The organism is Sphingomonas sp. QA11 (genome assembly GCF_028473665.1).
GTDB lineage: Bacteria > Pseudomonadota > Alphaproteobacteria > Sphingomonadales > Sphingomonadaceae > Sphingomonas > Sphingomonas phytovorans.
Window position 1 is genome coordinate 2,219,333 of sequence record NZ_CP098774.1, and the last position, 57,671, is coordinate 2,277,003.

The window sequence follows — 57,671 nt, forward strand, 5'->3', positions numbered from 1 at the left end:
AGCATCGGATAGGCGATTCGTTCGAGCGCGCCGTTCGCGACGCGATATTCGACCTTCTGCTCGCTCGGGCGCGGTGCGGCATCCAGATTGTTCCAGCCGCCGCGCACGAGGCGAAGCATCGGTGCGCTGCCCGATCCCGGTTCGCCGGAAAAGGCGGGGAGCAGGTCTCCCGCCTCGTTGCGCGTCTGCCGCTCCATCGCCTGGGCGAGATCGGCCGCCAGGGCGGAGGACAGGCGATTGAGGGCCTGGACATCGTCGAGCTTCGCGTCGGTCGCTGCCTGCGCCCGGACGCTGAACGACAACAGCGCCACGCCAGCGGCGGCGAGCAGGCCGAAGATCAGGAGAGAGATCATCACCTCGACAAGCGTGAAGCCGTGTTCGGCGAAACGCCGAACGGGCGTGAAGCCGTGTTCGGCGAAACGCCGAACGGGCGTGAAGCCGCGCTCCTCCGCCTCTGCGGGCGCGCAGGAGGAGGAGCGTTTCATGATGCCGCCCCGCCAATGGTCGCGACGCGCACCACCGTCAGATGTCCCCGTCGGCTCCCCGTCGAGTCGGCGACCTGGACATCGATGCTGAGGATTCGCGCATCGGCGGTCGGGCGCGTTTCGCGAGTCCAGGTCCAGGCCTTGCCGCCATTCTGCTCGACGCCCTTGGCAATGCCTACGCTCGGCGGTTTGGCGTCGGTCATCGCCTCGATCGCGACATTGCGCGCGACCATCTGCGCGATCAGCGTCGAATCGAGAATCGAGGTGCCGCGGATCGTCGCGCCCTCAAGCCGGATCAGGGCGAGCGCCGCCAGGCTGAACACCGCCAGCGCGACCATCATCTCGATGAGGGTGAATCCCCGGGACCTCATCAGCCGCCGACCTTTACCGATCCATCGGGCGCAATGCTGACGGAGACTTCCTCCGCATCGCGCTTCAGCCGCACGTCGAGCGGCCGGTCGGCGAGGCCGGTCGAATCGAACATGATGCGCTGGCGACCACCGGCATCGGCGATGATCGCGCGAGTGCCCTTGCCCCAGCTTGTCACCCGCAGCGGCTTCTCGCCGATCGGTGCCCAGCTGCCATGGGTCCGCTCGTCGAATCCATAGCCGCCGCCGGAAACCCAGACGCTCACCGGCCGCGCATCGACGATCGCCGATTGCTGCGCCGCGCGCGTCCGTGCCGCGAAGCGTGTCGCCTCATCGAGCAGCCGCCCGTGCGGATCCGGCAATGCCCAGACGACAGCAGCCGACGCCAGCCCGATGATCGTGATGACGATCATCAGTTCGATCAACGTAAAACCATATTCGGCGAAACGCCGAACGGGATTAAAGCCGCGGGCACGCTCTCGCGACCGCGCTCCTGGCAAGGCGGGCGTTCGGAACAACTACTGCCAGCTGCCGATATCGGCATCGGCTCCCTCGCCACCTTCCTTGTTGTCGGCGCCGAGCGTCCAGACGTCGGCATCGCCGTGTTGGCCCGGCGAGGCGTAGAGATAGGGGCGTCCCCACGGATCGTTGGGCAGGCGCTTGATATAGCCGCCACGCTGATACTTCGCCGGATCGGCACCGTCCGGTGCGGTCACCAGAGCCTGCAGGCCCTGCGCCGTCGTGGGATAAACGTCATTCTGCAGCTTGTAATTGTCCAGAGCGCCCTCGATCGTCGAGATATCGGTCTTGGCCTTGATGACCTTGGCCTTCTCGCCGCTCGGGATGACGTTGATCGCGACGATCGTCGCGAGCAGTCCGAGGATGACGATCACGACCATCAGTTCGACAAGCGTGAAGCCGTGTTCGGCAGAACGCCGAACGGGCGTGAAGCCGTGTTCGGCAGAACGCCGAACGGGCGTGAAGCCTTCTTCGCGTTGGCGCTTGCGGATCGGGGCTTTTCGGGGGGTGTTCATGGCGGTCCTCATTATTGACCTCACTGGCCGGCGAGCGTGTTGAGCTGCAGGATCGGCAGCAGAATGGAGAGAACGATGGTGGCGACGATTCCCCCCATCAGGACGATGATCGCAGGCTCGAGCAGCGAGAGCGCGGTAGCGGTGAAGCGATCGAACTCGCGTTCCAGGTAATCGGCCGCGCGTTCGAGCATGTCGTCGAGCTGCCCCGCCGTCTCGCCCGAGGCGGCAAGATAGGTGAGTAGCGGCGGGAACACGCCGGCTCTGCGCATCGCCGCCGACAGGCTTCCGCCGCCACGGATCGATTCGACGATCTCGTCGGAGGCAAGGCGCAGGCGGCGATTGTGGATCGTGCCCGCGGTGAGGGTCAGGCCCTCGAGCAGCGGCAAGCGGCTCGCGACCATTGTAGCCAGGGTGCGTGCCATGCGTGCGGCGTGGAGGTCGCGGATCAGGCGCCCGAGCAACGGCAGCCGGAGCAGCCAGCTGTCGAAGGCGAGCTTGATCCCGGGGTCCTTGAGCGCGCGCCATATGCCGAACGTCGCGAGGGCGATGGCGATCAGGATCGCCCACCAATAGCCGACGAGAAAGGCGGAAATGCCGATCACGATCTTGGTCAACAGCGGCAGTTCCTGCCCGACCGTGTCGAACTGTTCGACCACCTGCGGCACGACGAACACCATCAGCGCCGTCACGACGCCCATCGCGACGACGGCCAGCACGGCGGGATACGCCAGCGTGGTGATGATCTTGCCGTTGATCTCCGCCTGGCGCTCGAGCAACACCGAAAGGCGCTCGAGGATCACCGGCAGCGAGCCCGAACGCTCGCCGGCGGAAACCATCGCGCGGTAGAGCGGCGGGAAGCTCTTCGGCTCGCGACCCATCGCCTCGGCCAGGCGGCGCCCCTCCACCACACCGGCATGGACGGACGCGACGATGGTGCGGACCGTCTCCTGCTCGGTCTGACGGGTAATCGTGCGAAGCGATTCTTCCAGCGGCGAGACCCGGTTGAGCGTGGCGAGCTGGCGAGTGAACAGGGCGAGCTGCTTCGCCCCCATCTTCTTCGTGCCGAAGCGAAAATCGGAGAGCAGAGGCTTGCCCCGCGTCGCGGCCGGGCCTGATCCGGGCTCGACCTTCACGACATAGAGCCGCTTCCTGTCCAGCAGGACACGCGCGTCGTCGATCGACTCGGCGGCGATATGCCCCCGCGTCTCGCGCCCGCGCGTGTCGATCGCCAGATAGTCGAAATCAGCCATCCGACGGCGTATCCACCACGAGCGGCGCCTCGATATCGGCCATATCCCTCCGCGAGACGCGGACCGCTTCCTCAGGCGTGGTCAGGCCCTCGCGCACCAGTTGCCGCGCGGCCGAGCCCAGATTGGGCGAATGGAGAAAGGCGTGGCGGGCGATGATCGCCTCGTCACCGCCATCGTTGATCAGGCGGCGGATCGTCTCGTCGACGCGAATTGCCTCGAATACGCCGATCCGCCCCTTGAAGCCAGATCCCTGGCAATGCTCGCAGCCAACCGGCTCATAGACCACCGCGCCGGCATCGAAGCCGAGCAGCGCCGATACCGAGCCGCTTGCCTGCACCGGGCGACGGCAATGCTCGCACAATTTGCGCACGAGGCGCTGCGCGATCACGGCGCGGAGCGTCGAGGCGAGCAGGAACGGTTCGACCTTCATGTCGCGCATGCGAGTAATCGCGCCGACCGCGTCGTTGGTGTGGACGGTCGACAGCACGAGATGGCCGGTAAGAGAAGCCTGCACGGCGATCTCGGCAGTCTCGCGGTCGCGGATTTCGCCGACCATCACCACGTCGGGATCCTGGCGCAGGATCGCGCGCAGGCCGGCGGCGAAGGTCAGTCCGACCTTTGGGTTCACCTGGGTCTGGCCGATGCCGTCCATGGCATATTCGACCGGGTCCTCGACCGTCAGGATGTTGCGGCTGCCATCGTTGAGCAGTCGTAACGCGGCATAGAGGGTCGTCGTCTTGCCCGATCCGGTCGGACCGGTGACGAGGATGATGCCGTTGGGCTCGGACAATGCGCCCTTCAGCATGGTATTGATCGCCGAGGTCATGCCGAGCACGTCGAGCGTGATCCCGGCATTCTCCTTGTCGAGGATACGCAGCACCACGCGCTCGCCGGCGCGGCTCGGCAGCGTCGAGACGCGCACATCGAGCAACTTGCCGCCCAGCGTCAGGCCGATGCGGCCGTCCTGCGGCACGCGTCGCTCGGCGATGTCGAGGCGCGCCATCACCTTGACCCGGCTGACCACGACCGGTGCAACGTGCGGGGGCATCCGCAGCGTCTCGCGCAGCACGCCGTCGATGCGCATGCGCACGACCAGGCCGGTCTCGTAAGGCTCGATATGGATGTCGGACACGCCGTTGCGCGCTGCGTCGGCGATGATGCCGTTGATCAGGCGGATCGCCGGCGCATCGTCGGCGGTGTCGAGCAGATCGTCCGCCGTCGGCAGGTCGCCGGCGAGCAGGTCGAGCTCGTCGCCCAGCCCGAGCGTGCCCGCCGCGACGGCGGCCGCCTGCCCGTCCATCGCATAACGATCGGAGAGCAGCCGGTCGAAATCCTCGGGCGTGACGAAGCTGACGTCGAACGGACGGGCGAGATGGCGGCGCAGTTCGAGCAGGACCTTCGGGTCCGATCCCTCCCGCATCGCGATCGACAAATGGCTGCCGTCGCCAGCCTCCAGCGCAACGCCGAAGCGCCGCGCGAAACCATAGGGGATTGCGATCACGCGATCGGGCAGCGGCGTGCCCTCCGACAGTGCCAACGGCTGAACCGCGTCTTCAGCATTGCCCGGGGCGATCTGCATCACTTGTCCCTCGCCGACCGCACGACCCTGGTCGATCTGCTCATCAACGGTACGGCAACGCGCGGATCCTCGATCCCGCCTGGCGTTCCCGCCGCCGGCAACGGCGCCGCGGCCCCCATGTAATCGCGGACCAACTGGTCGATGCTCGGCTCGGAATCGGGATTCTGACCCGCCTGCTGGAGCCGAAGGAAACCATAGCGCCGTTCAGCCACCTTGCGGCTGTCCTCCGGCGTGCGCAGCACGGTCGGACGGATGAAGATCATCAGATTGGTCTTGGTACGCTGCTTTGCCTTTGAGCGGAACAACTGGCCGATGGCGGGAAGGTCACCGAGGAACGGCACCTTCTCGATCGTGCGCCGCTCGTCGTCGCTGAGCAGGCCGCCGATGATCGCAATCTGGCCGTCATCGACGGTCAGAGTAGTCTCGACCTCACGCTTGTTGAGGATCAGGTCGCTATTGTCGCTGGAAACGGGACCGGCGATACTGCTGACCTGCTGGTGCAGGAACAATTTGATCGCGCCCGACGAATTGACCTGCGGCCGGACCTCGAGCTGAATGCCGACATTCTCGCGCTGGACGGTGCGGAAGGCGTTGTCGAAATTGGTCGAGAGCGCCTGTCCGGTGGTGATCGGAATCTCCTGGCCAACCAGGATGCGGGCCGGCTGATTGTCGAGCGTGGTCAGCGACGGCGCCTGGAGCAGGTTCGACGTGGTGTCTGATTTCACCGCACTGATGATGGTGCCGAAGATCGCGTCCTTGCCGATCTTGAAGGCGCCGCCGCCAAAGCCGCCCGACGCGCCGAGGATCGAATTCAGCGCGGATTGCGCGAGGGAATCGCCCACCGCGCTGCCGTTGGTAGTGACGGTGGTGGTGCCGTTGACCGTCGTGGTGGTGGTCGCGAGCGAGCGAGCGCCAATTGCGCCGGCAATGGTCAGCAGGTTCGGCGCTGAATTGCTGTAGGCCGTGGCGAAGGTCGGTATGCCGCTGCCCGGCAGGCCCGCGAGGAGGAACTGGACGCCCAGCTTGCTGGCGGTGGCATCGGAAACCTCGGCGACGATCGCTTCCACCAGCACCTGCTCGCGCCGTGTGTCGAGCTGACGGACCACTTCCGCAAGCTGGCGCTGCACCTCGGCCGGCGCGGCAATCACGATAGCATTGGCGCCGGTGAAGCGAGTCACCACCGCGGCGGTGCGTCCTCCCTCGGCGACGATGGCGGGCTGGCCGGTGCCGCCGCTGGCCGAGACGGGCGCGGCCTGCGGCATGGGCGCGGGCGTCGCAGTCGCGGTCTGGCCGTTATTGTTGCCGGTACCGCCGAAATTGGACCGCGACAGGCTGTTGTTCGTTTGCGGCTGGGTCGGCGTCTGCCCGACAAGTTGCTGGAGCACCGGCAGAAGCTGTTCGGCATCGGCGTTTTCGAGGAAGACGACCTTGATCTCGGTGCCGTTCTTGGCCCGGCGGTCGAGATCCTCAGCGACGGCGGCAAGACGCGCGACCGACGCCGGATCGCCACGCAGGGCGACCGAATTCGATCCGACGATCGCGACCACGCTGACGCTCTGGCCATTACCCGGCGCGCCGCCCTGCCCGCCCGCCCCGACCAGGGCCTGGAGCGCGGTCCCGATCTCGCGCGCACCGGCATTCTTCAGCGCGATCACGCGGGTCGAGTTATTGTCGGTGTCGATCCGGCGAAGCACCTCGCGCACGCGCCGCACATTGTCGGCGAAGTCGACGATCACGATCGAATTGCCGCCTCGATTGGCGGTAACCGATCCTTGCGCGCTGACCAGCGCCCGCACGGTATCGACGGCCGAGGCCGCGTCGATCGCCCGCAACCGCACGATCTCGGTCACCAGGCTGTTGCGCGCCGCGCCGCTCGATCCGATCCGGCTGGGCTGGGACGCCGAATTGTCGCTGGGCTGGATGCGGAACGCGCCGTTCGAGGTCGGCACCGCGACCAGGCCGTTAGCGCGCAGAGTGGAAAGGAACACCTCGAAATATTCGGAGCGCGACAGGGGCCGGTCAGTGACGACGGTCACCTTGCCCTGGACGCGCGCGTCGATGATGAAGGTGCGTCCGGTCACGCGCGCCGCATCAGCAATGAAGGCGCGGATATCGGCATCGCGGACGTTCATCGTCGTTTGCGCCGATACGGTGCCGACCAGCGCGGTCGCGAGGACGGGTGCAAGAATCAGTTTTTTCATTGGCCCGCGATCGTGAGGGTGAGGGAAAGGGTATCGTTGCCGCGCTCGACCGTGACCGGGACGGTACCGCCCTTGCCGATCTGCGCGCCGAGTTGTTCCATATCGCCCTGCCCCGTCACCGCGCGACCGTTGATTGCGGTGATGACATCGCCCTCGCGCAAGCCCGCCTGGCGGAACGCGACACCCGAGCCTTGCGGCCGCACAACAAGACCGCTGATCTTGCCGCCATCGACACGCGGGATGAAGCCGATATCGGCGCGAAGCTGCGCCGGCGACAGGCCCGCCCTGAGGTTGGGTCCGGGCGGGTTGGGTGGTTGCGGGAGGTTCGGCGGGGCCGGGAGGAGCGACGCCCCGGCCTCCGCCGGCGGCGGCGCTACCGGGGTGACCGCGCCGCTCTGGTCTAGGAACAGGTCTTCGGCGGCACCCCCACGATCGATCGTGACATGATCGAATGCGACAGCCTTGAGCTTCACCCCCGGGCTGATCTCATCGCCCACGGCAAAGCTCTGCTGGAGGCCGTCAGGGCCGGCGATGATGGCGGAGCCTCCGCCCATCGCCTCGTTCACCCGCGTGCCGAACAAGGTGAGCTGGAGCGAGGTCACCACGACGGGCTTGCCGTCAGCGCTTCCGCCCAACCGGAAAAAGGGATCGAAGCCTTGCAGCAGGGCGACCGGCGAGCCGGGAAATCCGGGCTTGACCGGCTGCCACGGACCGAGCGCCCCGACCGGCGTGACCAATATCCAGAACAGTCGGGCGCATTGCAGCGCCAGCGCCGCAAGCAGCACCAGTTCAAGCGCGGAATAGACGTTGGTGCGCGGTAGCCGCCGCAACAGCGCGCGCGCCCGCGCATCCAGAACCAAACGCATGCGGAAATTCCCCGATCGCGAACCTGCTAGGTGGCGATTGTTACAGTCGTAGGTCGTTCCTGTGAACCATCCGATACGATTGTCATATACGCCGATGCGCTGGAAAAGACGCGGGGTTTTTGGCACATCGGCGGCGATGCCACATGCTCCCGAAATCAACGCCGCGCCCGCCCAGTTCGGATCAGGCCTTCCCTCCGATGGCCTGACTGCTCACCTCGCCGCTCAACCCGGCGTGCAACGCGTGCCCAGCCCGAAGCTGACCCTGTTCCTGCGTCGCGACTTCCTGGATGCGGAGACCTGTGCAGCAATCGTCGCGCGAATCGACGCGCAACGCCGGCCGTCGACCATCTCGGACCCCAATGGCGATGCAGCCTTCCGCACCAGCGAAACCTGCGACCTCGATCCCCTCGACTCCGTCGTCGCCGACGTCGCGGCACGGATCACCGCCTTTACCGGCCTTGATCCTGTATTCGGAGAGCCGATGCAGGGCCAGCGCTACGCCGTCGGGCAGGAGTTCAAGGGCCACACCGATTATTTCGAACCCGACGGGATCGATTATGAGAAATTCTGTGGCGTCTCCGGCAACCGCACCTGGACGGTGATGATCTATCTCAACGAGCCCGAGGCCGGCGGCGCGACGCGATTCAAGACGATCGACAAGATCGTCCAGCCCGAAACGGGCAAGCTGCTCGCCTGGAACAACCGCCGACCGGACGGAACCCTAAACCCGGCGACGATCCATCAGGGGATGAAGGTGCGCAGCGGGGTCAAGTACGTCATCACCAAATGGTTCAGGGAGAAGCCGTGGGGCTGGGCGTAAGGCCGCTCCCTGGGCGGCTGACGCCGCGACTTGAAAACAACGTCTTTCTGACACTGCTCCGTCGCCGGAATGAAGCCGAACTGACGCGAAGCCACCCTAGGAGCCCGACCACCGGCTGAAAAACGAGCCGGGATACGGGCATTTCCAAAGGGACACATCATGGTCAGGTTCACCACGGCCAGCGCGCTGGTCGCGCTGCAGTTTGCGCTGTGCGCACCCGTCTACGCTGAGAGCGCCGCGCACGGCGCGCGGCCAAGTGCCTCGGTCGACGAAGATTCCGGCGATACCATCATCGTCACCGGAACACGTGATCGCGGCGTGACCCAGTTCAACTCCCTCTCGCCGCTCGACGTGCTGCCATCCGAAGCCATCGACGCCAGCATCTCCGGCGACCTTTCGGACACGCTCGCCCAGATCCTGCCGTCGTTCAACGTACAGCGCCTGCCGGCAGCTGACGGCCAGGCGTTCGTGCGCCCCGCCTCGCTGCGCGGACTGTCGGCCGACCAGACGCTCGTCCTCGTCAACGGCAAACGCTATCACCGCTCGGCGCTGCTCGGCACACGCGGCGCGCAGGCGCCCGATCTGGCGACCATCCCTGGCCTCGCGATCAAGCAGATCGAGGTGCTGCGCGACGGCGCTTCGGCGCAATATGGTTCGGACGCGATCGCCGGGGTCGTCAACATCATCCTGGACGACAAGCCGGGGATGGAGGCCTTCGGCCAGTATTCGCAATATTATAAAGGAGACGGCAAGGAATATCAGGGCGGTATCCAGGGCGGGATCGCGCTCGGCCAGAGAGGGAGCATCGTCTTCACCGGCGAATATGATCATGCCGAAGCGACCTCGCGGACACGCCAGCGCCCCGACGCGATCGCTTTCCAGGCAGCCAATCCGCAACTGCAGGTGCCCAATCCCGTCCAGCGCTGGGGCCAGCCTGACCTCGAGGCGGTTCGTGGCGGCTATAACGGGCACTACGACATCTCGGATGCCGTCACCGTCTACAGTTTCGGTACGGTGCAACAGGGCGAAGGCGTCACCGACTTCAACTGGCGCAATCCCGCCGGAACGCCGACGGTGTTCAATCCCAGCCCCGCCTTCCCCGGTTTCAACTTCAAGAGCATCTATCCGACCGGCTTCACGCCGCGCTTCGGGACGCGGACGTCCGACATTCAGACCGTCGGCGGCGTGCGCGGCGCGCTCGGCACCCCCTTCACTTATGATCTCAGCGCTTCCTATGGCCGCAGCCTGATCGACTACACGATGAAGGAGAGCCTGAACGCCTCGCTCGGGCCGAACAGCCCGACAAGCTTCTATATCGGCCGGCTCGCACAACGCGAATTCAACCTCAACGCGGATTTCGTCTATCGCCTGCCCGTCGGCGGCCTGACCCCGATCAACATCGCCTTTGGCGGCGAACGCCGCGTCGAGAATTATCAGGTCACCCAGGGCGATCCGGCCTCCTACGCCATCGGTGCCGGCGCCGCCTCGGGCCTTGCGCCCAATTCGAACGGCTTCCCCGGCTTCAGCCCGATTCAGGCGGGCAAGTTCAGCCAGACCAGCTATGCCGGCTACGGCAATCTGGAATGGCAGCCGATCCATATGCTGAGCGTCGGCGCGGCCGGTCGCTATGAGAGTTTTTCCGAATTCGGCAACAAATTCACCTACAAGCTCAGCGCGCGGTTTGAGCCGGTCGACGGCATTGCGGTGCGCGGCGGTTATTCGACCGGGTTCCGGGCGCCGACACCGGCCCAGCTCAACACCTCCAACACCACCCAGGGTCTCGATACCGTGACGCTGCAGATCTTCAACCGCGGGCGCCTGTCGCCGACCGATCCGATCGCGGTCGCGCTCGGCGCCAAGCCGCTGAAGCCGGAAACGTCCGATACCATCACCGCTGGCCTCACCTTCAGGACTCATTTCGGACTGTCGGGCAGCATCGACGCCTATCAGATCAACGTCGACAACCGCTTCAGCGAATCGGCGGCGTTCGCCGTGCCCTCCACGCTTCCCAACCCGCTCCGCTTCACCGCGGTCAGTTTTTTCACCAACGACTTCAACACGCGGACCCGCGGCATCGACGCCGTGCTGAACTATACCCGCCAGCTTGGCCCCGGCCGCGCGACCGCGACGATCGCCTATAATTACAACGACACCAAGGTGACGAGCGCCAAGTCGGCGGCGATCCCCAACGACACCCAGCGCCGGATCTTCCAGGAGCGCCTGCCAAAGCACAATGCCACCGGTTCAGTCGCCTATGATATCGGCCCGGTCGGATTGCTCGCGCGCGGCCGGTTCTACGGGGCATGGACCGACATCACCGGCAACGCGACAGGGGACCTGTTCCAGCGCTTCGGGTCGATCGCGCTGTTCGACGTTTCCGCCAGCTACAAGTTCGGCGAGCATTTCTCGGTCCGGGTGGGCGCGGAGAATGTGTTCAACACCTATCCGGACGAGGCGACCAATCAGGCGGTGCGCGGGCTGATCTATTCGCGCAACGCCCCTTACGATACCGATGGTGGCCAATATTATGTGCGCGTCGGCATGAAGTTCTGAAGACCGCACGGAGGACGACGCGTGACGATCAACCGGCGCAATCTGATGATCGGGGTGGCGGCGCTATCCGTCGCCGCCCCCCTGCGCGCGTCGCCATCCGGGCGAAGTGGGGCGAAACCGGACGACGAGACCTATTGGCGGCAGATTGCCGCCCAATATGACGTGACGCCCGACATCATCCAGCTCGAGAACGGGAACTGGGGCATCATGGCCCGGCCCGTGCTTACCGCGTACGAACGCGCGATCGAGCGCGTCAATCGCGAGAACAGCTTCTATTCGAGGAGGGCGATGGGCCCGGATCTTCGCGCGGTGCGGAACCGCGTGGCGGCGGCGCTGGGTGTCGACGCGGACGAGATCGCGCTGACCCGCAACGCGACCGAAGCGTTGCAGGCGTTGATCGACGGCTATAATCGGCTGCGGCCGGGCGACGCCGTGCTCCAGGCCGATCTTGATTATGACAGCATTCAGGGCTGTTTCGACGGCCTGAAGGCCCGGCGCGGTGTCGATATCGTGCGGATCGCGCTGCCCGAACCGGCGACATGGCAGGGCCTGATCGACACCTATGCCCGGGCGTTCGACGCGAACCCCCGGGTGCGGCTGGTGCTGCTTACCCATCTCAGCCACCGGACCGGCCTGGCCCTGCCGGTGCGCGAGATCGTTGCAATGGCGCGGGCGCGCGGCATCGATGCCATTGTCGACGCGGCACACAGCTGGGGGCAGCTCGACTTCGCCTTTGCCGATCTCGGCGTCGATTTCGCCGGTTTCAACCTGCACAAATGGATGGGTGCCCCTCTTGGCGTCGGCGTGATGTACCTGCGCAAAACACGAATACACGATATCGTTCCGGATCCCGCCAACGGGCCCGGCGATGCGCAAGACGTGCAGGCACGCGTCCATACCGGAACCGGCGATTTCGCCGCGCAACTGACGGTGCCTGATGCGCTCGCGTTCCAGGACGCCATCGGGACCACCGCCCGCGCCGCGCGGTTGCGCCTGCTTCGCGACCAGTGGGCCGAGCGCCTGCGCGGCCTGGACGGGCTGGAGATATTGACCCCGGCCGATCCCCGCCTTCATGGGGGCATCACGTCGTTCCGCATACGCGGCCGGGTATCGGTGGCGGACAATATGGCAATCGCCAGGTCATTGCTCGACGAATTCGGCATCTTCACCGTGCACCGCGTCGGCGTGGCGGCGGGAGCCTGCGTTCGGGTGACCCCTGCCCTCTTCACCACCCCCGCGCAGATCGATGCGCTCGCCACGGCACTTCGCACGCTCACCCCGCGCCTCGCGCGCGCCTGACGTCCGCAGGATTGCGGATCGCAGCCTCGGAGGCGTGAAGCACCGATTGGCAACGCTCCGGACCAGTCTCAGCGACAGGCAAGCACAAAAAAGCCCCGGCCGCGAGCGATCGCGACCGGGGCCAGGAATCCCCTTTTATCTCGTGATCAGAAGGTCGTGCTGAGCCCGAGCGAGAAGGTCCGGCCGAGCGTATAGCGATTGGCATAGACCTTGTTGCCGCCCGCAAAGGTCTGACCTTCCTCGAAGCGGGTCTTGGTCAGGTTGCGCGCCTCGGCCTTGATTTCCCATTTACCGCCCAGCAGTTGGAAGCCTTGGCGGACAACGAAGTCGAGGCGGATGCCTGGACGCTCGATGATGTCCGGCTGGAAACCCGCGCCGCTCAGGTTCGACGGCCCGCGATTGGTGACACGCTGGCTTGCATAGTTGAACAGCAACGTGGCCTGCGACAGCGAGGCCTTGTCCTCGATGCCCAGCTGCAGATTGACCAGATGCTCCGACTGGCCGGTAAGCGGCGCGCCGTCGCGGAATTGCAGGCCGGCGGGGCCAAAACCGGTCGGGCACCCGCCCAGCGTCTGGCTGAGCACGTTCGGCACGCATTCGCCGCCTGCCCTGATCGACGATTTCGAATAGGTGTAGTTCGCGATCAGCAGCACCCGGCGCGTCGAGAAGAAGCTCGAGTTCAGGAAATCGAGCGGGAAATATTTCTGGAGCTCGACTTCACCACCATAGAGTTTCGCGCCAGGCAGGTTGGTGAAGCCAGTCTGCAGGCGATCATCCGAGCCGGTGAAGAATCCGACCTGCTCGATCGGATTGTCGATCTTCTTGTAGAAACCACCCAGCGTGAAGCGCTGGTCGCGCGCGAAGAACCACTCATAGCGCGCTTCGAAGTTCAGCAGTTCCGAATCACGTAGCAACGGGTTGCCGAAGAACAGGCGATCCGAATCCGGGTCGCGAAATTGCTGCGGCGCGAGTTCGCGGAACTGCGGGCGCGAGATCGTCTTCGACGCGCTCGCCCGCAATTGCATGTCGGTCGTGAAGTTCCACGTCAGCGTGGCGGCCGGCAGGAAATAATCGTTCTTCAACCGCGTCGTTTGCACGCCGATCGGCGTGACACGCTCATCGGCCGTTTCGTAGCGGACGCCGACGGTTCCGCGGACACCGCTGACCACCTCGGCTTCCGCCTGGACATAGCCTGCGTGGATGCGCAACGACGCATCATAGGCATAGGCGCCGAGGGGCGTGCTGAACTGCAGCTCGATATTGTTGATCCGGATCGAATCTAGCGAGAGCAGGTAGTCGGGACGCAGCAGGTTATAGGGGTAGCCCGGCACCGTGCCGCCGCCCGCCGAGGTCTGATAATTGAACTGCAGGCGCGTCGAGTTGCGGCTGGTATCGGAATAATAATAGCCGGTCGACAGCGTGAGCTGCCCGTCGATCGGCACCTTGTAGGTCAGGTCGCCCTGACCGCTGTAGAGATTCTCGCTCAGCGAGCTGAAGATGATCGACGCGAAGGGGGAGAAGCGCGGCGTGACCTGGAACGCGCCATTGCATTGCGCCCCTGCCGCGTCGTTCGGGGTCTGGACCGTGATCGGCAGGCCAGTCGTGGTCGTCGCGGAACAGAGATAGTCGAACTGGCGCTCGTAAGGCGCGTTGCGCTTCGAATTGGCATAGGCCCCACGCACGTCGAGCTTCAGCGCATCACTGAGCTTGAACGCGCCCACCAGCTGAGTCTCGATCAGCTGGCGCTCGAACCAGTTAGTGTTCTGCTGGAAGCGAAGGCCGCTGGCATTGTTGTACAGCGTCGCGGCGGATCCGCGCCCCTGCTTCAGCGTGTCGTGGATGTACACATTGGTCCAGCGAACCGTGTTCTCCCCGAATTCGTAACCGAGGCCGAGCAGGCCATTGGTGACGATGCGGTTGTCGGTCAGCAGCGTGGTGAAGTCGTTACGCAGCGTGCCGTCCTGCGACACCGAATCCTGCTGAGTCGTCGAGCGCGTGCGGAACGTGTTGCTGAGGCCGGCCGACCCGATGACGCCAAGTCGACCGCCGCCCAGATCGAACACCGCGCCCGCGCTCAGCTCACCGGAAAAGTTGGCCGGGAGGTGATCGTTACGCTGGAGCAGCGTGGTGCTGGCATTGCTGAGCTTCGCGACCTGATCACTCGGGATGATACCCGAACCCTTCGGCGCGTTGCGGATGAAGTCGGGAACCTTGCGGGTACCGTCGTCGAAGCCAAGCCAGTCCTTGTTCCCGCCGGCATAGGTGTAGCCAAGCTGGTTCGTGGTGGCGGTGTCCGCGGTGATCGACCCGCCGAACGAGATGAAATCCTCGTCGGGAATGGCCTTGGTCGTCAGGTTGATGACGCCGCCACCGAATTCGCCAGGATAGCTGACCGAGTAGGTCTTCTGGACAAGCGCCGAGCCGATGATGCTGGTCGGGAAGATGTCGAGCGGAACGGAGCGCCGCAGCGGCTCCGGGCTCGGCAGGGGCGAGCCGTTCAGCAGCGATGAGGAGTAGCGGTCGCCCAGGCCGCGGACATAGACGAACCCGCCGCCGACGACGCTGAGGCCAGTGACCCGAGTCAGTGCGCCGGCGATATCGCCCTCGCCCGTCCGCGCGATGTCGGCGCTAGACAGGACGGAGATCACCTGCGGCGTGGCGCGGATGACGTTGGGAATATTGCGGCCGATGACGACGATATCTTCGCCGGCCGAGGAGTCGAAACCGGGGCTCGATACTTCGACTTGGGCCTCGGGGCTACCCACCTGGTCCTGCGCCGCGGGCGTTGCCTCAGTTTGCGTTGACGGCGTTGCCGTCGCGCCCGTCGTCTGCGCTAGCGCGGCCGGCGCGACCAGCGTGGACGTTAGGAGTAGGAGCGTTCCATAGGAAAGGCGCTTCTGCATGGCCTGAAATCCCGATCGATATTGAATAGGCGAACGCCGGGGCGGCACTGGAGGCCGCCCCGGCATCAATGCTCGTTGGATCGCTGCCGGGGCTTAACGGCCCTGGCAGGCGAAATAGACCGAGTTGAACACCGGCGGGCCGACATCCTGCAGCGCAGCGTCCGCCGGACGGATCGTCGTGCGGCCACCCGCGGTCTGCTCGCCGGCGATGATGTTGAGGCACGCGACGTTCGACGGTGCCGTCACGATCCCGTTGACGAACGTCATGTCGGCGCCGCCGCGGAGACGGATCGCAGCCGGTGCCAGCGCGCGCTGGATGAAGGTGAAGTTCGCATAGCGGCCGAAGGTGCGCGGCAGCAGGTCCTCGGCGTTGTTCGAATCGATCTCGGTCGAGAAGGAATCCGCCGTGGCGCCGAGCACACGCTGCGCGGCAATCATGAACTGGATATAGCCGCGATAGCCATTGTCGATGTCGAACCCGTCATCGTCGGCACCGGTGATGGCTATGTATTTGAGATTCGTCGTGCCGCCGAAGATCTCGATCCCGTCATCCGCCGAATTGTGGCTCTGGACGTGATCGATCACGGTGCCCGATCCGGTGCCGCCCAAGGTCAGGCCCTGAAGCTCGTTGCCATCCGAGATCGCGATGCCGCTGTAACGAATCTGCACATACTGCATCGTGCCGCTGCTGTCGGCTGCGGTCGGGCCGCCGTAGAAACGGCCGGTCACACCCTCGATCGCCAGCTGGCAGGTCGCGCTGCTGCCCGCTGCATTGTTCGGACCGGTACCCGTCGCGCACACCGCGGTCGGCGCGCGGCCGAGCAGGATGATGCCGCCCCACTGACCTTGCGTGGCGTCGCTGACGCCGTTGGCGGCGAGGTTTTGCTGCGAAGTGAAGATGATCGGCGCCGAAACCGTGCCCACCGCGTTGATCTTGGCACCGCGGTTGACGAGCAGCAGGTCGTTGGTCGCTTCGGTCGAATCCGCGGCGATCACGACACCGGCCGAGATATTCAGCACGGCGCCGGAATCAGCGCCGGTCGTACCGACATCGTTGCCCACCTCGGTCTGGCCGCGCAAGCGGTAGAACACGCCGGCAATCTTCGGCAGGTTGAGCGTGCCGGTGATGAGCGCCGGCAGGCGGCAGGCGCGGAATGTCTGCACCAGGCCGTCGTCGATCGTGCCGGTAGGGCAAGCAGCCGTCGAGCCACCCGTGCCGATCGCCGGAACCGAGGTGCAGGCTGCGCCGCTGCCGCCGAATTCTGCGGTGGTCGAGTTGCAGGTCCAGCCTTGGAAGGCTGTGTCGGTCGGACCGTTCAACGCGCCCACATAGTTGGTGCTGCTGAAGAAGCTGTTGATCGTCGAAGGATCGACCGCGGTCGCGAGCGATGCGGCGGTGGTCGGATAGACACCGTTCAGCATCGCCTTCGTGCCGTTCACGTTGTTGTTGGTGCCCGCATTGACGAGTGCAAGCTGCTCGTCGGCGGTGATCGAAATGCTGTTGACCGTGGTAACCGCCGCGAACTGTGCCGCAGTGATCGGCGACGGGGTCGGCGTTGGCGTCGGCGACGGCGCGGGTGCCGGGGGATTGATCACGACCGTGCCAGCGCCAGGCGAAGCGACGCCATCGGCGCCGTCGCAACCGCTCAGCGCGAGGAGAGCCGTGCTGCTCATGAGGACAAGACTGAAGCGCTTGAAGCTGGCCATGAAGGTCTCCGTTCGATCTGTGAGCGGGAGCAGACATGCCCCCCGGATCGACTCGGTGTTCCCCCTGCCGACCACAAAGCCTCCGCTAGGGATGGCACATGACTCCACAGTGCGGATTTGAAGACTCTTGAATGACATTAAAATTTCAGATTGATGACGATCATTGCAGTTTCATGACATTCTCCGGATCGCGATCGCCGGAATCGAAGAACCCGCCAGTCGCATCGCGGCCGGCGGGCTCGAAAGATGGTGGGCGCGACAGGGATTGAACCTGTGACCCCACCCGTGTGAAGGGTGTGCTCTACCGCTGAGCTACGCGCCCATCGCGATCCGGCCGATATCCTTCGAAAAGGACCACGACCCTCCGCAATGTCTTCGCTGACGTTCCCGTCAACGGAATAGGGCGGCGTCGCCGCCGCCCTGATGTCATCGCCTTAGAAAAGGGGCCGCGGCTTGTCCAGCCCCGGCGCCCATATCATTTGCCGATCAGTTGACTGAATCCTTCAGCCCCTTGCCCGCCTTGAACTTGGGCTGCGACGACGCCTTGATCGTCATCGGCTCGCCGGTGCGCGGGTTGCGGCCGGTCGACGCCTTGCGCTTGCTGACCGAAAAAGTGCCGAATCCGACCAGACGAACTTCGTCGCCCTTTTTCAGCGCCGCCGAAATCGCATCGAACACGGCCTCGACCGCCTTGCTGGCATCGCCCTTGCCCAGTCCGGACGCGTCGGCGACCGATCCGATCAGTTCCTGCTTGTTCATGCCGAAAGAACCCCCGTCTTGAAATGATACAATGTGAATGAGTCGCGGCGCGAAGCCGGTGGTACAGTAAGACGGGTCGAAACGGGGCTGTCAAAGCAAAACGACCTAAAATTTCGCCTAAGGGAGCGAAATTCAGGCCGTTTTGCTTGACATGTTGATCAATGATGGAGTTCGCCGCCGATCGGCGCCACCCCGGCCGGCGGCTGGGCAGCAAGATCGTCAGCTTCGGTCCAGTCGATCGCGGTCAGCGGACCGGTCAACGCGAGCCGCAGCACCTCGTCGACATGCGCCACCGGAACGATCGTCAACCCCTCGCGGATATTCGCCGGGATCTCGGCTAGGTCCTTCTCATTCTCCTGCGGGATCAGCACAGTGGTGATGCCGCCGCGCAATGCCGCGAGCAGCTTCTCCTTCAGGCCGCCGATCGGCAGGACACGGCCACGCAGGGTCACCTCGCCGGTCATCGCGATATCGCGGCGAACCGCCACGCCGGTAAGCGTGGAGATGATCGCGGTGACAATGCCGATGCCCGCCGACGGACCGTCCTTGGGGACGGCGCCCTCGGGAAGATGAATATGCACATCCTTGCGCGCGAACACGCTCGGCTTGATGCCATAGGATGGCGACCGGGCCTTGATGAAGCTGAAGGCAGTCTCGATCGACTCCTTCATCACATCGCCGAGCTTACCCGTGACCTTGGCCGATCCCTTGCCGGGCACAGTCACGCTCTCGATCGTCAGCAGTTCGCCACCAACCTCGGTCCAGGCCAGGCCAGTGACAGCACCGACCTGGTTCTCCTCCTCGCCCAGTCCGTGGCGATATTTCTTCACCCCGGCGAACTCGGCAATGTTGTCGGGCGTGATCGTCACGCTCGTCACCTTGCCTTCAAGGATCTGGCGCAGCGCCTTGCGCGCCAGCTTCGCGATCTCGCGCTCAAGCGTGCGGACGCCGGCCTCACGCGTATAATATTGGATCAGCGCGCGCAGGCCTTCGGTGGTGAGGGTGAATTCGCCCTCCTTCAGCCCATGTGCCTCGATCTGCTTGGCAACCAGGTGCCGTTCGGCGATCTCGACCTTCTCGTCCTCTGTATAGCCTTCGAGCCGGATGATCTCCATGCGGTCGAGCAGCGGTTGCGGAAGGTTGAGCGTGTTCGCGGTCGTCACGAACATGACGTCGGACAGGTCGATGTCAATCTCGAGATAATGGTCCTGGAACTTGGAGTTCTGTTCCGGATCGAGCACCTCGAGCAGCGCCGAGGCGGGATCGCCACGGAAATCCTGACCCAGCTTGTCGATCTCGTCGAGCAGGAACAGCGGGTTCGACGTGCCGGCCTTTTTCAGGTTGGTCACGATCTTGCCCGGCAGCGATCCGATATAGGTACGGCGATGCCCACGGATCTCGGCTTCGTCCCGCACGCCGCCCAATGACTGGCGAATGAACTCGCGGCCGGTCGCCTTGGCGATCGACTTGCCCAGCGAGGTCTTGCCGACGCCGGGAGGGCCGACGAGGCACAGGATCGGCCCCTTCAGCTTGTTGGTGCGCGCCTGGACCGCGAGATACTCGACGATCCGGTCCTTGACCTTCTCGAGCGCGTAATGATCCTCGTCCAGCACCGCCTGCGCAGCGGAGATGTCCTTCTTGATCTTGGACTTCTTGCCCCAGGGCATGCCGAGCAGCACGTCGAGATAATTGCGAACGACGGTCGCCTCGGCCGACATCGGCGCCATCGTCTTCATCTTCTTCAGCTCGGCGGTCGCCTTGGTGCGAGCTTCCTTCGACAGCTTCAGAGTCGCGATCTTCTGGGTCAGCTCGGCGATCTCGTCGCCCTCGCCTTCCTCGCCCTCATTGCCCAGCTCGCGCTGGATCGCCTTGAGCTGTTCGTTGAGATAATATTCGCGCTGGGTCTTCTCCATCTGGCGCTTGACCCGGCTCTTGATCTTCTTCTCGACCTGCAGGACGCCGAGTTCGCCTTCCATGAAGGCGAACGTCATCTCGAGCCGCTTGGTGGGGTCGGATTCGACCAGCAGCGACTGCTTCTCGGACACCTTTACCGAAATGTTCGCGGCCACCGCATCGGCCAGGCGCGACGCATCCTCGATCTCGCCGAGCTGGACGGCGGTCTCGGCCGGCAGCTTGCGATTAAGCTTCGCATAATTCTCGAACTGGTCGACCACCGACCGCATCAGCGCCGAGACTTCATTGCCCTCGGCAACGGCTTCCTCGACGGGCCCCACGGTCGCGGTGAGATAGGTGTCGGTCGTTGACAGCGTGTCCAGCGCGGCGCGGACCTTGCCCTCGACGAGCACGCGCACGGTGCCGTCCGGCAGCTTGAGCAACTGGAGCACAGTGGCGGTGACGCCGATATCGTAGAGATCCTCGCGGTCGGGATCGTCTTCGGCGGGATCGAGCTGGGCGACGAGAAAGATTTCCTTGTCGGCGGCCATGGCGGCTTCGAGAGCGGCGACCGACTTGTCGCGACCGACGAACAGCGGCACGATCATGTGCGGGAAAACGACGATATCGCGAAGCGGCAGGACGGGGTAGGATTGGGTCATGAATACTCCGGCAGCGCCTGAACGAGGCGCCAGTTCTCCCTTATATGGTGCTGGTGACCAATCCATCAATCGTCGAACGTTTTTTGCCGGCGCAGGCGCGATGCTCGCCCTGCCCGCGGCCGCCTTGCCCGCCGACCCGGTCGAGCGGGCAATGACAGCGATCGGGGGCCGTGACCTGATCGAACGGGTACGGGCAATCCGCTGGATCGGCACGGGTAAACTCCATCTCGGCGGCAAGACGGTTGAGCTGGGGATGGAGACCCATCTGGAGCCTTTTGTGCGGGCACGATCAGACAGCTGGCTGCTGAGCGACGGGCGAAGCGTGATGCGGACGCTGATGATCGAAGGCGATCGAGGCTTCGCGGTGGTCGAAGGAAAGCAGTCGGCGCTGCCTTCCCTCGCCACGCTCAACGAACGCCAGCAGTTCGGCGCCTATGGCTATATGCTGATGGCAGGCGCCCGATGGGAAGCGCTGCCGCGCGGGGCATTGCGCGGAACCCGACCCGGCTTTCCGTCGATCGACGTCCGGTTCGGGAAGGACGGACGGATGCTGTCCGCCGACTACATCCTCTCGCCGCCGGACGATCCGGGCACGGGCGGCAAACCGGTCCGCGAGTATCTCGGCTTTGCCGGGACGATGGCTGACAAGGGCGTGCGCTGGCCGCAACGGCTGGCGATCGCCAAGAACAACCGCCCCTTCTTCGCCCTTTCCATCGACCATTTCTCGGTCGATCTCCGTTGAGGTTTGACGATCCGATGCTGCTGAAGCCCGCCCTGGCCCTTGCCGCACTGTCGCTCACCACCGCTGCCGCCCCGCCCAAGAAGGGCGAGCCGCCAATCACCGAACAGACTCAGCGATCGGGCGGCCCGATCGAACCCGACCGGGCCAGCCTGCGCTTCGACCATGCCGACCTCGCGTTCGAGGTGCTGCCCGAAACGCACGAACTGCGCGGCCTCGCCACGTTGACCTTCACCGCGAAGGCCCCGCTGACACGGCTGCTGATCGACCTCGACAGGAATCTCGCGCCGAGCGCGATATCGATCGATGGCAAGCCAGTCCCTAAGGGCGACTTTTCCGACCCGGACGGACGGCTGACGATCAAACTCCCCAGGACTGTCGCCGCAGGCGAAAGCGTGACCGCGGCGATCACCTATGGCGGCACCCCGCACGTTGCGGCGAACGCGCCATGGGACGACGGCGTGGTCTGGGCGAAGACGCCTGACGGCCAAACCTGGTTCGCGACGACCGCCGAAGGCTATGGCTGCGACCTGTTCTGGCCGTGTCTCGATTTCCCGACCGGCGAGCCTGAGCGCGTGACGCTCCATATCACCGTGCCAAAGGGTCTGAAGGCACCCTCCAACGGCAAGCTGATCGGCGTCGACACGCTGCCCGACGGGCGCACGACATGGCACTGGAGCGCCCGCCAGCCCAACACCTACGGCATCGCGCTCAACGTCGGGCCCTATGAGGAGATTTCGGGGACCTACAAGAGCCGTTTCGGCAACGAGATCCCGATGTTCTACTGGTATCTGCCCGGCGAGGAAGCCAAGGCGGAGGCACTCTTCGCCGAGTTCGCGCCAACGCTGGATTTCTTCGAAAGGGAGATCGGCCCCTACCCGTTCGGCGACGAGAAACTCGGCGTGGTCGAGACACCGCACAAGGGCATGGAGCACCAGACGATCAACGCCTATGGCAACGAATATGCCAAGGCGCCCGAAGGCTTCGACTGGCTGTTCCAGCATGAATTCGCCCATGAATATTTCGGCAACCAGCTGACGGCGGCCAACTGGGACGATTACTGGCTCCACGAGGGCTACGGCACCTATATGCAGCCCTGGTACGGGCTGTGGCGCGAAGGTACCGCGCGGTACGCGACGATGCTCGACGACGAGCGCAACAAGATCGCGAACCTCCAACCGCTGATCTCGGGCAGAATCCGCACCGAGGAGGAGGTCTATGAGATCAGCAAGGGCGGGCCCGGCCAGGACATCTACTACAAGGGCTCGTGGATGCTCCACACGCTGCGGAACCTGATCGGGGAGGCCGCCTTTCGCGACGTGACTCGACTGGCCGTCTATGGCCGGCTCGATCCGAAGCCGGGCAATTTCTCGCCACGCTTCGGCTCGACGATGGAGTATGAAGGCTTTGTAAAGCAGGTGACCGGCAAGGATTATGGCTGGTTCTTCGACGTCTATCTGCGCAAGGCAGCCCTTCCCGAACTCGTCGAAACGCGCGACGGCAATAGCCTGAACCTCAGCTGGAAGGCGCCGGACGGCCCGCCCTTCCCCATGCCGGTCGAGGTGCAGGTCGACGGCAAGGTGGAGCGGATTGCGATGACCGGCGGGCGCGGTACGATCGCGGTGGGCCCCGACGCCCATGTCGTGATCGACCCGGCCAGCCGCATCCTCAAACGGTCAAAGGCACTCGAGGAATACAAGGCGTGGAAAGCCAGGCCACCCAGGTCGAAATATTAGGACAAGTATCATGCCCTTGTTCCACAACGATCCCGTAGGACTTCCCGGCCTTGCCGCCATGGCCCTTGGTCTCGTCGCTTTCTTCATCGCCTTGATGGCGGCGCGCTACCGCGCGACCCGGATCGCCAGGGTCGCCGACGCAAACAGTAGCCGGGCGTCCTGGATATGGATCATCATGCAGGGCCTCGGCCTCGCCATTGCCGGATATGGCCGGATCGACGCTTCGCTCGACCCGATGTCGTTCAAGGCAATCGTGGAGGGGCTCGCGACGTTGCTTCTGGTCCTCGGCGCCGTAGGGCTGTTCGATGCATCGTCACGGACAATGGGCAAGAACTGGAGCCTGGTCGCACGCACCCGCGAAGATCATCAACTCGTCCAGACCGGCCCCTTCGCCGTGGTGCGCCATCCGATCTATGTCGCCTTGTTCCTGTTCATGATCGGGATGGTGATCGCCTATGGCCATACGCGCAACCTCATCCTCGCGGTGCCGGTCTATGCCGTTGCGACCTGGCTGCGGGCACGGCTTGAGGAACGCTTGCTGCGCCATCGGTTCGGCGCTGACTATGACGCCTATGCCGCAAGGGTGAAACGCTTCGTACCGGGGGCTTTCTGACCGAAACGCTGACGTTCGAGCGCGACGGCACGCCGCTCCGTCAGGCGGCAGCCATCGGCTGGCTGCCGGAAATCGCGGCGATCCTCTCTCATCTCGCCCCTGACCGCGCCGGTATCCGGCTTCGCGGGATGGAAGAACTGGGGCACCTGCTGGCAGCGGAAAGTCAGATCGGCGCGATCGCAACCGGTGCGATCGGAGCAAAGGCGCGCCCGGTCCGCGCGATCCTGTTCGACAAGACCGAGGCGGCCAACTGGTCGCTCGGCTGGCATCAGGATCGCACCATCGTTGTCGCAGAGCGCCGCGACGTGCCTGGCTTCGGCCCCTGGACCGTCAAGGCCGGCCTCCTTCATGTCGCTCCCCCCTTCGAATTGCTGGCAAGGATGGTTACGGTGAGGATTCACCTCGACCCCGTCGGGCCCGAGAATGCGCCGTTGCTGGTCGCACCCGGGTCTCACCGGTTCGGCCGGGTGGCGGAAACGGATATCGACGCGGTCGTGGCAAGATGCGGCATCGCGACCTGCCTTGCCGAAGCGGGCGACGTCTGGCTCTACGCGACCCCGATCCTCCATGCCTCGAACGCCGCGAGCGTGCCGAAACGGCGGCGCGTCCTGCAAGTCGATTATGCCGCGGAGGCACTGCCGGGCGGCCTGGCATGGCTTGGCATCTAGCGGTGCGGTCACGTCTCGCGACGGCGTGAAAGTCATTCTCCTCCACCCATTCTCCTGCTTCTCGAATTGAGGCATGAAGCAGCACTGACGCCATTCATGCCCTAAGGGGACTGCCATGCTCGCCCTGTCGTCGTTCATCGGAATTCTCCACGCAGTCGCCATCGTCGTGATCCCGTGACTCGCTCTTTCGACGCGATCATCATCGGCGCCGGGCAGGCCGGACCGCCGCTGGCGGGGCGACTGACCGGCGCGGGTATGACGGTGGCGCTGGTCGAGCGGCATCTGGTCGGCGGCACCTGCGTGAACACCGGCTGCATGCCGACCAAGGCACTGGTCGCCAGCGCCTATGCAGCGCATCTCGCTCGCAGGGCGGCGGACTTCGGGGTCCATGCCGGGCCGATATCCGTCGACATGAAGGCGGTCGCGGCGCGTGCCCATGCGGTGACGATGCGGGCGCGCGGCAACAATGAACGCTGGCTCGACGGCATGGCCGGTCTCACGTTCCTGCGCGGCCATGCCCGCTTCACCGGCTCGAAGACCATCGCAGTCGGCGGCGAGGAACTGACCGCGCCACGCATCTTCCTGAACGTCGGCGGGCGGGCATCGGTGCCGGACATGCCGGGCGTCCATGACGTGCCGTGGCTCGACAATACGAGCATGGTCGCGCTCGACACGCTCCTGCGGCATCTCGTCGTGGTCGGCGGCAGCTATATCGGGCTGGAATTCGCGCAGATCTATCGGCGCTTCGGTGCCGAGGTGACGATCGTCGAGCGGGCCAGCCGCCTGATCTCGCGCGAGGATACCGACATCTCAGCCGCCATCCGCGAGATATTGGAGGAAGAGGGGATCGCGATCCGCACCGACGCCAATTGCATCGGCTTCAGGCCCCACGAGAAGGGCGTCGCGGTGTCCGTCGATTGCCAGGCCGGCGCACCGGTCGTGATCGGCAGCCATGTGCTGCTCGCGACCGGGCGGCGGCCCAATACGGACGATCTCGGGCTCGACCGCGCCGGCGTGGCGACGGACGCGCGCGGTTATATCCAGGTCGACGACAGGTTGCAGACCAACGCCCCCGGCATCTGGGCGCTGGGCGACTGCAACGGCCACGGCGCCTTCACCCATACCGCCTATAATGATTTCGAGATCGTCGCCGCGAACCTCCTCGACGGCGAGGATCGCAGGGTGAGCCAGCGTGTCCCGGGCTATGCCCTGTACACCGATCCGCCGCTCGGCCGCGCCGGCATCACCGAGGCAGAAGCGATCGCGTCGGGCCGCAGGATCCTGGTCTCGAAGCGGCCGATGACCCGGGTCGGCCGGGCGATCGAGAAGGGCGAGACAAGCGGCTTCATGAAGATCGTCGCTGACACCGATACGCAACGCATTCTGGGCGCGGCGTTCCTCGGCACCGGCGGTGACGAGGCGATACACGGGATTCTCGACGCGATGAGCGCCGATCAGCCGATCGCCGCGCTACGCTGGGCGGTCCCGGTCCATCCGACCGTTTCCGAACTCATTCCGACCATGCTGCTCGACCTGAAACCGGCCAGCGCGCAGGAGCCTCCGGCCTAGGAGCCTCGCCGATGTTCGCATGCCGCGACCATAGGGTGAGGATCGACCCCGTGATACCAAGTGCGAACGGATACGTGGCGTGCCTGAAGATCGGGCCGATCCCGCGCCACCATTGAGTGTTCCTTTCCGGGGCGGAAGCAGGGATGCGCTAACGGCTTGCCATCCCGTCCCGATGGGCAGACCCTTGCGACTCCGGATGACGACCGGCCTTCTCCTGGAACAGCCGGCAGGAACGAGGAGAGCAGGAGTGGATAAGATCCGCAGAGGCGCGAGAGTAATCGCGCTCGTTGGCCCCGCCGGTGCGGGCAAGACCAGTCTCGGGGAGGCCCTGTTGCACGCGGCCGGCGCCGTCCCGCGACTTGGCTCGGTCGATGCGGGCAGTTGCGTCGGCGATGCCAGCCCCGAGGCCCGGGCGCGGGGTGGATCGACCGAGCTCAACCTGCTGCGGCTCGACTGGATGGGCGATCGCTATTTGCTGGCCGATGCACCCGGCTCGCCCGCCTTCGCGACGGATATGGAGATGGCCCTCTCCACCGCTGATCTTGCCCTGGTGGTGATCGATCCCGACCCTGCCCGTGCGCCGCTGGTCGAACCGACGTTACGGCGGCTCGAGGCGATCGGCCTCCCCCATGCCGTGTTCGTCAACAAGATCGACCAGGCGCGGGGCAGCATCCAGGATCTGCTCGCAGCGCTCCAGCCGATGAGCGCGGCGGCGCTGGTCGCGCGCCAGATCCCGATCCGCGCCGGGGAGCGGACGGCCGGCTTCGTCGATCTCGCACTGGAACGGGCCTATCATTACCAGGCCAACCAGCGCTCCCAGCAGGTGCCGCTGGCCGCGCATCTCAAGGAGGACGAGGCGGCGGCGCGCTTCCATATGCTTGAACAGCTTGCCGACCATGACGATACGCTGCTCGAACAGCTCCTGTCGGACGAGGTGCCGAGCCTCGACACGATCTTCGGCGATCTCGCGCGGGAGACTGCGGCCGGGCTGGTCGTGCCGGTCCTGTTCGGTTCAGCGCTGAACGGCTTCGGCATTCGCCGCCTGCTCAAGATGCTGCGCCATGATACACCCCTCGCGGCCCAGACCGCCGCCCGGCTCGGCATCGACGGTATGGCGGCGCAGATCGTCAAGATATCGCACGGCAGCACGGTCGGGCGGCTGGCGATCGCGCGTATCTTCGGCGGCGCGCTGACTGAAGGTGCCGACCTGATCGGTGCCGATGGCGAGGCGATGCGCGCCGGCGCGCTGTTCGCGCTCCAGGGCGGCGCGGCGACAAGGATCCAGCGCGCCGAGCCCGGCGAGATTGTCGGCATCGCCAAAGTCGAGGCGACGCGCGCCGGAGATCTGGTCGGCGTTGCCTCCCGCCCCGTACTGCGCGCCACACCATCCCCATGGCCGTTGGCCAATTATGCACTGGCGATCGCCGTCAGGGACCACAAGGACGAGGTGCGTCTGTCGACCTCGCTGAATCGGCTGGTCGAGGAAGATCCCGGGCTGTGCTGGGGCCAGGATGAAGGTTCGCGCGAGACTCTGCTGCACGGCCTGAGCGACGAGCATCTCGCCGTCGCCCTCGACCGGCTGAAGCGCCGCTACGGCGTCGGGGTGACCGCACGTGCGCCGGCGGTCGCGTACAAGGAAACGATCCGGAAACCTGCAAGCCAGCACGGCCGGCACAAGAAACAGTCGGGCGGCCATGGCCAGTTCGGCGACGTCGTGATCGACATCCGTCCGCTCGAACGCGGCGAAGGCTTCCGTTTCGAAGACCGCATCACTGGCGGCGCGATCCCACGCCAATGGATTCCGGCGGTCGAGCAGGGCGTGCTCGACGCGATGGCGAAGGGCCCGCTCGGCATGCAGGTGGTGGATGTCGCGGTGGCACTGGTCGACGGCTCCTTCCACTCGGTCGACAGTTCCGAGCTCGCCTTCCGGACTGCCGGGCGGATCGCCATGGCCGACGCATTGGCCGCAGCCTCGCCCTATCTGCTCGAACCGATCGCGCATGTGGCGATCCGCACGCCCGGCAGCGCCACCTCGCGCGTCACTTCGGCCATTGCCGGCCGGCGAGGCCAGATGCTCGGCGTGACGCCGCTGCCGGGATGGTCGCGCTGGGACAGTATCGAGGCGTTGCTGCCCGAGGCCGAACTGCACGATCTGGAGGCGGAGCTGCGCTCGCTCAGCCAGGGCATGGCGCGCCACGATGCGCGGTTCGATCATCTCGCGCAGCTCGCCGGAAAGCTTGCTGACGGGATCGTCCAGCAGATGCACCAGCCGGCCTGATCGCCGCCGCCGCGAGCCCTTGCGCCGCCGCCCGAATTGCGGCCAACTCCCGCCACGGGGGACGCGCATGACCGATCGAGCCAAGGACACGCTCTGGAATCGCGACCTGGCGCCAACTGACGCCGGGCAGCGCACCTGGCGCTGGTACCATTTCGCCGCCTTGTGGATCGGGATGATCGTTGCGGTGCCGAGCTGGATGCTCGCCTCCGGGCTGATCGAACAGGGCATGTCGGCCGGGCAGGCCGCGCTGACGGTGCTGGCCGGCAATATGGTGGTCCTCGTGCCCCTGCTGCTCATCGGCCATGCCGGCGCGCGCCACGGTGTCCCCTATGCGGTGCTGGCCCGTGCGTCGTTCGGCACGCGCGGCGCCCGTCTGCCGGCGGTTGCACGGGCGCTGGTCGCCTGTGGCTGGTTCGGTATCCAGACTTGGATCGGGGGCGAAGCGCTGCTGACCTTGCTCGGTGTCCTCGCCGGCCACAGCCTGAAAGGACCGATCGTGCCGGTCCTCGATATCGGCATCGGGCAGATGCTTGCCTTCGCCACCTTCTGGGCGGTGCAGCTCTTTTTCGTGCGCAAGGGGCTGACGACGATTCGGCGGCTCGAGACCTGGACCGCGCCGGTGAAAATCCTCGTCTGTGTCGTCCTGGTCTGGTGGGCGGTGGGCAGCGCCGGCGGACTCGGACCGATCTTCGCCAGTCCTTCCGCCTTCGTCCCGGGCGGCGCGCGCGAGGGGCAGTTCTGGTTGGTCTTCTGGCCATCGCTGACCGCGATGATCGGCTTTTGGGGAACGCTCGCGCTCAACATCCCTGATTTCACGCGCTTCGCCAAAAGCCAGCGCGACCAGATCATCGGCCAGGCGATCGGCCTGCCCCCGGGCATGGGCCTGATCGCCCTCGCCAGTGTCATCACCACCTCTGCGACCGTGGTGATCTATGGCCATGCGATCTGGGATCCCGTTGCGCTGTCGGGCACGCTGGCCGGGCCGCTGGTGCTGCTCGGGCTGGTTGTCATCACGATCGACACCATCTCCTGCAACATCGCCGCGAACCTCGTGGGCGCCGCCTATGATTTCTCGTCGCTCGCGCCGGGCCGCATCTCCTACCGGACGGGCGGACTGATCACCGCGGTGATCGGAATCCTCATCATGCCGTGGAAACTGCTCGCGACGACCGGCGGGTACATCTTCGTCTGGCTGACCGGCTACAGCGCCCTGCTCGGCCCGATCGCCGGCATCCTGATCGCCGACTATTGGCTGATCCGGCGGACCCGGCTCGACGTCGAGGACCTGTATCGCGAGGACGGCCGCTACGCTTATGCCGGCGGATGGAACGCGAAAGCATTGCTCGCCTTCGCGATCGGCGTTCTGCCCAATCTGCCCGGCTTCCTCGCGACGGCGCTGCCTGGTCCGTTCGGGTGGATCGGCGGCTTCTGGACGAGCCTCTATGCCTATGCCTGGTTCATCGGCCTGTTCCTGGCGCTGACAACCTATGCCGGCTTGATGCGGCACGCCCGGGGCTGACAACAGTCGGTCTCCCATGGGATATCTGCATCCCATTCGGAAAATCGAATGGCTGTAGCATTGCGTCTGAAATAGACGCCTCCCTCTCCGTTCGTGCCGAGTAGGGAGCGAGTGACGAAACCGTATCGAGGGCCCGTATCGAAGTACAAGTGGTGCGGGAAACATCTGCCCGACAGGCGGTCTCAAGCGTCGTCGGCAGACTCCATGGCTGTTCGGTACGACCCCGGGGGTGGCTCGGATCAATGCTCGCCGTTCTGGCCCACGCACTGTCCCGGCCAGAGGCATCACGTTTCCGTACTGTGGCGCCGCGACCACGCCCAGGTCGAGTTGGCTTCGTCCATTCAGTAAAATTCTTGTCCTGATCAGAGAATCTGTCACCTTGAGGACATCAGCGGCCGTGACCGAGTGATTCGGATCAGTGAGACCAAAGCTGAAAAGGGCAATAAAAATAATATTTTCAGGGAGTTAAAAATGTCGAAGTTCGGAAACGCGTCACGGAGCGGCAGCATCATCGCGCTCGCCATCGCTCTGGCCCATGCAAGCACCGCCCTCGCCCAGACTGTTCCCGCAGATACCGCAGAAGCTGAAGCGGAGGCCGCAAGCAGCGACATCGTCGTCACCGGATCCCGCATCGAACGCGCCGGCTTCGACCAGCCCACGCCGACGACGGTCGTCGGCGCGGCGGAGATCCGCCAGGGCGCGCGCGCCAATCTTTCCCAGGTCCTCAACGACCAGCCGCAGTTCAGGCCAACCACCACTCCCGCGACCAGCATCGGCAACACCACCGGCAGCGGCGCAGCTCCCGTCGATCTGCGCGGGCTCGGCCAGGCCCGCACCCTCACCCTGCTCAACGGCCGGCGCTTCGTCGGCGAGAACAATCTGAACTTCGTGCCGATCGGCTTGGTGGAGCGGCTTGAGGTCGTCACCGGCGGCGCTTCGGCGGCCTGGGGATCAGGCGCCGTCGCCGGCGTGGTGAACATCATCCTGAAAGACAAGCTGGAGGGCATCACGCTCGGCGCCCAGTCGGGCGTCTCGTCGCGCGGCGATGGCCAGCGTTACGGCTTCGACGGCAGTTTCGGCACTCATTTCGCTGGCGGCAACGGACATTTCATGATCGGTGCCGAATATCTCGACGACAAGGGTATCCCTGACCGCCACAGCCGCCAGAACCTCAACAGCCCCGGCATCGTCACGATCAGGCCCGGCGTCACGCAGCTGGTCGAGGACGTGAACTATACCGACCGCAGCCATGCCGGCGTCATCACGACGGGCGTGCTGCGCGGGCAGACCTTCAATCAGGACGGATCGCTGCGCGCCTGGTCAGGTCCGAACGCCCTCGGCGTTGGGGGAGCTGACGCAGTCAACCTCTATGACGACATCTACGCCGCGACACCGTTCAAACGCGTGAACGTCTATGGTCGCCTCAGCTACGATGTGGGCGGCGCAACGCTCTGGGTCGACGGGAGCTACGGCCGGGCGTCGACCAACTATCCCTTCTTCCCCGATCTCGGGCAGCAGATTCTGACGATCAGCGCCACCAATCCGTTCCTGTCGCAGTCAATCCGTACCCGCCTGGCGAATGCCGGCGAAAACAGCTTCACCTTCGGCCGCATCTTCAAAGATTCGTTCACCTGGGTGTTCGATTCGATGCGCGAGAACAAGGAAGGCGCGATCGGCATCGACGGGAAGTTCGGCAATGGCTGGAAATACCATGCGCATTTCAGCCATGGCGAGTTGTTCCAGAACGCCCAACTCAAGAACTCGATCATCACCGCCAACTTCGCCAAGGCGATCAATGCGGCGACCAACACGAGCGGCCAGATCGTCTGTGCGGTGAATGCCGACGCGATCAGCACGAACGACGATCCGGCCTGCGCGCCGATCAACCCGTTCGGTGAGAACAACATCTCCAAGGCGGCGCACGATTATGTGACCGGCACCCAGCAGTCGCTGACCACCACCAAGCTCGATTCAGCGGGGGCTTCGCTCCAGGGTGACCTGTTCAACCTCTGGGCCGGCCCGCTGACCGTTGCGGTCGGCGCTGAAGCGCGCTGGGAGGAGCAGACCCAGTCGCGCGGCGCCTTGAGCCGGGCCGGCGCCTTCGCGCCCAATGTCTACAGCAGCGATCTCAACGGCGGGTTCAACGTCAAGGAAGGCTTTGCCGAAGCCGCGCTGCCGCTGCTCGATGCGAAAGACGTGGCGAAGGTCGATTTCAACGCCGCCGCCCGCTATTCCCACTACAGCACGAGCGGGGGCATCTGGGCCTGGAAGCTCGGCGGCACCGCCCGCCTGTTCAACGACGTGCTGCTCCGCGTCACCCGGTCGCGCGACATCAGGTCAGCGAATATCACTGAGCTGTTCGCGACCCAGCGGATCAACATCGGCCCGCAGGTCGACCTCGATACGGCGGGCCGCCTCGGCGTCATCCCAGGCTATACCAACACCCCAGCCGAGGTGACGACGTTCAGCGGCGGCAACCCGAATCTCGTGCCCGAGATCAGCACCACCTTCACCGCCGGCGCCACCTTCTCGCCGTCCTTCTTCAAGGGGTTCAACCTCTCCGTCGACTATTACGACATCAAGATCGAAGGGGCGATCACGACGCTCACCGCGTCGAACCTGACTCTCGCCTGCAAGAACGGCAGCGCGTCGGCCTGCGCCCGGCTGGTGCGCGATCCCGTCACCCAGACGCTCAAGACCGCGTTTGCCAATGCACAGAATATCGCGACCTTCCAGACGCGCGGCGTCGACGTGGAGGCATCCTATACGCTGCCGCTCGCCAATGTCAGCTCGACCATGGGCGGCACGCTGCGCATGCGGGCGCTGGCAACCTATATCGACACGTTCATCCAGGATACCGGCCTGGCGCGCGTCGATACCGCCGGCGATGTGGGCGATTCCGCGAGCCTCGGCGTGCCGCACTGGCGCGGCACCTTCAGCCTCGGCTATCAGGACCGCACCTTCGGCGTCGACGCCCGCGCCCGCTATGTCGGCGGCGGCAGCTACAATCACCTGCTCACCACCCTGGTGAACAACCATATCGGCGCGAAGACCTATATCGACCTCGGCATGCAGGTGAAGGTCGACAAATTCACCCTGTTCGGCAACGTCAACAACCTGTTCGACGTGAAGCCGCCGCTGATCACCACGGGCAGCGCCTATCACGACATCGTCGGCACCTATTTCACCGCCGGCGCCCGTATAGCCTTCTGATACTGCCACGGGCGGGTCGCGCCGAAAGAAGCACCCGCCCTTCCTCCTCCCCGGATCCAGGTTCGAAAAAAGGCCTCAATGATGTTCATCAAGTCGAACGGTACCTCCCTCGCATTCCGGAATACCCTCGCCGCGAGCCTGATCCTCGCCGCGGTCGCCGGCACGCCTAGCGGCCCAGCCATTGCGTCCCCCGCTCCTCGCGCCGCGACATCTCCGGTCGCGATCGACGCGGCGCGCCTGGCATCGCTTCCAACCTTCATCGACGGAGTCGTCGCGCAGCAGATCGCGACCCGCCAGGTCGCAGGCGCGGTGGTGACCGTCGTCCACAAGGGCAAGGTGCTCTTCACGCGCGGCTATGGTTATGCGGATATCGCCCGACGCGTGCCCGTCGACGCTCGATCGACCCTGTTCCGCCCCGGCTCGGTGTCGAAATTGCTCACCTGGGCGGCGCTGATGCAGCAGGTCGAGCTTGGCAAGGTCGATCTCGACGCCGATGTGAACCGCTATCTCGACTTCGCGATCCCTCCCTTCGAGGGCAAGCCGATCCGCGTGCGCGACCTGTTTTCGCACAGCCCCGGCATGAGCGATCTTGGCTATGGCGAACCGGATCTGCTGGCGCACCCGCGCGACTATCGCGACTATATCAAGAAGCATATCCCGGCACGGCTCTGGGCACCCGGAACCGAGATTTCCTACTCCAACTATGGCGCGGCGCTCGCTGGCTATATCGTGGAACGGGTCTCGAACGAGCCCTTTCCGGACTATGTCGATCGCCATCTGTTCAAGCCGCTGGGCATGAACACGACAACCTTCCGCGAGCCGCTGCCCGAAGCATGGGCGGGACATATGGCGCTGGGTTACGGCTTCAAGGATGGGCGCCTCGTGGCCAAGCCCTATGAGAATTTCAGCTTCATCATGCCGGCGGGATCGGCCGCAGCGACGGCACCCGACATGGCCCGGTTCATGCTCGCCATGCTGGCTCGCGGAACGCTGGGCGGCGCGCGCATCCTTTCGCCCGCCTCGGTCGACCTGCTCCAGAGCAATTCCCTCGCCAACGCGCCGCATCTCGAAGGCATGGCGCACGGCTTCATGGTCGCGCGCGAGGCTAACCCCCGCATGATCGGCCATGGCGGCAATACGGTCGATTTCCACTCCTACCTATTGCTCGCGCCGGAGGCTGATTTCGGCTTCTTCGTTTCAGTGACCGGCGGGCCGGACAGCAGCCCGGCCCGCACCGAACTCAGCAATGCGATCATCGGCCGCCTGTTCCCCGCCAAACCCGCCCAGCGCGCATCTGGCGAGGAGGCGCGGCCGTCACTCGGCCAGTATCGCGCCAATCGCCGCGACTATGGCAAGCCAGCCGATCCGGCCGGCGACCTGACGGTGTCGGTGGCCGGCCCGAACACGGTGATTACCAAGGACAGCCAGGAAACGTTGTACTGGGAACGGATCGGCCCGCATTTGTACGAGCGGGTAACGGGCGCGCGCGACGGTGGCCCCTATGACCGGCTGGAATTCTACGGTTCCTCCGCTGACCCGCGCCTGTCCTTCGCGTCATCGCCCCACCAGACCTGGCATCTCATCAAGCCCTGACTGGCAATAGTGAAGCACACGCTTGACAATCCTCCTGGCGCAACAATACTGAAGCCATTACTTCACTGATGGAGTCGTGGCGTCATGGAACTCCAACCCGTTCTTCCCAATACCTTCGTGATCGAACGGCGCTATCCTGCCTCAAGGGAGCGCGTGTTCGCGGCGCTCAGACGGGAGGATCAGAAGCGCCGCTGGTATGCTGATCGCGACGGTCGTGAAGGCACCGCGTTCGAGATGGACTTCCGCGTCGGCGGCCGGTCCATCTCGCGTGCCAGGATGGGCGCCGACACACCGTTCGAAGGTGTCGAGCTCGTGAACGAGGAATATTTCCACAACATCGTCTCCGACCGTCGAATCGTCAGCGCCGCCACCATGACACTCGGCGGCAGGCCCATCTCGGTCGCGCTGCTGACGATCGAGCTGGTCGCGACCGACAGCGGCACCGACCTGATCTGCACGCATCAGGCGGTCTTCCTCGAAGGCGCGGACGGACCGGAAATGCGCGAGCATGGCTGGCGCGTCTTGTTCGACCGGCTGGGGGCGATATTGCCGGAGGCGTGACGATTTCCGATCCGACAGCTTGCCCCGACCCGGCGCTCACCGTCGAGCGAGTCCTGCGCGCGCTCGCCGACCCGTCGCGCAAGGCTATGGTCGAGCGGCTGACCGACGGGCCGCTCTCCGTCTCGAACCTGGCGGCGCCGCTCGGCATCACCCTGACCGCCGTCGCACAGCATCTCCAAATATTGGAGGAATGCGGGCTGGTGCATACCGAGAAGACCGGCCGGGTGCGGAGTTGCCGCCTCGAACCCGGCGGCTTCTCGATCCTCGAACGCTGGATTGGCGACCGGCGATCCCCGCTGGAAAAGCGGCTCGACCGGCTCGGCGACTTCCTGGCCGAAGACGAAACGGCCTGAGCCGTTCCGGCGATTTCCCTGCTGCCGGGGGGCGAGGCCGAAGAATGTCCGCGCCGTCGTGGAATCAGCGATCGATTTTGTGAAGCACCCGCTCGGCCCTGATCGTTCGGCCATTCTCCCGCGCGGTCGCCGAGATCGTCAGGACCTTGCCGACGAGCCTGAAAGCGCGCGTCTGGCTGGTACCGGTATAGCCCGGAACATTTCCTCCTATGACCTGCGCGGTCCAGCTGGAACCGGCATGATCGTATCGATAGGTGCCGAAATAGGAAACGTACGAGGCGGGTGTCCAGCCGACGCGGCCGCCCGACGCATCCCCGCCGCCCGGATCGCCCATCACGTTGAACGAGAAATGCCCATCGGCGGTGAAGATGAACAGGCCGACCGGCTTTTCGCCAAACGGGTAAACCGGCGTATCTCCCTCGGGCATGTCGACAAAGCGATCGACGGCCCATGCACCGACCAGTGGATTTGGCGCCGCCCCGACCACACCGGCCGGCATCGCCAGCAGCGCCGCCGTTGCGGCCATCTGAACGAGCGACCTTTTCAATGCTTCTCTCCTTCGGTTGGCGCGAGCCGGTATCTGTCTGCCTGCCCGGATATAGCGAGTAGCAAATGAGGGATACTGCTATCCCGCGCAGGCTCCCGGAATCCCCTGGACAATCGTGACCTTCCCCGGCAACCCGCCACCCGCGCTTGCGCCGTAACAACCGGGGGGTAGAATGATTGATCGAGATGTGGCCGGCGTGCGCCGCCGGTCCTTTTGGCTTGGCGCGAGCGTGCTGGCGATGGGCGCTGCCGCAGCGTCGCCGGCATGGGCGCAATGTGCGCCCGATCCGACGGTCGCCAACGGCACGACGACGTGCACCGGCACGAACACGAACGGCATCATGGTGACGACACCGGGCACCACACTGACCGTGGCCGGCGGCGCGAGCGTAACCAACACCGGCGCGCCGGCGGTGACGGTTGAAGTTCCGAATACGGTCAGCACGATCGTCGAAAAGATAACCGTCGCGGGGCAGATCACCGGCGGGAGCCAGACCGGTATCGCATTGCTGACCGGCGCGCCCGCACCCTATAACGGCAGCACGACGCGCCTCGCACTCACCGTGCAGGAAGGTGGGTCAGTGTCGGGTTCGACCGCGCTCGCCATGGGCCGAAGTGGCGGGAACGTCTATGCGCAGTTGATCGCGACCATCGACAATGCCGGCACCATCACGGGATCGAGCGGAGTCGCATTGCGCGGCGACGTGGTCACTATGGTGGGTGGCTACCCGTCCCCTTATTCGGCTTTCGATTCGATCATCAACGGCGCGACCGGCGTGATCTCCGGTAGCGTCGTTGGCCCAGTCGGCACGCTGAATAATGCCGGCCTGATCGACGGCGGCAACTCCAGCGCAGTCACATCGGGAAATGCGGGCACGGACTACCCCTACACGATCCACCCGGGCGCATGGGTGAATAGTGGCACAATTCGGTCGAACGGCGCTGCTGCGGCGATCGCCGGTGCTAATTTCGCGACGCTGACGAACGGTGGCGTCATAGCGAATACCGGCGCCGGCGCGGCGGTCTCTTCCGCATTCCTCAATATTCAGAACCTGGCCGGAGGCCAGATCAGCAGTGCCGGCACGACTGCGATCGAAGGATCGAACGGCGTTAATCTCGTCAATCGCGGTATCATCACGGGCAATGTAGTAACCGGCAATTCTGGTAGCACCGTAGATTCCTCGCTTGGCCGCATCAACGGCTCGGTCGCGTTTGGGGCCGGCAACGATACGCTGGTCGTCCGCTATGGCGGGGCCGCCGCGCCTATCACGGGAATCACCGGCACGATCAACGCCGGTGCAGGTATCAACACGGAAAAGCTTGCCGTCAGCACCGATACAACGATCAATACCCCGGTGACATTGCTAGCCGGGTTCCAGCAGTTCGCGATCGCTACGGACCAAGGCGTCACCACCACGCTGGGCACTGGCTTCGTTGCCCCCACCAACATACAGGTCGCCGGTTCGGGAACGCTTGTAAACCGGGCGGCGATAACAAGCGCAGGCACGGCATTCACGTTGAGCGGTGTCACTTCTCCAGCCCTTCAGCAGGTCATCAACGAGGGGAGCATTCATACTGCGTCGTCCACCCTCAACGCGGTTGTCGGCGCACAATACACCCGGTTTACGAACAGCGGCTCGATCACCTCAGCCGGCGCTGGCGTGCGCAGCAGCGGCAGTATCATCAACTCGGGCACGATCACGACCAGCGGCACGGCTGTAGTCGCCGACGGAAACACGCTGACCAATGCCGAGACTGGTGTGATCCGGTCCACAAACGGCATCGGCGCACTGCTGCGGGGCAGCCAGGGAACTACGTCCCGCAACAGCGGCACGATCCAGGGTGCAACGGTGGGAGTCCAGCTTGGCGCCGATCTCGTCAACACCGGGACTGTATCGGCTACGAACAGCGGGGGCACTGCGGTGCAGCTCGACGCCTACAGCACGCTGTACAACAATGCCGGCGGCGTCATCGGCAATGGCGGTCGCGCGATTTCCGGAAATTCCTCCGTCACGTCGGTCATCAATGCAGGAACGATCAACGGCACCGTCGCGCTGACGCTCAATTCGGCTGCCTTCGGGGGATATAACGGCCAGCGTTATATCTCCCTGAACGGGGGTGTCCTCAACGGCGATCTCGTGCTGGGTGCGGGTGCGACCCTGTTTACCGATCTCGTCAACACCGGTCCCGGCCAGTTCGCCGGCATCACCGGCACCGTGACCGCCGCGAACGGGGCGCTGTTGCGGTTGCGCGTGACCGGCACCCAGACGGCAACACTCGGCCCGATCGGCTCGTTTTCGAGCGCGACCTACGAGATGACAGATGGCGCACATCTGACGCTGACCGCACCCGGTATCTTTACCAACGGCGTCGCGCTGGCCGGTACCGGCACGGTCGACCTGAATGCAAACCTGACCACCACGACAGCGACACCGGCTCTCGCCGTAGTCGGCACACTGGCGGACAAGAGCAACTACGGAGACGGTGCGAGCGCGTTGTCGATCACCAGCCGTGGCACGATAGCCGTTACGCGGGCGGTCGGCAGTACCATCTATTCTGGTTCCGCGGTCAGCCTCGGCGCAGGCGACAGCTTCACCAATCTCGGGACAATCTCCGTCACCGATCGCAATGCCTCCGCGTACACGGTCGGCATCAGCGGCGGGGCGGCCATTACCAATGCTGGCGCGATCCTGCTTGACGGCGGCACCGGCATCTCGGGCGCCATTCACGGCACCAGCGTTGTCAACACCGGCACGATCAAACAGATCAGCAGAGGTGCCAAGGCTACGGGCCTCACCGGTTCCATATCGCTGGACAATCGTGGGACGATCAGCGTTGGCGGCAACGCGATCAGCGCTTACAACTATAACCGGATCATCAATTCCGGCATAATGGAAAGCACCGGCGGGATCGCGATCGGCGGCAGCGATACATCCGCAAGCGCCATGATCCTCAACGCCACCGGGGGGACCATCACCGGAACTGGTGGGACGGCGGTGCGCCTGTATTCGGGCCACTTCGTCAATGCCGGCACGGTGAACGGCACCGTGGATCTCGGCTATGGCTACCCCTATTATAACGGTGCGCCGCAGCGATCGCTGGCAAGCAGCGTCTTCGTCGCCGCCGGCGGCACGGTCACGGGCGATCTGTTATTCGGCGACGGCTCCGACCTGCTGCTTCAGACTGGCAGCACGCTCGGCGTCTCGGGAGTGGTCGACGGAGGCGGCGGCAACAACGTTTACGGTCGTGTGTTGACCAGCAGCGGCACCGTCTCGATCGATCCGGCGGGAGTCCGTAATTTCCAACACGCACTGGTCCAGGCCGACGGCAAGGAGACCGTTGTCACGACCACCGCCACCGGCACCTTCGGCGGCGATCTGTACGCGATCGGCAACGGCAGCGTGGTCAATCAGGCGGCGATCGCCGGTAGCCTGACGACCAATCTGCCGGATTTTCTGCCCAGTTCGATTCCTTACGGTTCGCTGTTTCCAGCCGATCAGACGCTGGCGTCGCTGACGAATAACGGCTCAGTGCGAGGGGGCGTATCTGGTTCAACGTCGCTCTTCACCAACAGCGGTGCGATCACCTCGACAGCTAACAGCTATATCTACAGCCATGAGCCGGTGGTGTCGCTGTTCGGCCGCACGACGCTCGGTTTCACCAATAGCGGTACGATCGCATCGATCGGATCGACCGTGACAGATGGTCCAACAGTTCGGCTGTACGCCGCCAATGCCATGACGATCGGGAATAGCGGGCAGATCGTCGGCAGGGGACTTATGGCCGTAATATACCGGGCCAACACGTCGCCGCTCGCGATGAATTTCACCAACAGCGGTACAATCACCAGCAACAGCGACACGGCGGCCGCCTATCTCGAGATCGTGCCTTTCGGCCAAAGCGATGGCGGCACCATCCGGATAGCGAACACAGGCACGATCGCCGCACAATCGAGTTCCAGTGCCTATGGCCTCCATCTCCACACAGGAGAGACCAGACAGCCACTCAGCTACGCGATCACCAACAGCGGCACGATCAGCGCCAGCCAGACGCCGTCGGAGGGCTCCGGCACATCGCCGATCATCGCGTTGTTCACTAGCGGCGCGGGGCAGACCGGCACGATCACCAATGCCGCTGGCGGCACCATCAGCGCCACCGGCGCCCGCGCCTTTGCGCTGGTCACCACCGGCAGCGCCCTTAACCTCACCAATGCCGGCACGATCGCCGCGTCCGGCGGCACGTCGAGCGTGGCCATCCAGACCTATGATTCATTCAACAATATGATCGTCAACACAGGCACTATCATCGGCGATATTGTCCTGGGGGCGGGCAACGACTCCATCGACAATAGCGGTGTGATCAAGGGGGCGGTGTCGCTCGGTGCCGGCGATGACCGGCTGACCCTGCGCGGTGGTGCGATCACCGGCCCCATCGATGGCGGAGCCGGCAATGACAGCATCGATATCATAGGGGGCAGTTCGGCCGCACCGGTCGCGCTAGGCAGCATCACCAACATCGAGGCGCTGCGGATGGCTTCGGGGCTCGCGACCATCTCGGGCGCTGCCTCGCTCGGCGACGTCACGCTCAGCGGGGGACGCTTGATCGGGCTGGCCGGCTCGACCATCACCGCGCCGACGATCAATGTCGGCGCTGGCACGACCTTCGGCTCCGCCGGCACGGTGAACGGCAATATCGCGGTGGCCGGCACACTCAGCCCCGGCGCCTCGCCGGGGACAATGACCGTGAACGGCAATGTAGCGCTTGCCGCCAGTTCGGTGTCGCTGTTCGAGATTACGCCGGCCGTGACCGACAAACTGGTCGTCAATGGCGCCGTCTCGATTGCGCCGGGCGCGACACTGCAACTCGCAGCCGACCGGCCGCTGACGCCCGGCAAGTCGCTCGACCTGATCGTGGCGAGCGGCGGCATTTCCGGCAGCTATGGCAGCGTCGTCAAATCCTCCTCGCTGGCCGGATATGTCTCCATTCAGGGCGGCAGGCTGACGTTGCTTGGCCTGTTCCTCGGCGACGTGACCGTCTCGCCACAGGCGCAGCGCGCCGTCGGCTATGTCAACGACCTCCTGATCAGCGGCCGGGCATCCACGGCCTTCGTAGCCGCTGCGCCGCAACTGACGAATGCGGCTGGCCTGGCGAATTCCAGCGCCTTCGCGCAACTCACCCCGGAGGCCTATGCGTCGGTCGGCCAGGTTGCGGTCGAGCAGGGACTGGAACTCGCCGATGCCGGACGGTCGCAGGCATTTGGTACGCTTCGTGATTCGCCCGGGCTCTTCAGTTTCGGCAGCACGCTCGGGAATTTTCGAACGCTCAGTGGCGGCACGCAGGGGGCCTCGCGCGCGCAGATCAATGGCTACGGCTTTCTGGGTGGGGTCGGCTGGGGGAGCACCGACTGGGCGATCGGCGGCTTCATCGGATATCTCAACAGCCGCGAAAATCTCGCCGAACGCGGCGCACGCAGCACGGTCGACAGTGTGGTCGCGGGCGTGCACGGCCGCTGGACTGACGGGCGGCTCGGGGTCAAGGCGACGATCGCCTATGACGGTGGCAGCGCCGATACCAGGCGCACGCTACCAGGCGGCTCGGCCCGTGGCGAATACGGCCTTCGCACCTGGACCGGAGATCTCAACGTCGATTATGCGGTACCGGTCGGACATGGCTGGATGGTGCGCCCCGGCCTCGGCGCGACCGTCATCCAGGTGGTCCGCGATCGCGTGATGGAAACCGGCGGCAGCATTTACGCGCTCAATGTCGCGCGCGCGCGCGACAACGCGGTGTTCGTCGACGGTGCTCTGACGTTCAGCAGGGACATGCGCAGCGAAGCCAGGGTGCGCCCCTATCTGTCGTTGGGGCTGCGCTACCAGGCAACGGGGCGCACGCTTGACGCGATCGCGGCGCTGGGTGGGGGCGGCTACGGCTTGGTGGCGGCTGGCGTACCGCGCGCGCCCCTGCTCGTCACGGCCACGGCCGGCGCCGATGTCCGTGTCTCGGAAAAGTTTGTGTTGTTCGGTGCGCTGAAGGGAGAGAGCGGGAATGCCGATCACCGCGGCGGCGTAAGCGCCGGGTTCCGGATGGCCTTCTAAGCTGACGCTCCCATGCCGCCCTTCCGGTCGACCGGAAGGGCGGCCTCTTCGGCACGGCCCTCGCCCGTCTTTTGCACGCCGATCCGACCCCGCCCCGCTCAGCCCTGGGCAGCGATCTCGTACATCAGGTCGACATAGGCCATGGTCTGCTGAGTCAGGTTGGCGACCTGCGGATTGGTTGGCTCGATGACGAAATATTCATCGGGCGCATGCGCCCCATTGCCGTTGCCGATGCCGAACTGCGCCGCCGGCAATCGCAGCGGATCGCCGGTGAACACCACGCCGGGCCATGATCCGGCGCTGCGCACGGACAGGGCATAGGGAATCTGCGCTCGGGTCAGCACTGCCTTGTGCGCCTTGATCAGCCCCGATTCTTCCGGCGTCTGTGTCGGACCATAGCCGCCCGTCACATTCACCTCGATATCGGGGAAGCCCTTCTTGACCAGATGCGCCTTCAACTTGGCGACACTGTCGTCCTTCGTCATGTCGGGCACCAGCCGCAGTTCGACCTTGGCCACGGCCCGGTGCGGGAGGACGGTCTTGCCGCCCTCACCGGTATAGCCGCTGACCAGCCCCTGGATGTTGATCGTCGGCTGCGACGCGAGGCGTTCGAGCGACTGTTCCCAGGTCTCGTCGTTGATCCAGTGCTGGACCCCCATCACCTTCTTGGCATCCGCCTCGCTATTCGTGCGCGCGCTTTCGGCGATCAGCGCCTTCTGCCGGGTGCTGAGCGGTTCGACCCGATCGAGGAATCCCTCCACCGCCGGGGTATGGCCATCCGACGCCATCAGGGTGTTGAGCGCCTGGACGAGCCGCCAGGCCGGGCTGTCCACCCGGGCGAACTGGCTCGAATGAAGGTCCTTCGCCGGCCCCCGGCCCCAGCTTGCGCTATCCGAGACGATCTCCATCTCGACCGCGCCCTTGGCGCCGAGCGAGATGGTCGCGTTGCCGGCGGGCGCCTGGCCAGCCGACGGAATGATCACACCGACGCATTTCTTCATCGTCGCCAGCACATCGGGATCGCGGATCGCGGTGAGGAAATTGGGCGAGGCGATCTCCTCCTCCCCTTCAGCGATCAGCGCGAGGTTGACCGGCAGCTTGCGGCCCGACGCCCGGAACGCGTGAAGTGCCGCGAGGAACGCGCCTTCGGGGCCTTTCTGGTTGACCGCGCCGCGGCCCATGATGACCTTGCCGACACCCGGCCGGTCGACCAGCCGCCCCTCGAGCGGCGGCACCGACCATTCGGCCGGATCGAACTGCTTCACGTCGTACATGAAGTAGATGCCGAGCCATTTGGGCGCGCCGACATCAAGCGTCGCGAACACGGCGGGCACGCCCCCGGTGGGCACAGTGCGTATCTTCTGGAAGCCCGCCTCCTGCGCCAGCTTCGACATATGGGCGACGCCCTCCGGCACCTTAAACCGTTCAGCGGCAATGGTCGGGTTGCGGATCCATTCCTGGATTCGGGCGACGGAGGCGTCATGCCCCTGTTCGACGGCGCGGCGGAGGGCGGCCATGTCGTCAGCCCTCGCCGCCAGCGCCACACCCGGCGCCAGCGTCATCGCCCCGGCGGCGGCCCCTTGCAGCAATGCGCGCCTGGTCGGCGAAAACTCGTCCATTGATCGTCCCCCGGAAAGCTGATGCCGCATCAAAGTCGGCGAAGCGCCCGAGGTCAAGCGCGGCGGCTACGTGGCGCTCAATGATTCAACGAACGGGATTCAGCGAACGGCGCAGCGAAGCGTTTGTGGGGCCTGACGGCTAGCGTGGCGCGCGCATCATCGACCAGAAGAGCGGGCCGCCCTTCGGCACGGTCCACTCGGCCGTCACCTCGAAACCAAGCCCGCGGTAAAAACTCAGGTTCCGCGGCGTCGCCGTTTCCAGATAGGCCGGCAGGCCGCTGCCCGCGACCCGATCAAGCGCCGAACGGATGACGGCGCCGCCAAGCCCCCTGCCCTGCGCCGCCGGATCGCAGCCGGCGATATGGAGAAACCAGTAATCGCCGGCCGGGAAGTGTGCGTCGATCGCGTTCGATACCGCCAGCGCGCGACCGAGCGCGCCGCCGAAGATCCGCCATATCGGCCAGGCCTGGAGCAGCATGTCGAGAATGCTGGTGTGGTTCTGGCCCGGCCCGCGCCACAAGGCCGCCGCCTCGCCGCCCTGAGTCATCACCCGCATGCCGCGCGCGTCCTCGTCGAACAGCAAGGCGAAGAGGCGCGGCAGGCGCTTCGCGCGCTCCTCGTCGTCGGGAAAGATGAAGCTGGTCGCCGGATCGTTGGCAAAGGCCCGGGCGAGCATTGCCCCGATGGCAATGCGATCACCGATATCGGCGAGCCGGACAGGGTTACCGAATTCAGTCACGCCGCTGCGTAACTATTATATCCTTCTCCATTCGCGAGAGAAGGTAGTGCGAACCACCGGATGGCGAGAATGAGGTTCGGAACGTCAACGAGTGCCCTCCCCACCCTTCCCATCGCTGCCCAATGCTCCTCTCCCTCAAGGGGAGAGGAAGATTGGATCACGCGGCGCCGGCGCCCGCCTTGTCCTTCTTGGCATAGACGCGGATCGGTTCCTTGCGGCCCTCGATCACGTCCTTGTCGATCATCACCTCGTCGACCGAATCCATGCCCGGCAGATCGAACATCGTGTCGAGCAGGATGCCTTCCAGGATCGAGCGCAGGCCGCGCGCCCCGGTCTTGCGATCGATCGCCTTCTTGGCGACCGTCACCAGCGCGTCGTCGGTGAAGCCGAGCTTCACCTCCTCCATGTCGAACAGCTTCTGATATTGCTTGACCAAGGCGTTCTTCGGCTCGGTCAGGATCGTCACCAGCGCCGGCACGTCGAGATCCTCGAGCGTGGCGATCACCGGCAGACGGCCGACGAATTCGGGGATCAGGCCGAACTTGAGCAGATCCTCGGGCTCGACCGCCTTCAGCGTCTCACCGGTACGGCGTTCCTCGGGCGAGGCGACATAAGCCCCGAACCCGATCGACTTGCCCTGGAGGCGATCGCCGATGATCTTTTCGAGGCCGCTGAACGCACCGCCGCAGATGAACAGGATGTTGGTCGTGTCGACCTGCAGGAATTCCTGCTGCGGATGTTTCCGGCCACCCTGCGGCGGGACCGAGGCAGTGGTGCCCTCCATCAGCTTGAGCAGCGCCTGCTGCACGCCCTCGCCCGACACGTCGCGCGTGATCGAGGGATTCTCGGCCTTGCGGCTGATCTTGTCGATCTCGTCGATATAGACGATCCCGCGCTGCGCCCGCTCGACATTGTAATCGGATGCCTGGAGCAGCTTGAGGATGATGTTCTCGACATCCTCGCCGACATAGCCCGCCTCGGTCAGCGTCGTCGCATCGGCCATGGTGAAGGGCACGTCGAGGATTCGCGCCAGCGTCTGGGCAAGCAAGGTCTTGCCGCAGCCGGTCGGCCCGACGAGCAGGATGTTCGACTTGGCAAGCTCGACGTCCGCGCCCTTCTGGCCGTGGTTGAGGCGCTTGTAGTGATTGTGCACGGCAACCGAGAGGACCCGCTTGGCGCGTTTCTGCCCGATGACATAGTCGTCGAGCACGTCGCAGATCTCCTGCGGCGTCGGCACGCCCCCGTCCTTCTTCGAGACGAGCGCTGATTTGGTCTCCTCGCGGATGATGTCATTGCAGAGCTCGACGCATTCATCGCAGATGAAAACGGTCGGCCCGGCGATGAGCTTCCGCACCTCGTGCTGCGACTTGCCGCAGAACGAGCAATAGAGCGTGCTCTTCGAGTCGCCGCCGCTGAGCTTCGTCATTCAATCCATCCTTCGCGCGGTACATAGCGCGTTCGTGCGGGGAGACCATGTTAGACCGGTCCCCTTATCTTCTACAATCACTATATCGCCCCAGAGTTAAGGCGACGGAAATCAGATCAGGACGCCGGCAGGACCGGAGTGGCCGATTCGTCGGCGATCGCCGGACGCTTGTCGAACACCTCGTCGATCAGGCCGAATTCCTTGGCTTCGTCGGCCGACAGGAACTTGTCGCGATCCATCGCATGCTCGATCTCGCCGATCGGCTTGCCGGTGTACTGAGCGTAGAGCTCGTTCATCCGGTGCCGGATACGCAGGATCTCGCGCGCCTGGATCTCGATGTCGCTTGCCATGCCCTGCGCGCCGCCGGAAGGCTGGTGGATCATGATCCGCGCATTGGTGAGCGCCACGCGCATGCCGGGCTCGCCGGCCGCGAGCAGGAAGCTGCCCATCGAAGCGGCCTGGCCCATGCAGACCGTGCCGACGCGCGGACGAATATATTGCATGGTGTCATGGATCGCCATGCCCGCCGTGACGACGCCGCCCGGCGAGTTGATGTACATGAAGATGTCCTTCTTGGGGTTCTCTGACTCCAGGAAGAGCAGCTGGGCGCTGATGACCGATGCCATATGGTCCTCGACCCCGCCGGTGACGAAGATGATGCGCTCGCGCAGGAGGCGCGAATAGATGTCGAAGCTGCGCTCGCCGCGGTTGGACTGCTCGATCACGATCGGAACGAGGCCACCCTGCGGCGCCTGCGCGGTGAAACCATTGGAAGTGAGCGGACGCATGAAGTCGCCGGTCTCGAACGGGTTATGCATAGTGTACCTTTGAATCCTTATGCCCCAGTAGATGCCTTACATCGGCGCTGGCGGAAACGAGTTCAACCCCCGTGCCGTCAGGCTCGCCGATCCTCCCCGCCCGGCGCGCGATGCGCCAGATAGGCCAGACGCCGCACCTCGCGCCGCCCGCGCACCACCGTATCGAGGATAAGTCCGGCGAACAGGTTGAGCGAGGCGAGAATCATCAGCCCCGTCACCAGCACCGCGGTGGGGAAACGCGGCACCAGGCGGGTGTGCATATAGGTGATGATCAGCGGCACCGCGAGAATTACCGCGATGCCGGCCAGCGCCGCGCCGATGCTGCCGAAGAATAGCACGGGCCGCTCGATCCGGTAGAGCTGGAAGATCGTGCGCAGGATACGGAAACCGTCGCTGTACGTGCTCAGCTTCGATTCGGAACCCTCGGGCCGGGCGAAATAGGACGTCTCGATCTCAGCGACGGGCATCTTCAGTTCGAGCGCATGGACGCTGATCTCGGTCTCGATCTCGAAACCTGACGACAGCACCGGGAAGCTCTTCACGAATCGGCGGGAAAAGACGCGGTAGCCGGACAGGATGTCGGTGAAGCTGCGCCCGAACAGCCGCGCGAGCATGCCTGTCAGCAGCGCGTTGCCCATCTTGTGCCCGCGTCGGTACGCCGCATCCGCCTGGGTGACTCGGGCGCCCACGACCATGTCAAGCTGCTCGTCGAGCACCCGCGCAACCAGCGCCGGGGCCGAGGCCGAGTCATAGGTCGCATCGCCATCCGCCATGACATAGATATCGGCATCGACGTCGGCGAACATGCGGCGAACGACATTGCCCTTGCCCTGGATACGTTCGGTCCGGACGATCGCCCCAGCGGCACGCGCGACCTCAACCGTCCGGTCACGGCTGTTATTGTCGTAAACATAGATGGTTGCGTCCGGCAGCGCGGCACGGAACCCGGCCACCGTCTGCGCGATGGCGGCTTCTTCATTGTAACAGGGCAGCAGAACAGCAATGCTCGACGTCATCCTCCCGCCATAGGGGTGAATTCGCCCGGATTCGACCCTTTTTGTGGTTTGACGGTTTCCGTCGGACGCGGGATGGTCTGCACTGGGGAATAGGGGGGGAGTATCGATGGAAATTCGGGACCTGCGGCCACTGACGGCCATTCTGACCGTGATGATTGTGGTCGACGCGTTGTGGAATCCAGTGATCCTGATTGGCGCGCGGATGACACCGGGGCTATTCCAGCAATTCGTTACGCCGATCGCCACAGAGGTGGATATCGCCGCGTTTCTGTTCAAGATCGTGACAATGATCGTGTTCTGCCGCTTGATCCTTGTGGCCGGCAACAATCTCATCGCGGCCGGCTTCGAGGATCTCGAATTTACGCCGTGGTCACGAATCTGGTGGTTCGTGGTGCCGGTCGCGTGCCTGTTCAAGCCGTTTCAGGGAATGCGCGAGCTATGGAACGTGAGCCGCGGCGTCTATCCCTACGACACGAACGAGAGTCTTGTCGCGATATGGTGGGCTTTGTGGCTGCTCGCCGGTGTGGTTGCCTGGGTCGCGAATGTAGTGACCGGCCCCGGCACATTGGGGCTATGGACAGACAGCATCGTCAACATCGTGCTGGCGCCGGTGGCGATTATGCTGATTCGCGGAATTGCCCTGGGGCAGGCCAAGCTCGACGGATCGAATCTGAACGAAGTCTTCGCCTGATCAAAGAGCGTGTCGCACGAGGACGTCACTACCGGTTGGCAGCGACGTCCTTGAACGAGTTCAGTCCTTCTTCGCGGGAGCTTTCTTCGCCGCCGGCTTCTTGGCAGGCGCGGCTTCCTCGACCGGCGCTTCCTCAGCGTCAGCCGCAGGCTTGGCCACCTTCTTGGTGGCAGGCTTCTTCACCGGCTCTTCAGCCGTTTCCGCAGCAGGCTCAGCCTTCTTGGCAGCCGCCTTCTTCGCCGGCTTCGCTTCCTCGGCGGAAACTTCCTCCACAGGCTCCGCCTGCTTGGCGGCGGCTTTCTTCTTCGGCTTGTGGTCATGATCATGGTCGTGGTCATGATCGTGATGATGCGTGCCGCTGGCGAAACCGTCCTCGGATTCGATCGCTTCTTCAAGCGCCTCGCGGGTCACTTCGCGGTCGCTGATGTCGGCCTTTTCGAACAGCCAGTCGACCACCTTGTCCTCATAAAGCGGCGCGCGCAGCTGGGCCGCGGCCATCGGCTCGGAGCGGACATATTCGATGAAGCGGGTGCGATCCTCGGGGCCATATTGCGACGCGGCCTGCGCGATCAGACGGTTCATTTCCTGCTGGCTGACCTCGACGCCATTGGCCTGGCCGATCTCCGACAGGAGCAGACCCAGGCGCACGCGCCGCTCGGCGATCGCCTGATAATCGGCGCGCTCTGCTTCCATCTCGGCGATGGCTGCCTCGGGATCTGCCTCGTGAGTCGCCTCATGCTCGAGCTGCTGCCAGATCTGGGCGAACTCGGCCTCGACCATCGACGGCGGTACCGGGAAATCATGGCCCTCGGCGAGCTGATCGAGCAACTTGCGCTTCATGTGGGTACGGGTGAGCTGGTTCAGTTCCTGCTCGATCTGGCCCTTGAGCAGCTCCTTGAGCTGATCCAGGTCCTTGAGGCCGAGCGACACCGCCAGCTCGTCGTCGATCTTCGTCTCGCCCGCGGTCTTCACTGCCTTGATCGTCAGATCGAAGGTCGCAGCCTTGTCGGCCAGATCCTTGGCCTGATAGTCAGCCGGGAAGGTCACTTCGATCTGACGCTCGTCACCGGTCTTCACGCCGACGACCTGGTCCTCGAAGCCCGGAATCAGCCGCCCCGAACCCAGTTCGACCGACATGTCGGTTCCGGTGCCGCCGTCGAACGCCACGCCGTCGACCTTGCCGACGAAGTCCATGACGACGAGGTCGCCCGTCTTCGCCTTGTAGGTCGCCTTGGCATCGTCCCAGCGCTTCTGCTGGTCGGCGAACTTCTGGAGCTGCTCCTGGAGTGCGGCTTCATCCGCCGGCACGGTCAAGCGCTCGAGCTTCAGATGCTCGATCGACGGCGTGGGCACATCGGGAAGAACTTCGAGCTCGACCTTGACCTCGGCATCCTGGCCAAGCTCATAGCCGTCGTCGAGGCTGACCGAAGGCTGGATCGCCGGGCGCAGCTTCTGCTCGGCGAGGAGCGTCTGGACGCCTTCCTGGATCGAGCTGTTGAGCGCATCCTGCATCAGCGCGGGGCCGTGCATCTTGCGGACCAGGTTGGCGGGCACCTTGCCGGGGCGGAAGCCGGGCATGCGCACCTGCGGCGCGACGCGCTTCAGCTCGGCATCGACCTTCGAATCGATGTCCTTCGCCGTGATCTTCAGCGTGTAGGCGCGCTTCAGGCCCTCGTTCAACGTCTCGACAGTCTGCATTTCAACACTTGCCTTTTTTAGCTCTGGGCCTTTTCAGGGAATCACTGTTGCGGCACCCCTCGCCCAGCGCGACGAGACTGGTGCGGGCGAAGGGACTCGAACCCCCACATCTTGCGATACCTGGACCTAAACCAGGCGCGTCTACCAGTTCCGCCACGCCCGCATGGGACACCTTCGGTCGGCGGGGTCTATAGCAAGTCGCACGCGGGTAGCAACCCGGCGCGACACACGCGCGTTATATGGCGGAGGAGAAAGCCGATGGCCACCACCCCCCCGCCCGAATTGCCGCCCGAACCGAGCCAGCCTGCCCAACCTGCCGTCCCCCCGCCGGAAGTCTCGCCCGTCGCGCCGGATATCGACGTGCCCGCGCCGCAGCCGGGCGGCGATCCGGCACCACCCACCCCTGCCCCCGGCCAGCCCGTCGGCGGCATGAGTTTTCGTTGAGAAGTGTGCATGCCAGATCGTGATCCGCACCCCGACAGCCTGCCCCTCGCGGACCATGATGAGCGCAGCGACATCGAGCAAACCGTCGAAGCCCGCATGAACGTGGAGAAGACGGGCGCGAGCCGAATTCGTTCACGACGCCCGGCCTGCCCGACAGGGTCGGCGGCACGGGCGGCGTGACGAAAAACCAGGACGGTACGCAATGATATTTCGCGGCGATATCTAGCGGCCGCTTCTACCCTCAATGATCGCTTTCGCGACGATGGCGCGATATGCGGGCAGATCGCGCTCATAATAGAAAACGTCTGGGGCTTCGAAGGTGATCATGAACAGTTTCCCGCCAATGATCGCGGCCGACGCCTCACCCTTACGCCGGACCTCCTCGTTTATCCGACTGAACGTGTACGAGAAATGCACCCCATTCTGGCCGAGAAAGGTTGCCGGTTCGATCGAGTCGACTTTCATAAGCTGGGTATTGAGAGCGATGCTGTAACTGTTCTCGAACAGCACCGGCAGATCCGTAAGCAGCATTGTCGACGAGAAGCGCGGCAACGGTTTCGACCGTTTGTCGACTTCCCGGAATAGCGTGCGATCGTTTTCGATACCGCCGTAAAATGTCACATCGTTGAGGCCATCGCCGTCGAGGGTCCAGGTTTCGGAATTTCTTCCCGGCCTCGCTCCCATTTTGTTCCATTCACGATCGGGTGTGACGGTAAGCAGGGATTTCGCCACCGCTACACTTGCCCCCTGAGCGATCAGTTTGTTGCCGGCGACGGCCGGCCCGGCCCCGAACAACGCCAGTGCCACGACCGCAGACGATATCTTGTGCGTCATGTTATTGTTCTCACTGCAGAAGAGTAGAAATCATCGCTCGATCGGGAGCATCCGGCTTCATGTCGAGATACTTTTTCAGCGCCTCGGCGCCGGCCGGATCGCGGCTGCGCATCTGCGCAAGCCCCATGCCGCGATAGGCATCCGCATTTGTCGGATCCTGCAGAAGCGCATCGCGATAAAAGCCTATCGCCGACACCAGATCACGGGGATTTCCGCGGGCACGGTACAATTCACCGCGAGAAAACAGAAGGTCCGCCGTCCATTGCGACCCGGCCAATTCCCCGATGAGATAGTCGGTCCCTTCAAAGTCGTTCAGCTTGAGCTGATCAGTGAGGAGCTCGAGGCGCCAGGGTACCAATGCCTCCCTGAAACGCGCGCCATCATCCTCTCCGGCCTTGCCCGTCGCGGCGGCGATGCTCCGCAAATAGGTGGCACGCTCTAGTGAGGTGGGATGGCCGGCGAAGAAAGCGACCCGGTCGTATCTGGTGCTTTGCTGCTTGCGGCCATGAGCAGTAGCGTCCGCTTCGTCCATCAGCCGATCCCAGATATCGGCGAAGCAGCGTGGATCGTAGACCGACGACTTCAGATACGCCATCGACATGAGATCGGCTTCGCGTTCCTGCTCCCGATTATAGGCATAGACCGATCCGATGGTGGACAACTGGATCGACTGATAGCTGCGAACGGAAGAGGGAGACCCATAGGTTACAGCGGCCGCGGCCCCCACTCCCGCCCATGCCACGATATCGCTCGCGGTCCGTTTGCGCTTATACCTCAACAGGCTGTGACGGAGTTCGAAATGCCCGAACTCGTGGCCAAGCACGGCGGCAAGCTCGGCCTCGTTGCGGACCCGCAGCAGGAGCCCCGTATTGACGATCAGCGTTCCGTTGGATGCCATCGACGCGTTGAATTCAGCGTCTCGTACCACGTAGATTCGTACGCCGTTGCATCTCGCGTCCCCGACCACGCGACAAACGACGTCGTGCAGATACTGGTTGAGCTTCGCATCGTTGATGACGGCCTTCGAATCGCGAAGCGCCCGTTCTTCCTCATCCGCGACCATCCACACGCCGCGCTCATCGACACCCTGGGGCTGATAAGCACCGGTATAAGGGGGCAAGGTCGGTATGACCTCCTTGGCATCGGCCGGCAGCGCTCCGAGAATATACGTCACCGCCAACACTATGCGGAACGGGCTCACCTACTTCGCTGCCAATACGGGCTTGGGCGCGCTGCCCGGGAAGTCCTCGAGCAACTGCGCCACGCGCTTTTGCGCCCCTTCCGATGTTCGGACATCGCCACCCATTGCCAGGTCGGCGTTCAGCCAGACCAGATCGCCGGTGCGAAGGTCGACTAGCCCGGCAAACCCCTTGTGCTCACCAGACTTCACGGAAACATACGCCATTGCCGCAAAGAGTTGCAGAATCTTTCGACCCGTCGATCCGTATTGGTCTTCGTTATAGATGAAGAGGGCATAGTCGGCGCCAGTATCCTTGGCGATATCGGCGACACCTGGCCCCATCGTCCATTCGAATATGCCTTTCCGCTTCTTGGTAGGAAGACGGTTTCCCACAAAGAACTGATACTGGATGACCGAATCGGCCAAGACCGAGAACAGGGCCTGATAATCTGCCATCACCTCGGCGGAACGGCCGATCGGCTCTTCGGCCAGGACCACCTCGTTACCGAGGTTCTTTTGAGCGGCAGCGAGCGCAGATTGGATATTTTCCTTGGCTTGAGCCGTCCAATCCGCATTGGGCTCGAACATGCCGCCGGTGGATTGAGCGCCGACCTTTATAGTCGGGCGTATCAGAAGAATCTTGGCGGATTTTTCCTTGAGAACGAAGCCTTCCTTCGTTCCGGACTTTTCCTGCGCATGTGCCGGAGACAGCCCCATAGCACACAACAGAACCGCCAAAGCGGTTGCGACCACACCACGCAACATTGCATCCCCCCGGTGCCGCATTCGCCCCCGAATTACGGCTAGAGGTATTTTCCATATCGTCCTGGGCGAAGCAAGGCTATAAATATAGCCACACTACTCCACGATAGAAGAAAGTATCCCGATCAGCCCAGCGCCTTCTTCAGCAGATCGTTGACCACCCCGGGATTGGCCTTGCCGGCCATCGCCTTCATCGTCTGGCCGACGAAGAAGCCGAACAGCTTGTCCTTGCCCGAACGGTACTCGGCCACCTTATCCTCGTTAGCAGCCATCACCTCGGCAATGACCTTTTCGATCGCGCCCGTGTCGCTGGTTTGCTTGAGCCCGCGTTCCTCGACCACGACTCCCGCGCCCTGCCCCGTTTCGAGCATGATCTCGAACACCTGCTTGGCCAGCGTGCCTGACAACGTGCCGTCGGCGACGAGGCCGAGCAGTTCGGCCGCCTGGGTCGGGCTGACCGGCGATTCCTCGATACCCTTGCCGATCCGGTTGAGCGCACCGAACAGTTCAGACGTCACCCAGTTCGCGCCGGCGACCGGCTTCGCGCCGGCATCGAGCAACGTATCGAACCAGCGCGCGGCCTCGACCTCGGCGGTCAGCACCGCGGCATTGTACGGCGTGATACCCAGCGACTCATAGCGGCGGCGCTTGGCGTCGGGCAGTTCCGGCAGGCTCGCGCGGCATTCCTCCAGAAACGCATCGTCGAGTTCGAGCGGCAGCAAGTCGGGGTCAGGGAAATAGCGATAGTCGTGCGCATCCTCCTTGGAGCGCATCGACCGAGTCTCGTTCCTGTCGGGATCGTAGAGCCGCGTTTCCTGGACAATCCGTTCGCCAGCCTCAAGCGCCGTGACCTGGCGAAGCGCTTCCTGCTCGACCACCGCCATCACGAAACGGACCGAGTTGACGTTCTTCGTCTCGGTCCGCGTACCGAGCGGGTCGCCGGGCTTGCGCACGCTGACGTTCACGTCGGCGCGCATCGAGCCTTCCTCCATATTGCCGTCGCACGAGCCGACATAGCGCAGGATCGACCTGAGCTTGCGCAGATACGCTCCCGCTTCGGCCGGCGATGTCATGTCGGGGCGACTGACGATTTCCATCAATGCCACGCCAGAGCGGTTGAGATCGACATAGCTCTGAGTCGGATGCTGGTCGTGCATCAGCTTGCCGGCATCCTGCTCGACATGGATTCGCTCGACGCCGATTTCCTTGGTCGCTGCGTCGGGATCCTTCTCGTCAAGGCTGATCGCGATTTTCCCCTCGCCCACCAGCGGGTGATAGAGCTGGCTGATCTGATAGCCCTGCGGCAGATCGGCGTAGAAATAATTCTTGCGGTCGAACCGCGACCATTTGTTGATCGCGGCATCGATCGCCATGCCGGTGCGCACTGCCTGGCGGATGCACTCGCGGTTCGGCACCGGCAGCATGCCCGGCATTGCCGCATCGACCAGCGACACCTGCGTGTTGGGCTCGGCGCCGAATGCGGTCGCCGCGCCCGAGAAGAGCTTGGCGTTGGAGGTTACCTGGGCATGGACTTCGAGGCCGATCACGACCTCCCAGTCGCCGGTGGCGCCACGGATGCGGTAGGTGTCTGCTTCAGCCATTGTCAGTCTCGGGTGTGATGAGGGTGAGTTCGGGAAAATAGGAAACGAAGCGTTGCCTGTCGCGCGTCAGGAGCCGCGCGCCAAGTGCAGAAGCATGCGCGCCGATGAGAAAGTCCGCCAGGATGGATCGCTGCTGCCCGCCGGACCGGCGATAAAGTTTGTGCGCCGCCCCTGCACGAAAGGCAGCCGCGGCGGGAATCTCCATCAATTCAATCCGCACGTCTTCAAAATAGCACAGCCCTTCCTCCAGATCGCCGAAATGCCCCGCGCACTCGGCGAGGACGACCAGGTTCGCCATCAATTTGTCCGCTGCGACCCCTTTCAAAATCTCACCACGCGACCACTCAGACCAGGCCGAGTTCTCTTCAAGCAGGTCAATGACGACATTGCTGTCAACGAAAATCATGCGTCGTGCAAAGGATCGGGCACGGGTTCACGAACCTCCGCCATATAGGCATCCGTGTCCTGCCCGGTCTGCAGATGTTTGTACTTCTCGCGGACACGATCCAGGTTCACCAAAGCAGCCTGATATCTTTTGTCGTAGTCGTCGGGCCGCACGCCCTTGCGGATGATCGCCTCACCCTCCTTGTTCCAGTCGAATTCGACTGGTTCGCCCGGTTTGAGCCCGAGCGCATCGCGAACGTCCTTCGGGATCGTCACCTGGCCCTTGACGGTGAGGTTGCTCTGCTTGCTCATGCGCGAAGTATTACCCTTTTCCGGTAATACCGTCTACCACCACGCCTCCGGCCGCGCGACGAAACCCGCGCGCTCTTCCAGCGCGAGGCCCGCATTCAGCACGCCTTGTTCGTCAAGCGGCTTGCCGATGATCTGCAGGCCGAGCGGAAGACCCGCCTTGTCGAGGCCGCCCGGCACCGACATCGCCGGTAAGCCCGCGAGCGAGCTCGGCACGGTGAAGACGTCGTTCAGGTACATCGCGATCGGATCGGCGCTCTTCTCGCCCAGCGCGAACGCGGCGGACGGCGCCGTCGGCGTGAGCAACAGGTCGCAGCTTTCCCAGGCCCGCTCGAAATCACGCGCGATCAGGGTACGGACCTTCTGCGCCTGCGTATAATAGGCGTCGTAGAAGCCGGCCGAGAGCACATAGGTGCCGATCATGATCCGGCGCTTCACCTCGTCGCCGAAACCGGCGGCGCGAGTCGCGGCGTACATGTCCTGCAGGTTCGCGCCATCGGGCAGGTCGCGCAGGCCGTATCGCACGCCGTCATACCGGGCGAGGTTCGACGAGGCTTCAGCCGGCGCGATGATGTAGTACGCCGGCAGCGCATATTTGGTGTGCGGCAGCGAGACCTCGACGATCTCGGCGCCCGCATCCCGTGCCCAGTCGATGCCCTGCTGCCACAAGGCCTCGATCTCGGCCGGCATATTGTCGACACGATATTCTTTCGGGATGCCGATGCGCTTGCCGGCTAGGCTGCCGGACAGGCCCGCCTCCCATTTCGGCACTGCCAGATCGAGCGAGGTCGAATCCTTCGGGTCGAAGCCGGCCATCGCCTCAAGCATGATCGCGCAGTCGCGCACGTCGCGTGCCATCGGCCCGGCTTGGTCGAGCGAGGAGGCGAACGCCACCACGCCCCAGCGCGAGCAGCGGCCATAGGTCGGCTTGATGCCCGCAATGCCGGTAAAGGCGGCTGGCTGGCGGATCGAACCGCCCGTGTCGGTGCCGGTCGCCGCCGGGCACAGCCGTGCCGCGATCGCCGCCGAGCTGCCGCCCGAGGACCCGCCCGGCGCGAGCGGTGCGTTGCCGCCGTCTGCCCGCCGCCACGGCGAGATCACATTACCGAAATGGCTGGTCTCGTTGGACGAGCCCATCGCGAACTGGTCCATGTTGAGCTTGCCCAGCATGCCGGCGCCCGCGTCCCACAGCTTGCCGGAGACGGTTGACTCATATGGTGGCGTGAAGCCCTCAAGAATATGGCTCGCCGCGGTCGAGGCCACGCCCTTGGTGCAGAACAGGTCCTTCATGCCGATCGGCACGCCGGCCAGCGGCTTGAGCGTCTCGCCCACCGCCCGCGCCGCATCGGCCGCGTCGGCCGCGGCAATGGCGTGATCGGGGGTTTCAACCAGAAAGGCGTTGAGCGTCTTGGCCTTGCTCACCTTGACGATGAAGGCGTCCGCGACGTCGCGCGCCGAGAAGGCACCCGAACGCACGCCATCGCGGATGGCGGCAACGCCCAGATCGGTCAGCTCGGTCATGCTTTTGATTCCTGGATCCCGGCCTGCGCCGGGATGATCGAATGCTGCCGTGCGATCATCATTCGATCACCTTCGGCACGGCGAAGAAGCCATGCTCCGCCTGGGGCGCGTTGGAGAGCACCGCATCGCGCACATTGCCGTCGGTGACGACATCGTCGCGCAGGCGCAGATGGTTCGGGATCACGGCGGTCATCGGCTCGACGCCGGTCACGTCGACCTCGCCGAGTTGCTCGATCCAGCCCATGATGTTGTCGAGCTCCGGCGCGATGCGCGCGGCCTCGTCCTCGGTGATCGCGATGCGGGCAAGGCTCGCGATCTTCTTCACGGTTGCGATATCGACTGACATGGCCGCGCGGCTAGCAGAGCGCGGCCACGACGCGCAACCTATTCGAAGGGTTCGCCCACCGGAACGCCGCCAATGAACACTCTGCGGCTCGGCACGGTGCGTATCTCCACCTTACCGTCAGCCAGCCCCGATTTGAGCGCGGCGCGGCCAGCCGCGTCAGGGCGTGCCTTGTCGCCATCAACGACCAGGCGCCACGTATCACCCTTGCGCGCGTACCGGATCACGCATCGCGAACCCATCGCGAGCCCTGGCAATGTCATATCGCGCGAAGACGGATCCCGCGCCGCGCCCTCGACACAGTCATCCTTTATCAAGACAGCCGCCACGGCACCCGGCGAGTAAAGCATGGTGCATTTGCTTTCCCCACAAGCACTCCAATCGGTCAGAAGCGTCCTCAACCCTTCCGGCACGGCAGTCCCAG

Annotated in this window: 45 protein-coding genes and 2 tRNA genes (2 of these 47 running past the window's edge); 17 read left to right on the forward strand and 30 right to left on the reverse strand. The window is 64.5% G+C overall.

Annotation, left to right across the window (positions count from 1 at the left end; all coding sequences use genetic code 11):
- The 8 genes from gspJ to NDN01_RS10350 all read right to left on the reverse strand — a co-directional run.
- Nucleotides 1–485, reverse strand: the 5' portion of a protein-coding gene (gspJ, locus tag NDN01_RS10315; RefSeq protein ID WP_272627290.1) for a type II secretion system minor pseudopilin GspJ. Its footprint begins 229 nt before the window's first position; only the first 485 of its 714 coding nucleotides appear in the window; its start codon is at nt 483–485; the stop codon falls past the left edge of the window.
- Nucleotides 482–856, reverse strand: coding sequence for a type II secretion system minor pseudopilin GspI (gene gspI / locus NDN01_RS10320; RefSeq protein ID WP_272627291.1), 375 nt, complete (start codon nt 854–856; stop codon nt 482–484). Before gspI ends, gspJ begins: the two co-directional genes overlap by 4 nt.
- On the reverse strand, nt 856–1,278 hold the full coding sequence (locus NDN01_RS10325) for a GspH/FimT family pseudopilin (protein ID WP_272627292.1): 423 nt from the start codon (nt 1,276–1,278) through the stop codon (nt 856–858). Before NDN01_RS10325 ends, gspI begins: the two co-directional genes overlap by 1 nt.
- Nucleotides 1,279–1,371: 93 nt before the next feature.
- A complete protein-coding gene (gspG, locus tag NDN01_RS10330; protein WP_272627293.1) occupies nt 1,372–1,887 on the reverse strand; it encodes a type II secretion system major pseudopilin GspG in 516 nt (171 codons plus the stop codon).
- Nucleotides 1,888–1,907: 20 nt separating this feature from the next.
- The gene (gspF, locus tag NDN01_RS10335; RefSeq protein ID WP_272627294.1) at nt 1,908–3,137 is read right to left on the reverse strand and encodes a type II secretion system inner membrane protein GspF; all 1,230 of its coding nucleotides are present in this window, start codon (nt 3,135–3,137) and stop codon (nt 1,908–1,910) included.
- Nucleotides 3,130–4,716, reverse strand: coding sequence for a GspE/PulE family protein (locus tag NDN01_RS10340; protein ID WP_272627295.1), 1,587 nt, complete (start codon nt 4,714–4,716; stop codon nt 3,130–3,132). The genes gspF and NDN01_RS10340 overlap by 8 nt, the downstream gene beginning before the upstream one ends.
- Entirely contained in the window at nt 4,716–6,917 is a 2,202-nt protein-coding gene (gene gspD / locus NDN01_RS10345; RefSeq protein ID WP_272627296.1) for a type II secretion system secretin GspD, read from the reverse strand. The genes NDN01_RS10340 and gspD overlap by 1 nt, the downstream gene beginning before the upstream one ends.
- On the reverse strand, nt 6,914–7,783 hold the full coding sequence (locus NDN01_RS10350) for a type II secretion system protein N (RefSeq protein WP_272627297.1): 870 nt from the start codon (nt 7,781–7,783) through the stop codon (nt 6,914–6,916). The genes gspD and NDN01_RS10350 overlap by 4 nt, the downstream gene beginning before the upstream one ends.
- Before the next feature lie 136 nt (nt 7,784–7,919).
- On the opposite strand from NDN01_RS10350, the gene NDN01_RS10355 reads away from it, so the two are divergent.
- The 3 genes from NDN01_RS10355 to NDN01_RS10365 all read left to right on the forward strand — a co-directional run bounded on the left by NDN01_RS10355 (nt 7,920) and on the right by NDN01_RS10365 (nt 12,455).
- Complete coding sequence (locus tag NDN01_RS10355) at nt 7,920–8,603, forward strand: prolyl hydroxylase family protein (RefSeq protein WP_272627298.1); 684 nt, start codon at nt 7,920–7,922, stop codon at nt 8,601–8,603.
- 159 nt (nt 8,604–8,762) lie between these two features.
- Nucleotides 8,763–11,156, forward strand: coding sequence for a TonB-dependent receptor plug domain-containing protein (locus tag NDN01_RS10360; protein ID WP_272627299.1), 2,394 nt, complete (start codon nt 8,763–8,765; stop codon nt 11,154–11,156).
- Nucleotides 11,157–11,177: 21 nt separating this feature from the next.
- Complete coding sequence (locus NDN01_RS10365) at nt 11,178–12,455, forward strand: aminotransferase class V-fold PLP-dependent enzyme (protein WP_272627300.1); 1,278 nt, start codon at nt 11,178–11,180, stop codon at nt 12,453–12,455.
- Between the two features lie 146 nt (nt 12,456–12,601).
- Here the strand turns inward: NDN01_RS10365 and NDN01_RS10370 are convergent, their stop codons facing one another.
- The 5 genes from NDN01_RS10370 to lon form a co-directional block, all read right to left on the reverse strand.
- Nucleotides 12,602–15,358 (reverse strand): TonB-dependent receptor domain-containing protein, encoded by a 2,757-nt coding sequence (locus NDN01_RS10370; protein ID WP_272627301.1) that lies wholly within the window; start codon nt 15,356–15,358, stop codon nt 12,602–12,604.
- 93 nt (nt 15,359–15,451) lie between these two features.
- Nucleotides 15,452–17,065 carry a hypothetical protein gene (locus NDN01_RS10375; protein ID WP_272627302.1) on the reverse strand — a complete coding sequence of 538 codons (1,614 nt, stop codon included), beginning with the start codon at nt 17,063–17,065 and terminating at the stop codon, nt 15,452–15,454.
- Between the two features lie 247 nt (nt 17,066–17,312).
- A tRNA-Val gene (locus tag NDN01_RS10380) sits at nt 17,313–17,387 on the reverse strand.
- Nucleotides 17,388–17,551: 164 nt separating this feature from the next.
- Nucleotides 17,552–17,824 carry an HU family DNA-binding protein gene (locus NDN01_RS10385; protein ID WP_272627303.1) on the reverse strand — a complete coding sequence of 91 codons (273 nt, stop codon included), beginning with the start codon at nt 17,822–17,824 and terminating at the stop codon, nt 17,552–17,554.
- 158 nt (nt 17,825–17,982) lie between these two features.
- Nucleotides 17,983–20,379, reverse strand: a complete 2,397-nt coding sequence (lon, locus tag NDN01_RS10390; protein ID WP_272627304.1) for an endopeptidase La — start codon at nt 20,377–20,379, stop codon at nt 17,983–17,985.
- 100 nt (nt 20,380–20,479) lie between these two features.
- Here lon and NDN01_RS10395 point away from each other — a divergent pair, with 100 nt between their 5' ends.
- The 11 genes from NDN01_RS10395 (at nt 20,480) to NDN01_RS10445 (ending at nt 35,221) form a co-directional block, all read left to right on the forward strand.
- The gene (locus tag NDN01_RS10395) at nt 20,480–21,121 is read left to right on the forward strand and encodes a hypothetical protein (protein ID WP_272627305.1); all 642 of its coding nucleotides are present in this window, start codon (nt 20,480–20,482) and stop codon (nt 21,119–21,121) included.
- A 14-nt stretch (nt 21,122–21,135) separates the two neighbouring features.
- Nucleotides 21,136–22,854, forward strand: a complete 1,719-nt coding sequence (locus NDN01_RS10400) for a M1 family metallopeptidase (protein WP_272627306.1) — start codon at nt 21,136–21,138, stop codon at nt 22,852–22,854.
- A 10-nt stretch (nt 22,855–22,864) separates the two neighbouring features.
- Nucleotides 22,865–23,467 carry a methyltransferase family protein gene (locus NDN01_RS10405; protein ID WP_272627307.1) on the forward strand — a complete coding sequence of 201 codons (603 nt, stop codon included), beginning with the start codon at nt 22,865–22,867 and terminating at the stop codon, nt 23,465–23,467.
- 128 nt (nt 23,468–23,595) lie between these two features.
- Nucleotides 23,596–24,135: a phytanoyl-CoA dioxygenase family protein gene (locus NDN01_RS10410; protein WP_443025224.1), complete on the forward strand. Its 540-nt coding sequence runs from the start codon at nt 23,596–23,598 to the stop codon at nt 24,133–24,135.
- A gap of 174 nt (nt 24,136–24,309) precedes the next feature.
- Entirely contained in the window at nt 24,310–25,704 is a 1,395-nt protein-coding gene (locus tag NDN01_RS10415; protein ID WP_272627308.1) for an FAD-containing oxidoreductase, read from the forward strand.
- A gap of 247 nt (nt 25,705–25,951) precedes the next feature.
- A complete protein-coding gene (locus NDN01_RS10420; RefSeq protein ID WP_272627309.1) occupies nt 25,952–27,982 on the forward strand; it encodes an elongation factor G in 2,031 nt (676 codons plus the stop codon).
- Between the two features lie 67 nt (nt 27,983–28,049).
- A complete protein-coding gene (locus tag NDN01_RS10425) occupies nt 28,050–29,501 on the forward strand; it encodes an NCS1 family nucleobase:cation symporter-1 (RefSeq protein WP_272627310.1) in 1,452 nt (483 codons plus the stop codon).
- Between the two features lie 471 nt (nt 29,502–29,972).
- Nucleotides 29,973–32,714, forward strand: coding sequence for a TonB-dependent receptor plug domain-containing protein (locus NDN01_RS10430; RefSeq protein WP_272627311.1), 2,742 nt, complete (start codon nt 29,973–29,975; stop codon nt 32,712–32,714).
- Nucleotides 32,715–32,792: 78 nt separating this feature from the next.
- Nucleotides 32,793–34,307, forward strand: a complete 1,515-nt coding sequence (locus NDN01_RS10435; protein WP_272627312.1) for a serine hydrolase domain-containing protein — start codon at nt 32,793–32,795, stop codon at nt 34,305–34,307.
- 84 nt (nt 34,308–34,391) lie between these two features.
- Complete coding sequence (locus tag NDN01_RS10440) at nt 34,392–34,868, forward strand: SRPBCC domain-containing protein (protein ID WP_272627313.1); 477 nt, start codon at nt 34,392–34,394, stop codon at nt 34,866–34,868.
- Complete coding sequence (locus NDN01_RS10445) at nt 34,865–35,221, forward strand: ArsR/SmtB family transcription factor (protein ID WP_272627314.1); 357 nt, start codon at nt 34,865–34,867, stop codon at nt 35,219–35,221. The genes NDN01_RS10440 and NDN01_RS10445 overlap by 4 nt, the downstream gene beginning before the upstream one ends.
- A 64-nt stretch (nt 35,222–35,285) precedes the next feature.
- On the opposite strand, the gene NDN01_RS10450 is transcribed toward NDN01_RS10445, so the two are convergent.
- Nucleotides 35,286–35,768, reverse strand: a complete 483-nt coding sequence (locus NDN01_RS10450) for a lipocalin-like domain-containing protein (RefSeq protein ID WP_272627315.1) — start codon at nt 35,766–35,768, stop codon at nt 35,286–35,288.
- A 172-nt stretch (nt 35,769–35,940) separates the two neighbouring features.
- Here NDN01_RS10450 and NDN01_RS10455 point away from each other — a divergent pair, with 172 nt between their 5' ends.
- Entirely contained in the window at nt 35,941–41,862 is a 5,922-nt protein-coding gene (locus tag NDN01_RS10455; protein ID WP_272627316.1) for a hypothetical protein, read from the forward strand.
- Between the two features lie 98 nt (nt 41,863–41,960).
- Here the strand turns inward: NDN01_RS10455 and NDN01_RS10460 are convergent, their stop codons facing one another.
- The 5 genes from NDN01_RS10460 to NDN01_RS10480 all read right to left on the reverse strand — a co-directional run bounded on the left by NDN01_RS10460 (nt 41,961) and on the right by NDN01_RS10480 (nt 47,480).
- Nucleotides 41,961–43,481 carry a M20/M25/M40 family metallo-hydrolase gene (locus NDN01_RS10460; RefSeq protein WP_272627317.1) on the reverse strand — a complete coding sequence of 507 codons (1,521 nt, stop codon included), beginning with the start codon at nt 43,479–43,481 and terminating at the stop codon, nt 41,961–41,963.
- 139 nt (nt 43,482–43,620) lie between these two features.
- Complete coding sequence (locus tag NDN01_RS10465) at nt 43,621–44,220, reverse strand: GNAT family N-acetyltransferase (RefSeq protein ID WP_272627318.1); 600 nt, start codon at nt 44,218–44,220, stop codon at nt 43,621–43,623.
- Between the two features lie 157 nt (nt 44,221–44,377).
- On the reverse strand, nt 44,378–45,646 hold the full coding sequence (gene clpX, locus NDN01_RS10470) for an ATP-dependent Clp protease ATP-binding subunit ClpX (protein ID WP_272627319.1): 1,269 nt from the start codon (nt 45,644–45,646) through the stop codon (nt 44,378–44,380).
- 116 nt (nt 45,647–45,762) lie between these two features.
- Nucleotides 45,763–46,464 carry an ATP-dependent Clp endopeptidase proteolytic subunit ClpP gene (clpP, locus tag NDN01_RS10475; RefSeq protein WP_272627320.1) on the reverse strand — a complete coding sequence of 234 codons (702 nt, stop codon included), beginning with the start codon at nt 46,462–46,464 and terminating at the stop codon, nt 45,763–45,765.
- Nucleotides 46,465–46,541: 77 nt separating this feature from the next.
- On the reverse strand, nt 46,542–47,480 hold the full coding sequence (locus NDN01_RS10480) for a glycosyltransferase family 2 protein (protein ID WP_272627321.1): 939 nt from the start codon (nt 47,478–47,480) through the stop codon (nt 46,542–46,544).
- Nucleotides 47,481–47,586: 106 nt separating this feature from the next.
- Here NDN01_RS10480 and NDN01_RS10485 point away from each other — a divergent pair, with 106 nt between their 5' ends.
- A complete protein-coding gene (locus NDN01_RS10485; protein ID WP_272627322.1) occupies nt 47,587–48,171 on the forward strand; it encodes a DUF4328 domain-containing protein in 585 nt (194 codons plus the stop codon).
- Nucleotides 48,172–48,231: 60 nt separating this feature from the next.
- On the opposite strand, the gene tig is transcribed toward NDN01_RS10485, so the two are convergent.
- Entirely contained in the window at nt 48,232–49,869 is a 1,638-nt protein-coding gene (tig, locus tag NDN01_RS10490; protein ID WP_272627323.1) for a trigger factor, read from the reverse strand.
- Nucleotides 49,870–49,947: 78 nt separating this feature from the next.
- A tRNA-Leu gene (locus NDN01_RS10495) sits at nt 49,948–50,032 on the reverse strand.
- Between the two features lie 95 nt (nt 50,033–50,127).
- Here NDN01_RS10495 and NDN01_RS10500 point away from each other — a divergent pair.
- Entirely contained in the window at nt 50,128–50,313 is a 186-nt protein-coding gene (locus NDN01_RS10500; RefSeq protein ID WP_272627324.1) for a hypothetical protein, read from the forward strand.
- Nucleotides 50,314–50,535: 222 nt separating this feature from the next.
- Here the strand turns inward: NDN01_RS10500 and NDN01_RS10505 are convergent, their stop codons facing one another.
- From NDN01_RS10505 to NDN01_RS10545, 9 genes are all read right to left on the reverse strand, one after another.
- Nucleotides 50,536–51,147, reverse strand: coding sequence for a hypothetical protein (locus tag NDN01_RS10505; RefSeq protein ID WP_272627325.1), 612 nt, complete (start codon nt 51,145–51,147; stop codon nt 50,536–50,538).
- Between the two features lie 10 nt (nt 51,148–51,157).
- Nucleotides 51,158–52,348, reverse strand: a complete 1,191-nt coding sequence (locus NDN01_RS10510; protein WP_272627326.1) for a M48 family metallopeptidase — start codon at nt 52,346–52,348, stop codon at nt 51,158–51,160.
- Nucleotides 52,349–53,092: a hypothetical protein gene (locus tag NDN01_RS10515; protein WP_272627327.1), complete on the reverse strand. Its 744-nt coding sequence runs from the start codon at nt 53,090–53,092 to the stop codon at nt 52,349–52,351.
- A gap of 122 nt (nt 53,093–53,214) precedes the next feature.
- Complete coding sequence (gene gatB / locus NDN01_RS10520) at nt 53,215–54,690, reverse strand: Asp-tRNA(Asn)/Glu-tRNA(Gln) amidotransferase subunit GatB (protein ID WP_272627328.1); 1,476 nt, start codon at nt 54,688–54,690, stop codon at nt 53,215–53,217.
- On the reverse strand, nt 54,683–55,096 hold the full coding sequence (locus NDN01_RS10525) for a type II toxin-antitoxin system VapC family toxin (protein ID WP_272627329.1): 414 nt from the start codon (nt 55,094–55,096) through the stop codon (nt 54,683–54,685). The genes gatB and NDN01_RS10525 overlap by 8 nt, the downstream gene beginning before the upstream one ends.
- On the reverse strand, nt 55,093–55,386 hold the full coding sequence (locus tag NDN01_RS10530) for an AbrB/MazE/SpoVT family DNA-binding domain-containing protein (protein ID WP_272627330.1): 294 nt from the start codon (nt 55,384–55,386) through the stop codon (nt 55,093–55,095). The genes NDN01_RS10525 and NDN01_RS10530 overlap by 4 nt, the downstream gene beginning before the upstream one ends.
- 33 nt (nt 55,387–55,419) lie before the next feature.
- On the reverse strand, nt 55,420–56,904 hold the full coding sequence (gene gatA, locus NDN01_RS10535; protein ID WP_272627331.1) for an Asp-tRNA(Asn)/Glu-tRNA(Gln) amidotransferase subunit GatA: 1,485 nt from the start codon (nt 56,902–56,904) through the stop codon (nt 55,420–55,422).
- Between the two features lie 58 nt (nt 56,905–56,962).
- Nucleotides 56,963–57,250 (reverse strand): Asp-tRNA(Asn)/Glu-tRNA(Gln) amidotransferase subunit GatC, encoded by a 288-nt coding sequence (gatC, locus tag NDN01_RS10540; RefSeq protein WP_272627332.1) that lies wholly within the window; start codon nt 57,248–57,250, stop codon nt 56,963–56,965.
- 38 nt (nt 57,251–57,288) lie between these two features.
- Nucleotides 57,289–57,671, reverse strand: the final stretch of a protein-coding gene (locus NDN01_RS10545; protein WP_272627333.1) for a DUF4153 domain-containing protein. 1,411 nt of this gene lie beyond the right edge of the window; 383 of the gene's 1,794 nt are visible here — the last part of the coding sequence; the start codon falls outside the window, past its right edge; its stop codon occupies nt 57,289–57,291.

What these genes read in the sequence shown, in the direction of transcription:
- gspI (WP_272627291.1), bottom strand. Translation starts at nt 856, where the DNA reads ATGAGGTCCCGGGGATTCACCCTCATCGAGATGATGGTCGCGCTGGCG.
- NDN01_RS10485 (WP_272627322.1), top strand. Translation starts at nt 47,587, where the DNA reads ATGGAAATTCGGGACCTGCGGCCACTGACGGCCATTCTGACCGTGATG.
- clpX (WP_272627319.1), bottom strand. Translation starts at nt 45,646, where the DNA reads ATGACGAAGCTCAGCGGCGGCGACTCGAAGAGCACGCTCTATTGCTCG.
- NDN01_RS10410 (WP_443025224.1), top strand. Translation starts at nt 23,596, where the DNA reads ATGGAAGAACTGGGGCACCTGCTGGCAGCGGAAAGTCAGATCGGCGCG.
- gatC (WP_272627332.1), bottom strand. Translation starts at nt 57,250, where the DNA reads ATGTCAGTCGATATCGCAACCGTGAAGAAGATCGCGAGCCTTGCCCGC.
- NDN01_RS10400 (WP_272627306.1), top strand. Translation starts at nt 21,136, where the DNA reads ATGCTGCTGAAGCCCGCCCTGGCCCTTGCCGCACTGTCGCTCACCACC.
- gspD (WP_272627296.1), bottom strand. Translation starts at nt 6,917, where the DNA reads ATGAAAAAACTGATTCTTGCACCCGTCCTCGCGACCGCGCTGGTCGGC.
- NDN01_RS10525 (WP_272627329.1), bottom strand. Translation starts at nt 55,096, where the DNA reads ATGATTTTCGTTGACAGCAATGTCGTCATTGACCTGCTTGAAGAGAAC.
- NDN01_RS10440 (WP_272627313.1), top strand. Translation starts at nt 34,392, where the DNA reads ATGGAACTCCAACCCGTTCTTCCCAATACCTTCGTGATCGAACGGCGC.
- NDN01_RS10480 (WP_272627321.1), bottom strand. Translation starts at nt 47,480, where the DNA reads ATGACGTCGAGCATTGCTGTTCTGCTGCCCTGTTACAATGAAGAAGCC.
- NDN01_RS10405 (WP_272627307.1), top strand. Translation starts at nt 22,865, where the DNA reads ATGCCCTTGTTCCACAACGATCCCGTAGGACTTCCCGGCCTTGCCGCC.
- gspF (WP_272627294.1), bottom strand. Translation starts at nt 3,137, where the DNA reads ATGGCTGATTTCGACTATCTGGCGATCGACACGCGCGGGCGCGAGACG.
- NDN01_RS10530 (WP_272627330.1), bottom strand. Translation starts at nt 55,386, where the DNA reads ATGAGCAAGCAGAGCAACCTCACCGTCAAGGGCCAGGTGACGATCCCG.
- clpP (WP_272627320.1), bottom strand. Translation starts at nt 46,464, where the DNA reads ATGCATAACCCGTTCGAGACCGGCGACTTCATGCGTCCGCTCACTTCC.
- NDN01_RS10505 (WP_272627325.1), bottom strand. Translation starts at nt 51,147, where the DNA reads ATGACGCACAAGATATCGTCTGCGGTCGTGGCACTGGCGTTGTTCGGG.
- NDN01_RS10355 (WP_272627298.1), top strand. Translation starts at nt 7,920, where the DNA reads ATGCCACATGCTCCCGAAATCAACGCCGCGCCCGCCCAGTTCGGATCA.
- NDN01_RS10340 (WP_272627295.1), bottom strand. Translation starts at nt 4,716, where the DNA reads ATGCAGATCGCCCCGGGCAATGCTGAAGACGCGGTTCAGCCGTTGGCA.
- gspG (WP_272627293.1), bottom strand. Translation starts at nt 1,887, where the DNA reads ATGAACACCCCCCGAAAAGCCCCGATCCGCAAGCGCCAACGCGAAGAA.
- NDN01_RS10350 (WP_272627297.1), bottom strand. Translation starts at nt 7,783, where the DNA reads ATGCGTTTGGTTCTGGATGCGCGGGCGCGCGCGCTGTTGCGGCGGCTA.
- NDN01_RS10435 (WP_272627312.1), top strand. Translation starts at nt 32,793, where the DNA reads ATGATGTTCATCAAGTCGAACGGTACCTCCCTCGCATTCCGGAATACC.
- NDN01_RS10430 (WP_272627311.1), top strand. Translation starts at nt 29,973, where the DNA reads ATGTCGAAGTTCGGAAACGCGTCACGGAGCGGCAGCATCATCGCGCTC.
- NDN01_RS10385 (WP_272627303.1), bottom strand. Translation starts at nt 17,824, where the DNA reads ATGAACAAGCAGGAACTGATCGGATCGGTCGCCGACGCGTCCGGACTG.
- NDN01_RS10360 (WP_272627299.1), top strand. Translation starts at nt 8,763, where the DNA reads ATGGTCAGGTTCACCACGGCCAGCGCGCTGGTCGCGCTGCAGTTTGCG.
- NDN01_RS10460 (WP_272627317.1), bottom strand. Translation starts at nt 43,481, where the DNA reads ATGGACGAGTTTTCGCCGACCAGGCGCGCATTGCTGCAAGGGGCCGCC.
- tig (WP_272627323.1), bottom strand. Translation starts at nt 49,869, where the DNA reads ATGCAGACTGTCGAGACGTTGAACGAGGGCCTGAAGCGCGCCTACACG.
- NDN01_RS10370 (WP_272627301.1), bottom strand. Translation starts at nt 15,358, where the DNA reads ATGCAGAAGCGCCTTTCCTATGGAACGCTCCTACTCCTAACGTCCACG.
- lon (WP_272627304.1), bottom strand. Translation starts at nt 20,379, where the DNA reads ATGACCCAATCCTACCCCGTCCTGCCGCTTCGCGATATCGTCGTTTTC.
- NDN01_RS10425 (WP_272627310.1), top strand. Translation starts at nt 28,050, where the DNA reads ATGACCGATCGAGCCAAGGACACGCTCTGGAATCGCGACCTGGCGCCA.
- NDN01_RS10515 (WP_272627327.1), bottom strand. Translation starts at nt 53,092, where the DNA reads ATGTTGCGTGGTGTGGTCGCAACCGCTTTGGCGGTTCTGTTGTGTGCT.
- NDN01_RS10395 (WP_272627305.1), top strand. Translation starts at nt 20,480, where the DNA reads ATGCTCGCCCTGCCCGCGGCCGCCTTGCCCGCCGACCCGGTCGAGCGG.
- gatA (WP_272627331.1), bottom strand. Translation starts at nt 56,904, where the DNA reads ATGACCGAGCTGACCGATCTGGGCGTTGCCGCCATCCGCGATGGCGTG.
- gatB (WP_272627328.1), bottom strand. Translation starts at nt 54,690, where the DNA reads ATGGCTGAAGCAGACACCTACCGCATCCGTGGCGCCACCGGCGACTGG.
- NDN01_RS10375 (WP_272627302.1), bottom strand. Translation starts at nt 17,065, where the DNA reads ATGGCCAGCTTCAAGCGCTTCAGTCTTGTCCTCATGAGCAGCACGGCT.
- NDN01_RS10500 (WP_272627324.1), top strand. Translation starts at nt 50,128, where the DNA reads ATGGCCACCACCCCCCCGCCCGAATTGCCGCCCGAACCGAGCCAGCCT.
- NDN01_RS10455 (WP_272627316.1), top strand. Translation starts at nt 35,941, where the DNA reads ATGATTGATCGAGATGTGGCCGGCGTGCGCCGCCGGTCCTTTTGGCTT.